General features: G+C 64.1%; 59 protein-coding genes and 2 tRNA genes (2 of these 61 only partly in view). 36 read left to right on the top strand and 25 right to left on the bottom strand.

Features of this window, described 5'->3' with window-relative positions:
* The 5 genes from Lysil_RS11090 to rnfB all read left to right on the top strand — a co-directional run.
* A protein-coding gene (locus tag Lysil_RS11090) for a TonB-dependent receptor plug domain-containing protein (RefSeq protein ID WP_240600523.1) crosses the window boundary here: on the top strand, nucleotides 1–941 show its end. Its footprint begins 1927 nt before the window's first position; only the last 941 of its 2868 coding nucleotides appear in the window; the start codon falls outside the window, past its left edge; the stop codon is at nucleotides 939–941.
* Nucleotides 942–1142: 201 nt separating this feature from the next.
* The gene (locus Lysil_RS13270) at nucleotides 1143–1601 is read left to right on the top strand and encodes a hypothetical protein (protein ID WP_129588431.1); all 459 of its coding nucleotides are present in this window, start codon (nucleotides 1143–1145) and stop codon (nucleotides 1599–1601) included.
* The gene (locus Lysil_RS11085; protein ID WP_103075631.1) at nucleotides 1586–2026 is read left to right on the top strand and encodes a DUF2147 domain-containing protein; all 441 of its coding nucleotides are present in this window, start codon (nucleotides 1586–1588) and stop codon (nucleotides 2024–2026) included. The genes Lysil_RS13270 and Lysil_RS11085 overlap by 16 nt, the downstream gene beginning before the upstream one ends.
* A gap of 99 nt (nucleotides 2027–2125) precedes the next feature.
* Nucleotides 2126–4186, top strand: a complete 2061-nt coding sequence (gene metG / locus Lysil_RS11080; RefSeq protein ID WP_103075630.1) for a methionine--tRNA ligase — start codon at nucleotides 2126–2128, stop codon at nucleotides 4184–4186.
* On the top strand, nucleotides 4186–4620 hold the full coding sequence (rnfB, locus tag Lysil_RS11075; RefSeq protein ID WP_103075629.1) for an Rnf electron transport complex subunit RnfB: 435 nt from the start codon (nucleotides 4186–4188) through the stop codon (nucleotides 4618–4620). The genes metG and rnfB overlap by 1 nt, the downstream gene beginning before the upstream one ends.
* A gap of 10 nt (nucleotides 4621–4630) precedes the next feature.
* Here the strand turns inward: rnfB and Lysil_RS11070 are convergent, their stop codons facing one another.
* From Lysil_RS11070 to Lysil_RS11045, 6 genes are read right to left on the bottom strand one after another with little or no spacing between them, the layout of a single operon-like run.
* Nucleotides 4631–6220, bottom strand: a complete 1590-nt coding sequence (locus Lysil_RS11070) for a tetratricopeptide repeat-containing sulfotransferase family protein (protein ID WP_103075628.1) — start codon at nucleotides 6218–6220, stop codon at nucleotides 4631–4633.
* Nucleotides 6213–7172 (bottom strand): TraB/GumN family protein, encoded by a 960-nt coding sequence (locus Lysil_RS11065; protein ID WP_165782474.1) that lies wholly within the window; start codon nucleotides 7170–7172, stop codon nucleotides 6213–6215. Before Lysil_RS11065 ends, Lysil_RS11070 begins: the two co-directional genes overlap by 8 nt.
* Nucleotides 7173–7206: 34 nt before the next feature.
* Nucleotides 7207–8994, bottom strand: coding sequence for a DNA mismatch repair endonuclease MutL (gene mutL, locus Lysil_RS11060; RefSeq protein WP_103075626.1), 1788 nt, complete (start codon nucleotides 8992–8994; stop codon nucleotides 7207–7209).
* 38 nt (nucleotides 8995–9032) lie between these two features.
* Entirely contained in the window at nucleotides 9033–10373 is a 1341-nt protein-coding gene (locus Lysil_RS11055) for an N-acetylmuramoyl-L-alanine amidase (protein WP_103075625.1), read from the bottom strand.
* Between the two features lie 34 nt (nucleotides 10374–10407).
* Nucleotides 10408–10902 (bottom strand): tRNA (adenosine(37)-N6)-threonylcarbamoyltransferase complex ATPase subunit type 1 TsaE, encoded by a 495-nt coding sequence (gene tsaE / locus Lysil_RS11050; protein WP_103075624.1) that lies wholly within the window; start codon nucleotides 10900–10902, stop codon nucleotides 10408–10410.
* Nucleotides 10899–11753, bottom strand: a complete 855-nt coding sequence (locus Lysil_RS11045; protein WP_103075623.1) for an NAD(P)H-hydrate dehydratase — start codon at nucleotides 11751–11753, stop codon at nucleotides 10899–10901. Before Lysil_RS11045 ends, tsaE begins: the two co-directional genes overlap by 4 nt.
* Between Lysil_RS11045 and queG the strand changes: the two genes are divergently transcribed.
* Entirely contained in the window at nucleotides 11752–12849 is a 1098-nt protein-coding gene (gene queG / locus Lysil_RS11040) for a tRNA epoxyqueuosine(34) reductase QueG (protein WP_103075622.1), read from the top strand. The two genes, Lysil_RS11045 and queG, sit on opposite strands and share 2 nt — an antisense overlap.
* A 7-nt stretch (nucleotides 12850–12856) precedes the next feature.
* On the opposite strand, the gene Lysil_RS11035 is transcribed toward queG, so the two are convergent.
* From Lysil_RS11035 to pcnB, 8 genes are all read right to left on the bottom strand, one after another.
* The gene (locus Lysil_RS11035; RefSeq protein ID WP_165782473.1) at nucleotides 12857–13822 is read right to left on the bottom strand and encodes a PIG-L deacetylase family protein; all 966 of its coding nucleotides are present in this window, start codon (nucleotides 13820–13822) and stop codon (nucleotides 12857–12859) included.
* Nucleotides 13823–13824: 2 nt separating this feature from the next.
* On the bottom strand, nucleotides 13825–15426 hold the full coding sequence (locus tag Lysil_RS11030; protein ID WP_103075620.1) for a hypothetical protein: 1602 nt from the start codon (nucleotides 15424–15426) through the stop codon (nucleotides 13825–13827).
* Between the two features lies 1 nt (nucleotide 15427).
* Nucleotides 15428–16936: a glucose-6-phosphate isomerase gene (gene pgi / locus Lysil_RS11025; RefSeq protein ID WP_103075619.1), complete on the bottom strand. Its 1509-nt coding sequence runs from the start codon at nucleotides 16934–16936 to the stop codon at nucleotides 15428–15430.
* 4 nt (nucleotides 16937–16940) lie between these two features.
* Nucleotides 16941–17321 carry an aspartate 1-decarboxylase gene (gene panD / locus Lysil_RS11020; protein ID WP_103076033.1) on the bottom strand — a complete coding sequence of 127 codons (381 nt, stop codon included), beginning with the start codon at nucleotides 17319–17321 and terminating at the stop codon, nucleotides 16941–16943.
* Nucleotides 17322–17393: 72 nt separating this feature from the next.
* Nucleotides 17394–18242, bottom strand: coding sequence for a pantoate--beta-alanine ligase (panC, locus tag Lysil_RS11015; RefSeq protein WP_103075618.1), 849 nt, complete (start codon nucleotides 18240–18242; stop codon nucleotides 17394–17396).
* A gap of 3 nt (nucleotides 18243–18245) precedes the next feature.
* Nucleotides 18246–19070, bottom strand: coding sequence for a 3-methyl-2-oxobutanoate hydroxymethyltransferase (gene panB / locus Lysil_RS11010; RefSeq protein WP_103075617.1), 825 nt, complete (start codon nucleotides 19068–19070; stop codon nucleotides 18246–18248).
* Nucleotides 19071–19091: 21 nt separating this feature from the next.
* On the bottom strand, nucleotides 19092–19601 hold the full coding sequence (folK, locus tag Lysil_RS11005) for a 2-amino-4-hydroxy-6-hydroxymethyldihydropteridine diphosphokinase (protein WP_103075616.1): 510 nt from the start codon (nucleotides 19599–19601) through the stop codon (nucleotides 19092–19094).
* On the bottom strand, nucleotides 19598–20878 hold the full coding sequence (gene pcnB / locus Lysil_RS11000; protein ID WP_103075615.1) for a polynucleotide adenylyltransferase PcnB: 1281 nt from the start codon (nucleotides 20876–20878) through the stop codon (nucleotides 19598–19600). Before pcnB ends, folK begins: the two co-directional genes overlap by 4 nt.
* Nucleotides 20879–21001: 123 nt before the next feature.
* Between pcnB and Lysil_RS10995 the strand changes: the two genes are divergently transcribed.
* Nucleotides 21002–21077: transfer RNA gene (locus tag Lysil_RS10995), tRNA-Glu, on the top strand.
* Nucleotides 21078–21310: 233 nt separating this feature from the next.
* Nucleotides 21311–21634: a ferredoxin FdxA gene (gene fdxA, locus Lysil_RS10990; protein WP_103075614.1), complete on the top strand. Its 324-nt coding sequence runs from the start codon at nucleotides 21311–21313 to the stop codon at nucleotides 21632–21634.
* Between the two features lie 46 nt (nucleotides 21635–21680).
* Here fdxA and Lysil_RS10985 read toward each other — a convergent pair whose 3' ends face one another.
* Both Lysil_RS10985 and dapA read right to left on the bottom strand, forming a co-directional pair.
* Nucleotides 21681–22211 (bottom strand): hypothetical protein, encoded by a 531-nt coding sequence (locus Lysil_RS10985; RefSeq protein ID WP_103075613.1) that lies wholly within the window; start codon nucleotides 22209–22211, stop codon nucleotides 21681–21683.
* A 35-nt stretch (nucleotides 22212–22246) separates the two neighbouring features.
* The gene (gene dapA, locus Lysil_RS10980; RefSeq protein WP_103075612.1) at nucleotides 22247–23131 is read right to left on the bottom strand and encodes a 4-hydroxy-tetrahydrodipicolinate synthase; all 885 of its coding nucleotides are present in this window, start codon (nucleotides 23129–23131) and stop codon (nucleotides 22247–22249) included.
* A gap of 115 nt (nucleotides 23132–23246) precedes the next feature.
* Between dapA and Lysil_RS10975 the strand changes: the two genes are divergently transcribed.
* The 11 genes from Lysil_RS10975 (at nucleotide 23247) to Lysil_RS10925 (ending at nucleotide 32654) form a co-directional block, all read left to right on the top strand.
* Nucleotides 23247–23816, top strand: a complete 570-nt coding sequence (locus tag Lysil_RS10975; protein WP_103076032.1) for a glycine cleavage system transcriptional repressor — start codon at nucleotides 23247–23249, stop codon at nucleotides 23814–23816.
* Nucleotides 23817–23821: 5 nt separating this feature from the next.
* On the top strand, nucleotides 23822–24304 hold the full coding sequence (locus tag Lysil_RS10970) for a peroxiredoxin (protein WP_103075611.1): 483 nt from the start codon (nucleotides 23822–23824) through the stop codon (nucleotides 24302–24304).
* 34 nt (nucleotides 24305–24338) lie between these two features.
* Nucleotides 24339–25742, top strand: coding sequence for a PhoH family protein (locus Lysil_RS10965; protein ID WP_103075610.1), 1404 nt, complete (start codon nucleotides 24339–24341; stop codon nucleotides 25740–25742).
* A 5-nt stretch (nucleotides 25743–25747) separates the two neighbouring features.
* Entirely contained in the window at nucleotides 25748–26428 is a 681-nt protein-coding gene (locus Lysil_RS10960) for a YoaK family protein (RefSeq protein WP_103075609.1), read from the top strand.
* Complete coding sequence (gene thiD / locus Lysil_RS10955; protein WP_240600518.1) at nucleotides 26425–27228, top strand: bifunctional hydroxymethylpyrimidine kinase/phosphomethylpyrimidine kinase; 804 nt, start codon at nucleotides 26425–26427, stop codon at nucleotides 27226–27228. Before Lysil_RS10960 ends, thiD begins: the two co-directional genes overlap by 4 nt.
* Nucleotides 27229–27290: 62 nt before the next feature.
* Nucleotides 27291–27367, top strand: a tRNA-Arg gene (locus Lysil_RS10950).
* A 28-nt stretch (nucleotides 27368–27395) separates the two neighbouring features.
* Nucleotides 27396–28934 (top strand): L-piperidine-6-carboxylate dehydrogenase, encoded by a 1539-nt coding sequence (gene amaB / locus Lysil_RS10945; RefSeq protein ID WP_103075607.1) that lies wholly within the window; start codon nucleotides 27396–27398, stop codon nucleotides 28932–28934.
* A 7-nt stretch (nucleotides 28935–28941) separates the two neighbouring features.
* Nucleotides 28942–30006, top strand: coding sequence for a quinone-dependent dihydroorotate dehydrogenase (locus Lysil_RS10940; RefSeq protein ID WP_103075606.1), 1065 nt, complete (start codon nucleotides 28942–28944; stop codon nucleotides 30004–30006).
* On the top strand, nucleotides 30003–31028 hold the full coding sequence (gene murB, locus Lysil_RS10935; RefSeq protein ID WP_103075605.1) for a UDP-N-acetylmuramate dehydrogenase: 1026 nt from the start codon (nucleotides 30003–30005) through the stop codon (nucleotides 31026–31028). Before Lysil_RS10940 ends, murB begins: the two co-directional genes overlap by 4 nt.
* Nucleotides 31029–31101: 73 nt before the next feature.
* The gene (locus tag Lysil_RS10930) at nucleotides 31102–32001 is read left to right on the top strand and encodes a DMT family transporter (protein ID WP_103076031.1); all 900 of its coding nucleotides are present in this window, start codon (nucleotides 31102–31104) and stop codon (nucleotides 31999–32001) included.
* Between the two features lie 92 nt (nucleotides 32002–32093).
* Complete coding sequence (locus Lysil_RS10925) at nucleotides 32094–32654, top strand: hypothetical protein (RefSeq protein WP_205756933.1); 561 nt, start codon at nucleotides 32094–32096, stop codon at nucleotides 32652–32654.
* Here the strand turns inward: Lysil_RS10925 and Lysil_RS10920 are convergent.
* Entirely contained in the window at nucleotides 32636–33343 is a 708-nt protein-coding gene (locus Lysil_RS10920) for a phosphatase PAP2 family protein (protein WP_240600516.1), read from the bottom strand. The genes Lysil_RS10925 and Lysil_RS10920 overlap by 19 nt on opposite strands.
* Nucleotides 33309–34565 carry a flavodoxin-dependent (E)-4-hydroxy-3-methylbut-2-enyl-diphosphate synthase gene (ispG, locus tag Lysil_RS10915; protein ID WP_103075603.1) on the bottom strand — a complete coding sequence of 419 codons (1257 nt, stop codon included), beginning with the start codon at nucleotides 34563–34565 and terminating at the stop codon, nucleotides 33309–33311. Before ispG ends, Lysil_RS10920 begins: the two co-directional genes overlap by 35 nt.
* 49 nt (nucleotides 34566–34614) lie before the next feature.
* Here ispG and xseA point away from each other — a divergent pair, with 49 nt between their 5' ends.
* Nucleotides 34615–35970 carry an exodeoxyribonuclease VII large subunit gene (gene xseA, locus Lysil_RS10910; protein WP_103076029.1) on the top strand — a complete coding sequence of 452 codons (1356 nt, stop codon included), beginning with the start codon at nucleotides 34615–34617 and terminating at the stop codon, nucleotides 35968–35970.
* A gap of 2 nt (nucleotides 35971–35972) precedes the next feature.
* On the top strand, nucleotides 35973–37406 hold the full coding sequence (locus tag Lysil_RS10905) for an aldehyde dehydrogenase family protein (protein ID WP_103075602.1): 1434 nt from the start codon (nucleotides 35973–35975) through the stop codon (nucleotides 37404–37406).
* Here Lysil_RS10905 and Lysil_RS10900 read toward each other — a convergent pair.
* Entirely contained in the window at nucleotides 37387–40269 is a 2883-nt protein-coding gene (locus tag Lysil_RS10900; RefSeq protein ID WP_165782472.1) for a sensor domain-containing phosphodiesterase, read from the bottom strand. The genes Lysil_RS10905 and Lysil_RS10900 overlap by 20 nt on opposite strands.
* 124 nt (nucleotides 40270–40393) lie before the next feature.
* On the opposite strand from Lysil_RS10900, the gene Lysil_RS10895 reads away from it, so the two are divergent.
* Together Lysil_RS10895 and Lysil_RS10890 are read left to right on the top strand one after the other, a co-directional pair.
* Nucleotides 40394–40951, top strand: coding sequence for an RNA polymerase sigma factor (locus Lysil_RS10895; RefSeq protein ID WP_103075600.1), 558 nt, complete (start codon nucleotides 40394–40396; stop codon nucleotides 40949–40951).
* Nucleotides 40948–41919, top strand: a complete 972-nt coding sequence (locus Lysil_RS10890; RefSeq protein ID WP_103075599.1) for a hypothetical protein — start codon at nucleotides 40948–40950, stop codon at nucleotides 41917–41919. The genes Lysil_RS10895 and Lysil_RS10890 overlap by 4 nt, the downstream gene beginning before the upstream one ends.
* 6 nt (nucleotides 41920–41925) lie before the next feature.
* Here Lysil_RS10890 and alr read toward each other — a convergent pair whose 3' ends face one another.
* Complete coding sequence (gene alr, locus Lysil_RS10885) at nucleotides 41926–43068, bottom strand: alanine racemase (RefSeq protein ID WP_103075598.1); 1143 nt, start codon at nucleotides 43066–43068, stop codon at nucleotides 41926–41928.
* A gap of 133 nt (nucleotides 43069–43201) precedes the next feature.
* On the opposite strand from alr, the gene Lysil_RS10880 reads away from it, so the two are divergent.
* Genes Lysil_RS10880 through Lysil_RS10870 form a run of 3 tightly spaced genes read left to right on the top strand, consistent with a single transcriptional unit; the run spans nucleotide 43202 to nucleotide 44357 of the window.
* Nucleotides 43202–43675, top strand: coding sequence for a MarR family winged helix-turn-helix transcriptional regulator (locus tag Lysil_RS10880; RefSeq protein ID WP_103075597.1), 474 nt, complete (start codon nucleotides 43202–43204; stop codon nucleotides 43673–43675).
* Entirely contained in the window at nucleotides 43662–44066 is a 405-nt protein-coding gene (locus tag Lysil_RS10875) for a VOC family protein (RefSeq protein WP_103075596.1), read from the top strand. Before Lysil_RS10880 ends, Lysil_RS10875 begins: the two co-directional genes overlap by 14 nt.
* A 42-nt stretch (nucleotides 44067–44108) precedes the next feature.
* A complete protein-coding gene (locus Lysil_RS10870; protein ID WP_103075595.1) occupies nucleotides 44109–44357 on the top strand; it encodes a pentapeptide repeat-containing protein in 249 nt (82 codons plus the stop codon).
* Nucleotides 44358–44396: 39 nt separating this feature from the next.
* Here Lysil_RS10870 and Lysil_RS10865 read toward each other — a convergent pair whose 3' ends face one another.
* The 5 genes from Lysil_RS10865 to Lysil_RS10845 all read right to left on the bottom strand — a co-directional run bounded on the left by Lysil_RS10865 (nucleotide 44397) and on the right by Lysil_RS10845 (nucleotide 47696).
* Nucleotides 44397–45830, bottom strand: coding sequence for a replicative DNA helicase (locus Lysil_RS10865; protein ID WP_103075594.1), 1434 nt, complete (start codon nucleotides 45828–45830; stop codon nucleotides 44397–44399).
* A gap of 209 nt (nucleotides 45831–46039) precedes the next feature.
* On the bottom strand, nucleotides 46040–46492 hold the full coding sequence (rplI, locus tag Lysil_RS10860; protein ID WP_103075593.1) for a 50S ribosomal protein L9: 453 nt from the start codon (nucleotides 46490–46492) through the stop codon (nucleotides 46040–46042).
* Between the two features lie 58 nt (nucleotides 46493–46550).
* Nucleotides 46551–46781: a 30S ribosomal protein S18 gene (gene rpsR, locus Lysil_RS10855; RefSeq protein ID WP_103075592.1), complete on the bottom strand. Its 231-nt coding sequence runs from the start codon at nucleotides 46779–46781 to the stop codon at nucleotides 46551–46553.
* 11 nt (nucleotides 46782–46792) lie between these two features.
* Entirely contained in the window at nucleotides 46793–47212 is a 420-nt protein-coding gene (gene rpsF / locus Lysil_RS10850) for a 30S ribosomal protein S6 (RefSeq protein ID WP_103075591.1), read from the bottom strand.
* Nucleotides 47213–47360: 148 nt separating this feature from the next.
* Nucleotides 47361–47696 (bottom strand): HesB/IscA family protein, encoded by a 336-nt coding sequence (locus Lysil_RS10845; RefSeq protein ID WP_103075590.1) that lies wholly within the window; start codon nucleotides 47694–47696, stop codon nucleotides 47361–47363.
* A gap of 92 nt (nucleotides 47697–47788) precedes the next feature.
* Here Lysil_RS10845 and asnS point away from each other — a divergent pair, with 92 nt between their 5' ends.
* The 10 genes from asnS to Lysil_RS10795 form a co-directional block, all read left to right on the top strand.
* Nucleotides 47789–49183 carry an asparagine--tRNA ligase gene (gene asnS, locus Lysil_RS10840; RefSeq protein ID WP_103075589.1) on the top strand — a complete coding sequence of 465 codons (1395 nt, stop codon included), beginning with the start codon at nucleotides 47789–47791 and terminating at the stop codon, nucleotides 49181–49183.
* A complete protein-coding gene (locus Lysil_RS10835) occupies nucleotides 49183–49503 on the top strand; it encodes a hypothetical protein (protein ID WP_103075588.1) in 321 nt (106 codons plus the stop codon). Before asnS ends, Lysil_RS10835 begins: the two co-directional genes overlap by 1 nt.
* Before the next feature lies 1 nt (nucleotide 49504).
* Nucleotides 49505–49834, top strand: a complete 330-nt coding sequence (locus Lysil_RS10830) for a hypothetical protein (protein WP_240600512.1) — start codon at nucleotides 49505–49507, stop codon at nucleotides 49832–49834.
* An 18-nt stretch (nucleotides 49835–49852) separates the two neighbouring features.
* Nucleotides 49853–50638: an SDR family oxidoreductase gene (locus tag Lysil_RS10825; protein ID WP_103075587.1), complete on the top strand. Its 786-nt coding sequence runs from the start codon at nucleotides 49853–49855 to the stop codon at nucleotides 50636–50638.
* Between the two features lie 28 nt (nucleotides 50639–50666).
* Entirely contained in the window at nucleotides 50667–52091 is a 1425-nt protein-coding gene (locus Lysil_RS10820; protein WP_103075586.1) for an aldehyde dehydrogenase, read from the top strand.
* Entirely contained in the window at nucleotides 52088–53368 is a 1281-nt protein-coding gene (locus Lysil_RS10815; RefSeq protein ID WP_103075585.1) for a hypothetical protein, read from the top strand. Before Lysil_RS10820 ends, Lysil_RS10815 begins: the two co-directional genes overlap by 4 nt.
* Before the next feature lie 24 nt (nucleotides 53369–53392).
* Nucleotides 53393–54055 carry a carbonate dehydratase gene (can, locus tag Lysil_RS10810; protein ID WP_103075584.1) on the top strand — a complete coding sequence of 221 codons (663 nt, stop codon included), beginning with the start codon at nucleotides 53393–53395 and terminating at the stop codon, nucleotides 54053–54055.
* Entirely contained in the window at nucleotides 54052–54543 is a 492-nt protein-coding gene (locus Lysil_RS10805) for a RidA family protein (protein ID WP_103075583.1), read from the top strand. Before can ends, Lysil_RS10805 begins: the two co-directional genes overlap by 4 nt.
* A complete protein-coding gene (locus Lysil_RS10800; RefSeq protein ID WP_103075582.1) occupies nucleotides 54500–55051 on the top strand; it encodes a 3-hydroxyanthranilate 3,4-dioxygenase in 552 nt (183 codons plus the stop codon). Before Lysil_RS10805 ends, Lysil_RS10800 begins: the two co-directional genes overlap by 44 nt.
* A gap of 84 nt (nucleotides 55052–55135) precedes the next feature.
* Nucleotides 55136–55455 carry the 5' portion of a hypothetical protein gene (locus Lysil_RS10795; RefSeq protein ID WP_103075581.1) on the top strand. 64 nt of this gene lie beyond the right edge of the window, so 320 of the gene's 384 nt are visible here — the first part of the coding sequence; it begins with the start codon at nucleotides 55136–55138; its stop codon lies beyond the right edge, outside the window.

Here is a 55455-nt window from a genome sequence, read left to right as displayed (position 1 = left end):
ACAACTCGACGATCGATTACCTGAACTGCAACAGGGCCGGTTTCGGCCCGGGGAACGTCGACAATTGCCCGCAGCGCTTCTCGAGCTTGCAGTACTTCGGACAGACATCGGGCAATTCCCAGCTGCAGCCGATCACTGCCAAGGTGTGGAGCTACGGCGTGGTATGGGCACCGACGAACAAGTTCTCGATCGGTGTGGATTACCACCACTGGAACATCCGCAATGAAGTCGCTACCCAGAACGTCAACCAGCTGATGCTTGACGAGTTGAATTGCACGTCCGTCGCCAACGGCGGTACCGGCACGCTCTCTCCGACCTCCGGAACCTGCCAGGCTGCCTTCGCCCAGATCCACCGCGGTGCAGCCGGTAACGTACAGAGCATTTATGCCGGGAAAGTCAATGTCGCGCGTGAGGTGCTGAACGCGTTGACGCTCGAGTTGAACTACCGCCAAAGCCTGGGCCGCGCGGGTGATCTCAAGTTCAATCTCTCGGCGACCCACAACGTCAGCCATCTCCAGCAGACCTACCCGACCGATCCGATGGTCGATCTGATCCGCAACCCCTACTACAGCAGCGACCCGCGCGACAAGGGCAATGCGTCGGTTTCATGGTCGAAGAACCGCATCACGGCAACACTGTATGCGGACTATATCGGAACCACGCCGAACTACCGTGCCGGCTTGGACGCGAAGAAGCTATATTCCTTCGCGGGTGCCGGGAAATTGGGTTCCTATACTACCTACAACGCAAGCATCAACTTCAAGGTCACCAAGGACTTCCAGGTGTCGTTGCTGGCGAACAACCTGTTCAACCGCTACCCGGACATGGACTTGTCTTATCCCGGGAACACGGGCGAGCCCTACAACTCCGGCAACTACAACGCCTATGGTCGTTCAATCTTCCTCGAGGCACGCTGGGGAATCGGCGGGAAGAACGACTGAGTCACCAGCCCTGTATCTCCATAAAGCCCCGCATACGCGGGGCTTTATGTCCTGCAAGACTCTTCAGGCCCAAGTCGGAAGCGTTTGCGACAACACCGCCAACCGGCTTGGATGCGCTTGAGATATAGGGACATGCGCGATTCCCCAGTGCATCACGACCTCACCGTAGGATTGGAATACAAGAGGCACCCGATCGGGCCCATGCCCAACTATCGCGCGGCCAACATCAGCACTTACGGCTACGCGATTCCCGGAGCCGGGAAATTGCCTGCATTCACCCGTTACAACGGCAGCGTGAACGACAAGATGGACAATGGCATAGCGTTGTCATTCATGGTCAACAACCTGACTGGCAAAATGGCGCCGCGGAATGATACGTACCTAGGCACCAGCACCGCACCGTACAACTCCGCGAACTTCAACCTGCTAGGGCACTCGTATTACGTACAAGCACACTGGGACATCGGAGCTACCAAAAAAAGTAATGCCGCGTTATTGCATTCGAAAGAACCCCGCTTCGGCGGGGTTCTTTTTTATGAACTTCCATACCAGCTGAACGTGCGGCGTAGCGACACGACACCAGCACGCCGTTCGGCTATAAATCATCCAATGCCGAAGACCGGCGCCCAAGGAGTTTCCGAATCATGCGCAAAATCCTGATCGCTTTCTGCCTGTCCGCCCTGCCGCTTGCCGCGTTCGCGCAGCACGCTTCGCCCGTCGGAACCTGGACGACCATCGATGACTCGACCCACAAGCCGAAGTCGACGGTCGAGATCTACACCACGACCAATGGTTCGCTGGCTGCGAAAGTGGTGGAAGTCCTGCAATCCGACAAGGGGCCGCACCCGGTGTGCGACGCCTGCTCGGGTGAGCGCAAGGACAAGCCCGTCGAAGGCATGGTGATCATGTGGAACGTGCGCAAGGACGGCGACACCTGGGATGGCGGCAAGATCCTCGACCCGAACAATGGCAAGACCTATTCGGTCAAGCTGACGCCCAGCGCCGACGGCAGCAAGATGGAAGTGCGCGGTTTCCTCGGCTTCTCGCTGCTCGGCCGCAGCCAGACCTGGATCCGCAAGCACTGATTGTTTCCGACATCGCTCCGAACTCCAGGCCCGGTCATCCGGGCCTGTTTTTTGGGCTGCATGCGATAATCGCCGACCCTGTTTCGCCCGATCCTGCCGATGCCGTCCCCGACTCTCGTCACCTGCGCCCTGCCCTATGCCAACGGGCAGATCCACCTCGGCCATCTGGTGGGTTACATCCAGGCCGACATGTGGGTGCGCGCGCGGCGGATGGCGGGCGATGAAGTCCATTTCGTCTGCGCCGACGACACCCACGGCACGCCGATCATGCTTGCCGCGGAGAAGGCCGGACTGACGGCGGAAGCCTTCATCGCCGGCATCCAGCAAGCACACGAGCGCGATTTCGCGGCGTTCCATGTCGCTTTCGACCACTACGATTCCACCAACTCGGCCGGCAATCGCGCGCTGACCGAATCCATCTACACGCGCCTGCTCGGCAACGGCCACATCGGCAAGCGCAGTGTGTCGCAGTTGTACGATCCCGAACGCGGGATGTTCCTGCCTGATCGTTATGTGCGCGGCACCTGCCCCAATTGTGGTAGCCCGGATCAGTACGGCGACAACTGCGAGGTTTGCGGCGCAACGTATTCGCCGACCGAACTGAAGGACCCGAAGTCGGTGGTGTCCGGCGCGACGCCGGTGCTGCGCGATTCCGAACATTACTTCTTCGAACTCGGGCAATTCGAAGCCTTCCTGCGCGAATGGCTGTCCGGCGATGTCGCGGTGCCGGGAGTGAAGGCCAAGCTGCAGGAATGGCTGGATGGCGACGGCGGCCTGCGGCCGTGGGACATCTCGCGCGACGCGCCCTACTTCGGCTTCGAGATTCCCGGCGCGCCCGGCAAGTATTTCTACGTCTGGCTGGATGCGCCGATCGGCTATCTCTCCAGCTTCAAGGTGCTGTGCGACGCGCGCGGCATCGATTTCGAAAGTTACCTGCGCGCCGGCAGCACGGCCGAGATGCACCATTTCATCGGCAAGGACATCGTCAACTTCCATGGCCTGTTCTGGCCGGCAGTGCTGCACGGTTCCGGCCATCGCACGCCGACGCGCCTGCACGTCAACGGCTATCTCACCGTCGATGGCGCCAAGATGTCGAAGTCACGCGGCACCTTCGTGATGGCGCGTACCTACCTCGAACAGGGACTGGATCCCGAAGCGCTGCGTTACTACTTCGCGGCGAAGTCGTCGGGTGGCGTCGATGATCTCGACCTCAACCTCGGCGATTTCATCGCGCGCGTGAACAGCGACATCGTCGGCAAGTTCGTCAATCTCGCCAGTCGCTGCGCCGGTTTCATCGAGAAACGTTTCGGGGGGATGCTGGCGGAATCGCTGCCGGAGCCGGCGATGTATGCCGATTTCGTCAATCGACTCGTAGCGATTCGCACCGCCTATGCCAGCGACGATGTCGCACAGGCACTGCGCCTGACGATGACACTGGCCGACGAAGCCAACAAATACATCGACGAACACAAGCCGTGGGTGATCGCGAAGGAGCTTGATAACGGCCGGGATGGTGCCGATGCCGAATTGCAGGCAGTGTGCACGCAGGGCATCAACTTGTTCCGCGTGTTGACGCTGGCGTTGGCGCCGGTGCTGCCGAACGTTGCCGCGCGCGTGGCCGACTGGCAGCAGGCACCACTGTCGGCGTGGACGGACTGCAATTCCCCGATCATCGCGCATCGCATCAATGCCTATCAGCCACTGTTCACCCGTATCGACCCGAAGCAGATCGGCGCCATGACCGAAGCATCGAAAGACACGCTCGCCGCCGCACAAACCAGCGCGCCCACAAAGAAAACCGAAGCGCCGGCACCTGCCGAGAGCCCCGCAAACATCGGCATCGACGATTTCGCCAAGCTCGACCTACGCGTCGGCAAGGTGCTGGAATGCGGCTTCATCGACGGCTCCGACAAGTTGTTGCGCTTCCTGTTGGACGCCGGCGATCTCGGCCAGCGCCAGATTTTCTCGGGCATCCGCGCCAGCTATGGCGAACCGGAACAACTCGTGGGCCGCAACGTGGTGTTCATCGCCAATCTCGCGCCACGCAAAATGCGTTTCGGCGTCAGCGAAGGAATGATCCTCTCGGCCGGTTTCGATGGCGGCGGGCTGTTCCTGCTCGATGCCGACGCCGGCGCCCAGCCGGGCATGCCGGTGCGGTGATGCCTCCGGCTCGGAGTGACAGCGCATTGGTCGAACGCCTCGATCGATTGCTGCCGCAGACCCAATGTGGCCAGTGCGGTTACGACGGCTGCCGCCCCTACGCCGAAGCGATAGCACGTGGCGAGGCCGGCATCGATCATTGCCCGCCGGGCGGCGATGAAGGCGCGATCGCGCTTGCCGCAGTGCTTGGGGTTCCCGCCCTTCCCTACGATCGAACGCGCGGCGAGTGCAAGCCGGCAATCGTCGCCGAAATCATCGAAGACGAGTGCATCGGCTGCACCAAATGCATCGCCGCGTGTCCGGTCGACGCCATCATCGGCGGATCGAAACTGATGCATGTCGTGATCGACGATCTCTGCACCGGCTGCGAGCTGTGCATTCCGCCCTGCCCGGTGGATTGCATCGTAATGGTATCGGCGCCGCAGACAGATTGATCCGTCGCATTCAGGAGACGGCGATTCCTTCGTTTTCCAGCAGCAGTCGCAACGGTTCGAGTTCCTGCTCGTATCGCTTCCATCGATCCAGCGCATCCCGATTCATCGATCGCCGCACCTGCACAGCACTGGCAGTTCCAACAGGGGCTTGGTTGTTGGCAAAATCAAGGCAGGCATCATTCCATTCCAGCTGACAATGCTCAAGAATGCCTGCAGTCGTATCGCGCTGGCGATCGACAAGATCTTCGTAGCGGACCTCGAGCAGACGATCTCCCAGACGCTCCCTCCAGAATCGCATCAGGCGATCGAACATCACGTAGTACTTTCCGGTATCGAGAATATCGAAGGAATAATCGTAGTAAGGGGACGACAACGCGAACAATTGGCGGAAATTTCCGAGGCAGCTGTCCATAGACCCGCGACGCAGACACACGATGCGCGCATCGGGCAATGCATTGGCAATGTAGCCGGCATATAGGAAGTTGTGCGGCAATTTGTCCACGAAACGCGGTGACTGCGGCACCAATGATCGCACCGATTCGATATAGGCATGACCAAGACGCGACCAATCCAGCGCCGATGCCTTGGCGAACGTATCCTCGTCAAGAAGTTGCAGCGTCGTCGAACCCGAAAGCTGCTTCAATAGCACGCCGAAATCCTGCAGTTCCCCCGCTGACTGGACGTCGGGATGCGATGAGAGAATCCTGTCGACCAGCGTGGTGCCGCTACGCGGCATCCCGATCACGAAGATCGGCGCCCCATCGCGACATCCGGAATTCCCCGAGCTCGGTCGCCAATGCTGCTCGATGGCGGAAAAAACCACCTTGTCGCGGACAGTGGAGTCGCCTCGCCCTTCTTTGCCAGCTCGCTTCCCCGCAGTCAACATCCGGAACGACAACGAATATTCCCCGAGATCCTCTAGCTCCTTCGCCAGTGCCAAATTGAGATACAGACGTGCATCATCGACTTGTGAATGTGAGGACAACAAAACCCGCAGCCGCTCCACATGATTGTGGTCGCATGTTTGCTTGCGTAGTTGCGCCAGAGAAAGATGTGCCCTCCAGAAATCGGGATCAATGGTGAGACAGGCTTCAAGCTCGCTTTCCGCTGCGTCGATTTCGCCATGGAAGATCAACGCCGTCGCCAGGTTGAAACGATAGCTGGCTACCCCCGGCATTTTTTCCACAACCTTCGCGAAAGCATCCCGCGCGTGCCCATAAGCATTGAGCTGAGAATAGACGACGCCGAGCGTATCCATGCTCAAGACATCCTCGGGTTGCAATGTCATCGCTCGATCCGCAGCGTGGTGCGCTTCGCGCGATTGCCTGGCCATCACCAGCACTCGTGCATATTGCGCCAGATAATCCGCACGGTCGGGGTTGATTCGCACGGCGCGTTCCAGACACTGCGTGGCCAAAGGTATCTGCTGCAACTCAAGCGCTGCGACACCCGCGACGAACGCAACGCCTGCATGGGCAGGCGCATCACGCAGCAGATACATCGCGACATGCTGGGCCCGGATCCAATCGCCTCGGTTCAATGCATCGACCGCCTCGCGGTACCGCCCTTGCAATTGCCGAACGTGAGCCGAGTCAGTCATGGTGGCTATTCCCTGCCGCACACGCCGAGCACACGCGCTCGACATTGTAGCCGCGCGCCTTCAAGCCTTCCACAAGGCCATCCGGCCCGAGCAGGTGGAGCGAACCGACCACCACCAGCGTGTCTTTCTCGCCGGGCGTGTCGAGCATCGACGCAAGGCGCGGCAACCAGCGCGCGTTGCGATCGGCATCGATCACGCGATAGGCATCGGGATAGTCGTGAAGCAGCTTGGCGCCCATGTCCTTCCATAGCGTGGCGGCATCGCCCACGCGCCAGGCCTTGTGCAGCGCCGCGATTTCGCTGGCGGTCGAGCCGCTTTCGTCCAGCGATTCCTCCAGCATCTGCACCTGATCCTTCACCGACAATCCGGAGAGGATGCGCACCTGTTCGGCGACGGTTTCCAATCCTTGCGTCTGTTTTCCGGCATCGCCCGCGGCCTTGGTCATGTGTTCGTCGAGGCCGTATTCGGGCGACATGCCGGCCGTCTGGTATTCGAGCTGGGTGATGAGGATGGCGACGAACCACGGTTTCAGCCGTTGCAGCGCTGCATTGCCCAATCCCGATTTTGCGAGTCCGGTTTCGTGCTTGCCCAGCCACGCCGCGAGCTTCGCTTGCTGTGCGGGTGACAAATCGCTGTCGAGGGTGGTGCCATCCATGCGCACGCCAGCCTGGAACAACGCCATCGCGGCAGCGTTCTTGTCCTGCATCTCGGTGGGCGAAATTTCGAACACCACGCGCGCCGATTTCGCCAACGCGGCATCGACGTCGTTCGACAACGGATAGTCGCTGGCCTTCAGGACATGGAACGAACCGAGCAGATAAATGCAGTTGTCGGCATCGCAGGCCTTCCACAGTAACGGCACCGGTCGCGGTGGGGTCTTGGCGACTTCACGCGCAGTCGCGCTTCCGCACGCCAGCAACAACGCCAGTCCGATGGCCAATGTTCGTTTCATTTGCGGGTGATCCATGTGTGCATGTGTGGAGAAATCAGCGTCCGCGCAGGAACCAGCGGTCGATGTCGGCCACGCTGAAATGGGTCCAGGTCGGACGCCCGTGATTGCACTGGCCGGAACGTTCGGTCGCTTCCATGTCCCGCAGCAAGGCGTTCATTTCCGGGATGGTCAGGCGGCGATTGGCGCGCACCGCGCCGTGGCAGGCCATGGTCGACAGCAATTCGTCGCGCGTTTCCGCGACGCGACGGCTGCTGCCGTGTTCGCGCAGGTCGGCCAGCACATCGCGCACCAGGCTTTCGCTGTCGCCATTGGCGAGCAAGGCCGGCACCGAACGAATCGTCACGCTGCCCAACCCGGAGCGTGTCAGTTCGAAGCCGAGTGCCTGCAGCGTCGCGCTTTCCTGTTCGGCGACTTCAGCTTCGCGTTCGGCGACCGCGACGGTGATCGGCACCAGCAGCGGTTGCGTGCGCAGGCCGAGGCCATCGTGCGCGGTCTTCAAGCGTTCGTAGCCGATGCGCTCATGCGCGGCGTGCATATCGACCACGATCAAGCCATCGCGCGCCTGCGCCAGGATGTAGATGCCGTGCAATTGCGCTACGGCGTAGCCCAACGGCGGGATCTCGCCCGCCTCTTCCGCGGGCATCATCGACTGCGTGGCAGTGTCGGCTGTTGTCGCGTACAGCGACTGCCATGCATTCGCGGACTGTTCCGCGACCCGTAGTCCCAATCCATTCTGCGAAAATGATTGCATCGACGCATCGACCTGGAATGGAAACGGCCGATGCTCTTCCGTTGCCGACGACAACGCCTCACGCCCGGCCCGCGCTTCCGCCAAGGTCGCGGCGACCGCGTGATAGACGGCATCGTGGATCAGGCGCGAATCGCGGAAACGCACTTCATGCTTGGCCGGATGCACGTTGACATCGACGCGGCGCGGATCGAGCGTGAGGAACAGCACGTAGGCCGGTTGCCGCCCGTGATAGAGCACGTCGGCGTAGGCCTGTTTCACTCCATGGGCGATGGTGCGATCGCGGATGGAACGACCGTTGACGTAGACATATTGCTGATCGGCGCTGGCACGGTTGTAGGTGGGATCGGCGATCCAGCCCGACACCGTGATGCCACCGGCTTCGTGTTCCATGTGCAGGGCATGGGCAAGGAATTCCGCACCCAGCGTTTCCTGCAATCGCCCTTGTGCGAACAGTCCGGCATCGTTGGCTTCACCGCGATAGCGTCGCGATGGCTTGCCGTTGTGGCTGAGTCGCAATTCGATGTCGGGACGTGCCAGCGCCAGCGAGCGCAGCCACTCCTCGATATGCCCGAGCTCGGTGCGTTCGGCGCGCAGGAATTTGCGGCGCGCCGGCGTGTTGAAGAACAGGTCGCGCACCTCGACGGTGGTTCCGCGCGGATGCGCTTTCGGCACCACCTCGCCGACGCGCCCGCCATCGACCACCAGTTCGGCACCATGGGTGGCATCGCGATGCAGCGAACCCAAACTGAAACGACTCACCGAGGCGATCGACGGCAACGCTTCACCACGGAACCCGAGCGTGCCGACCGCTTCGAGATCCTCCAGCGAGGCGATCTTGCTGGTGGCGTGACGCTGGATCGCCAACGGCAATTCATCGGCGGGGATGCCGCCGCCATCGTCGCGGACGCGGATCAGACGCGTGCCGCCATCCTGCAGTTCGATCTCGATGCGGTGCGCGCCGGCATCGAGCGCGTTCTCGACCAGCTCCTTGACCACCGACGCAGGTCGTTCCACCACCTCGCCCGCGGCAATCTGGTTGATCAGGGTTTCGGGCAGTTGGCGAATCGGCATTGCCAAATGATACCGACTCGGACCTGGTTGCCGATTTCTCAGGGCCGTGCGGCGGTCACGCCACCACCGGCATAAATCGCGGCGTATTGCGTGCCTGGCGGCGGCTGGCGACGGAAATAGGTGTGGATTCCGTTCAGTACCGCGCGCGCCAGTTCGCGCTGGTAGTCGGGGTTGTTGAGCTTGCGTTCTTCCCCGGGATTGCTGATGAAGGCGGTCTCGACCAGCATCGACGGCACGTCCGGCGAACGCAGCACCACGAAGTTGGCGCGATCGATCTCGCCGCGGTGGGTCTTGCCGAGATCGGCGAGCCCACGCAACACCTGCGCGGCGATCTCCTCGGACGCGCGCTGGGTCGCGCTTTGCGAGAGATCGAGCAGTACCGATGCCAGCGTGTTGTCCTTGTCTCGCAGGCGCACGCCACCGACCAGATCGGCGGCGTTTTCCTGATCGGCCAGCCAGCGCGCGGCCTGCGATGTCTGGCCGCGTCGCGACAACACCCACACCGATGAACCGCTCGCCGAGGGGTCGGTGAAGGCATCGGCGTGGATCGCCACGAACATGTCGGCCTTGTGCTTGCGCGCGAGTTGGTAGCGCTGCACCAGTGGAATGAAGAAATCGGAATCGCGGGTCAGGAAGGCCTTCATCCCCGGCGTCGCGTTGATCTGGCGCGCAAGTTCCTTGGCCACCTGCAGGGTGACGTTCTTTTCGAGGGTGCCCGACGCGCCGTGGGCGCCAGTGTCCTGGCCGCCGTGGCCGGCGTCGATGGCGATCAGCAACGGCCGGCCGCCGGCGCGCTTGGCGACATCGGCGAGGGTCCGCACCGGCGCCTGGGCTGTCGGCGTGGTGTTGGCGGGTGGCGCGACGACCACCGGAGGCCGTTCGACCACGGACTGCGGCGGGACGTCCTGTGCCTGTTGCGTTTCGGTGGATGGCGGCGGAACCGGCATCGATGCGACGGGATGCGACGTGTCGCCTTCGCCGTCATCCGGCCATTCGATCACCAGCACGCGGCCGCTGCCGTTCGATTCCATGTGCGGCCGGATCGGCGTGACGTCGCCACGCAGGTCGAAGACCAGTCGCGCCGAACCGGGTTCGGGCGAACCACTGCGGACATCGCGCACCAGACCGGCACCGGGTGGCATCGGCAATCCGTAGCGCACGCCGCTGTCCTTGAAATCGACGACCAGGCGGCGTGGGTTGTCGAGGTTGATGACGCTGTATTCGCTGTCGCGGTCGAGCTGGATTTCGGCGCGGGTGCCGGTGGCGCCCTGGGTCACGCGCACCGCGCGCACCTCTGCCGCCCAGCCGGGCAGTGCGAGCAGCAGAAGGATCATCGAAACCGCCGTTCTTGCCGCGCGCACCATGTGCCCCTGGACCATGCTTTGCCGATTCAAGCATCCTGCTCGTGTCATTTCAACGAATTCCTTGCAAATCGGGAACTTGGGTCAGCAATCTCTCAGGTTTCACGAACTTTTCCAGCCACTCCCGCCCGACATCGGAATCCGCCTCGAAGGCGGCACTGCGACCGCAGCCGACCACTTCGAGCCTGACATGCAGATCGGCCGGCGGCAACGCGCTCGCCCCGCGTTCCGGCCATTCCACCAGCCACAAGCGCCCTTCGTCGGCATCGAGACCGAGGAATTCCAGTTCGCCGGCATCGCCGATGCGGTAGAGATCAAGATGCAGGGCATCGCCGCCCGCGATCGGATAGCGTTCCACCAGGGTGTAGGTCGGGCTGCGGATCGATCCCTGCACAGCCAGTGTCCGCAGCATCGCGCGCGCGAAGGTTGATTTGCCCGCGCCAAGATCGCCATGCAACCAGACCACGGCACGCGCCGGCAAATGCCCGGCCAATTCGCCAGCCAAGGTGATGGTCGCGGCTTCGTCGGGCAGGATGCATGAATTCATGCCGACATTCTCTGCGGAAACACCGACGGCAACGCGGCGATGAGATCGGATGCGAGCAGGCCATATTCGCCCTGCATCGCGCAGACCGCATCGCCAGCGGCGGCATGCAGCACTGCACCGATCCATGCGGCCTCGAAGGCATCCTGATGCTGCGCGCACAACGCCGAGACAATTCCGGTCAGTGCATCGCCCATACCCGCCGAGGCCATGCCGGGGTTTCCGCCATCGACCATGCGTGTTCTTTCGCCCGTTGCCGCGACCAGCGTGCCGTGGCCTTTCAACACCGCGATGCAGTGATAGCGATCGGCCAATGTCTGTGCGGCGTCCTCGCGATTTGCCTGCACTTCATCCGTGGGAATGCCGAGCAATCGCGCCGCTTCGCCCGGATGCGGGGTGATCACACTGCCCGCTGGCAACGGCCGCGGATCGGCAGCAATGAGCGTCAAGGCATCGGCATCGATCACCAGCGGCCGCCGCGTGGCGAGTGCGGCATCCAGCAGCGATTTCGCCCATACATCGCGCCCGAGTCCGGGACCGATGGCGATCACGTCGGCGCTTGCCATCAATTCCGCGATGTCGGATGGCGATTCGACCGCATGCACCATGCATTCCGGTCGCCGCGCCAGCAGCACCGCGACATGCTCGGCGCGAGTTGCCGCCGACACGCGCCCGGCGCCCGCGCGCAACGCGGCTTCCACGCATAGCGCCAATGCACCGCCCATGCCGCGGCCACCGCCAATGCACAGCACATGGCCAAACAGGCCCTTGTGGGCATCGCGCGGGCGTTGCGGAATGCGCGCCTGTGCATCGGCCAGTGTGGCGAGGTCGAACGGGCGCACGGCTGCGATCATGCGTGGATTCTATACTTCACGCATCGTGTCCACGCCCGCCTCCCCTGTCCTGCACGATTCCCAGCGACTGCGCCGACAGATCGACGCGCTGGCGCGTGCGCGCGGTTTCCAGCGCTTCGGCATCTCCGGGATCGAACTCGGCGAAGACATCGCCCACCTCGAACATTGGCTGGTACAGGGACGCCACGGCGACATGGCGTGGATGGAGCGCAATCACGACAAGCGCAGCGCGCCGGAATCACTGGTGCCAGGCACCTTGCGGGTGATCTGCGTCGGCATGGATTACGGCCAGCCGCCCGATGCCGCGTGGGCGACGCTGGACGATGGCGAACGCGCCTATGTCGCGCGCTATGCGCTGGGCCGCGATTACCACAAGCTGATGCGCAAGCGTCTGCAGCAGCTCGCCGATGATGTCGCCGCGGTGATCGGGCCGCTCGGCCATCGCGTCTTCGTCGATTCCGCGCCGGTGCTGGAACGCGCACTGGCACGCAACGCCGGGCTCGGCTGGATCGGCAAGCACACCTGCCTGATCGACAAGGATGGCGGTTCGTGGTTCTTCCTCGGCGAACTGTTCGTCGATCTCGATCTACCTGTCGATGTGCCGGCAACCAATCATTGCGGCACCTGCACGCGCTGCATCGACATCTGCCCGACCCAGGCCATCGTCGCGCCCTACCAGCTCGATGCCCGCCGCTGCATCGCCTATCTCACCATCGAGCATGAGGGCGCGATCGACGAAGCGCTGCGCCCGCTGATCGGCAATCGCATTTTCGGCTGCGACGATTGCCAGCTGGTCTGCCCGTGGAACAAGTTCGCACGTCGCAACGACGAACCCGATTTCCGCGCCCGCAACGCTCTCGACACAGCAACGCTGCCGCAACTGTTCGCCTGGAGCGAAGACGAGTTCCTGCAACGCAGCGAAGGCAGTACGATCCGCCGCAGCGGATACCGCCGTTGGCGCCGCAATATCGCGGTGGCGCTGGGTAATGCGCCATCGACGCCCGAGGTGATCGCGGCGCTGGAATCCGCCCGCAACGAACAGGACGAATTGGTGGCCGAACACGTGCGGTGGGCGCTCGCACAGCACCTGCGCTAGAACCTGTTTACTCCGCAGCTGTCCACAATGTGGTGTCGTAGACGAACACCTCGATGCCGTGTTCGACCTTGGCGAATACCTGGCGTGCGTTCGCGCGCAACGGCTGCATGCTGATATCGAGCATTCCCGACTTGCGCACCACGTCGAGGCGCGGATCGGACAACGGGATACGTTGATTGAGCAATACGCCGGAGTCGTCCACGGCCAGCACGCGCACATGGCGCGCGCTTGTCGACGCGATCCACCCCGGCAAGGCAATCTGCCAGCGCCAACGGTCGTCGGGGCTGACGGGATCAGGCACGCCGGTGCCGACATCGAACATCTCGGTGGCGCGCGCGAATTTCAGCAGGCGTTGTTCGCCGAACTGCAACTGGCTGCGATATTGACGCAATGCATCGCGCTTGCGCGCCAGCGTCGCATCGTCCAGCTGCAACGACCAGCCGGAATGCGCGCCATCTTCGGGAACATGGATGTGGAACGATCCCGCAGCAACGCCGGGAAAACTGCGCAATCCCAGCGTTGCCAACAGCGCCAGCGCGGAATGGTCGGGATGGTAGTCGCCGAAGGCTGGTACCAGCACCAGTGTCGGCGAGAACGCGGCGATGGCGTCGACCAGCAGTGCCAGCGCTTCACCCGATCGCTCCGGCGTCAGCAATCCCGTCAGTCCGCCATCCGGCCACCCGAGGTGCATGCCATCCAGCCCGTCGCAGCGCAGCGCATCCAGCGCGGCGGCAGCCTCCGTCCGTCGCAACGCACCCCAACGCTTGCGCGCCTGGGCATCGAGGCGAAAGCGCCGTTCGATCAATCGCTGCGGCCACGGGTTGTTGTCGCCATCGGTCGCGAACAGCACGCGCGATCGTCCGCCGACACGCGCCACGTCCTGCAGCAATCCGCCACAGGCGATGGTTTCGTCATCCGGATGCGGGGCGATCACCAGCAATCGTGTCGTGGCGTCAAACGTTGGCATCGTCATGTTCATTGTTGTCGCGTCCACGCCTGCATCGCCGCAGGACACCACATCAGGCGATAGCGACCGGCCCGCGGAAGCGTGATCTTCCCATCCCCTGAATCGAAACGCGTTTCCGGGCCGGGTTGTGCGATGTGTTCACCTTCGAGTCGCAACCAGCGGTAGCAACCGGGAATCAACGCCGCGACTGGCAGCGATCCCGCGACCCGTTCGCCGAGTTCGCGCCCCGCGACCCATTCGCCATTGGCATAGGGAATGAAATTCGCGCGCAAGGCGCGGGCGTCGGATTCCGGCAATCGTTCCGGATGCAGCACATGGGCCCCGCGCGATTGGATGTCGGTGACAATCGTATCCGCCAGCAACCCGCGCCGCAGTCGCTCCTGCGTGACCATCTCCAGCACCGGATGGAAGACACGACGGCGGTAGATGCTTTCGCCCTTGGCATCCATCACCGCATCGACCGGCGTGGTGATCGCCAGCACCGTCGCCAGTTGTTCACGATAGTCGTGCAGGCGATCGTGCCACGGCGCGCGGGCAATCAACACGATCGCGGCCAGCACTGCATAGCCGATCCACGCATGCACCAGCGACACCCGCAATCGCGCGAATCCGCGTAGCAACAGCGCTCCCAGCCACGGAGCGAACAACGGCAGCACCGGCAGATAGTCCTGCGAGGTCAGCAACGGCCACGCCGCATAGAGGGAAATCGCGAACAGCCCGCACGATCCCGCCACGAACCAGCGCAACGCGGCAAGCCTCGGATCGGGGCAATGACGGATCCGCCGCCATCCGAAGAACCCCGCAACGATCGCGACAATCCCCGCTTCGAAGCAGCGCAATACCAACTGCGTCGTGTTCGCATCGCGCCCAAAGCCCGGCAGCATGTTGTGGCCTAGTACCGCGTTATGCATGTCAGCCAGGCCGCCGCGCGACGCAACAATCGCGACAACGCTCGCCATCACCGCTGTCGCCGCAGCAGCACCAATCGCCAACCCGCCAGCCAGCGACCACCAACGCGGTCGTGCCTGTTTCGGCAGGCAGACCAGCACGAACGCCACCATCACCAGCGCAGTGCCGAGCAGCGGCAGCGTCTTCAGCGAGCTCGCCATCGCCACGCCGACCGCGAGCCCGACCAGCAATGCGCGCAACATCGGGCGTCGCACCAACACCAGGGCCGCCATCGCCGCGATCCATGCCAGTGCCCACAGGGTGTCGGCGCGGAATTGTCCGGCCATGCGCTCGTAGGTAGGTTCCAGCGCCAACAGCGCCAATCCGAAACTCGCCGCCGATGCGCCCCACAATGCGCGTCCGACGCGCCATGCCAACACGAAGGCCGCGACCGCCAGCGGCACCATCGCCAGGCGCATGCAGTCGAGGATGTCGGCGCGTTCGCCCAGCAGCGTCAGCAACGGCGCGCACAACATGTGGAACAGCGGCATGTGGTTATCGAAGGCGTCGCGATAGGGGACGCCGTGCTGCGTCCATGCCCACACCACGTGCAGGTGTTGCGGTTCGTCGGAATCAAGCGCCGCGCCGCGCACCAACAACAGGCGCAACGCCACGTACAGCATCGCGAGGATGGCGATGCCGTGGCGTGTGATCCACTTCATTTCAGCGCGCGCGACGCCCGAGTTCCGCGATCAGCGTGTCGGTCACTGCATCGCCGGTGGCGCCAGCACCTTTCAACGCCGGCAAGGTGCGATCGGCCAGGCGCTTGCCCAGCTCGACACCGAACTGGTCGAAGGCGTTGATGTTCCACAACACCGATTGTGCGTGCACGCTGTGCTCGTAGAACGCCACCAAGGTGCCCAGCGCCTCTGGCGTCAGTGCGTCCAGCAACAACAACGTGCTCGGGCGTCCGCCCTGGTAATTGCGATGGGGATCGTCCGCCGATTCGCCCATCGCCAAGGCCTGCGCCTGCGCCAGCAGGTTGGCCAGCAGCAATTCGTGGTTGGCGGCATGCGCATGATCAGCATTGACCACGCCGATCAGGTCCATTGGAACGATCGCCGTGCCCTGATGCAGCATCTGGAAATAGCTGTGCTGGGCATCGGTGCCGGCACTGCCCCACCACACCGGCGAGGTCTGCGCGCCGACGGCGGCGCCATCGATCGTCACCGATTTTCCGAGGCTTTCCATCACCAACTGTTGCAGATAGGCCGGCAGCAGTTTCAGGCGGTCGTCGTAGGGCACCACGGCGAGACTGCCGCGTCCGCGCGCATCGCGGTTCCACACCGCGGTGAGTGCATGCCAGATCGAGGGATTGTCGCGTGCCGGCGCTTCCAGGCAATGGCGATCGTAATCGCCGGCACCGCGCAGCAGCGCATCGAAGCGTTCGCAACCGACGGCGATCGCGATCGGGAAACCCACCGCCGACCACAGCGAATAACGCCCGCCGACCCAGTCCCACATCGGCAACACGCGCTCCGCCGCGACGCCGATCGCTTCCGCGCTCGAAGGCTTCGACGTCACCGCATAGGTGCGCGCACCGCCGTCGCCCAGCCACGCGCGCGCGACTTCGGCATTGGCCAGCGTTTCCTGGGTGTTGAACGATTTGGAAATGATGATGAGCGCGGTGGTCGCAGGATCGAGGCCTGCGATCGCGCGTTCCAGCGCGTGGCCATCGACATTGGAGACGAAATGCACGCGCGGCGCATCGGCATCCTGACCGAGCGCATCGACGATGAAACGCGGCCCGAGATCGGAACCACCGATGCCGAGGCTGAGCACATCGCGAATGCCATCGGCGCGCAACTTGCGCACCATCGCGTGCATGCGCTCGCGCGTCGCCTTGGCGACCTCAAAAGCATCGTGCGCGGTCTTGGCCGGCGACAGATCGCCACGCAATGCGGTGTGCAGCGCCGGACGCTGTTCGGTGACGTTGACCACCTCGCCATCGACCATCCGCTTGTACGCAGCGCGAACGCCACGGGAATCGGCGAGAGCTAACAAGGCATCGAGCGCGGCCTTGTCGTAATCCTGGCGCGCGAAGTTGGCGTACAGCGGCCCCGCCCGCAGCGAGAACGACTCCGCTCGCGTTGCGTCAGACCGCAGCAACTCCTGCAGGGACGTTGTGTTCAGGCGCGTGGCCTGGGTATCCAGCGCATCCTGCAGGCCCATGCCCTCAGGCCGCCTGTGCCGGGATGCTGTGATTGGTATGCGTCAACCGGTTGTCGCGATCGACATAGACCAGCGTCGGCTTGTGCTTGGCGGCTTCGGCTTCATCGCACATGCCGTAAGCACAGATGATCACCAGATCACCCGGCTCGGCGTGGTGCGCGGCGGCGCCGTTCACGGAGATGATGCCGCTGCCGGCTTCGGCCCGGATGGCATAGGTGGCGAAGCGCGCACCATTACTGACGTTGTAGATCTCGATCCGCTCGTTGTCACGGATGCCGGAAATGTCCAGCAGGCGGCTGTCGATTGCGCAGGAGCCTTCGTAGTGCAGCTCGGCGTGGGTCACGCTGGCGCGGTGGATCTTGGCCTTGAGCAGGGTGATGTGCATGGCGGTGGACATGATTGGGAGGCGGTCAACCCCTGATTGTAGACCCCTCTTCCGCAGCGCAACAAGCCGGATTCAGGGCAGGTCGAATTCGAGATTGTCGATCAGCCGGGTCGCGCCCAGCCGCGCCGCCAGCAGCGCCACCCGCGGGCCGGATGCGCCATCGCCGGGAACCTCCAGCGCAGGGGTGCGGATCACCGCGTAATCGGGCTGGAAACCGGCGGCCTGCAGCGCGGCGGCGGCCTCTTCTTCCACCTTCGCGCGCGATTCGCCAGCCAGCAGGCGACCACGCATCGACCGCAGGGTGCGATACAGCAACGGCGCGATGGCGCGCTCTTCGGCACTCAGATACTGATTGCGCGAACTCAGGGCCAGGCCATCGTCGTCGCGCCTGATGTCGGCGCCGATGATTTCGATCGGGAACGCGAGATCGCGCACCAAATAGCGGATCACCGCCAGTTGCTGGTAATCCTTGCGGCCGAAGATCGCGACATCCGGTTGCACCTGCAGGAATAGCCGCGATACCACCGTCGTCACACCATCGAAATGACCCGGGCGCGCCGCGCCGTCGAGCACATCGGTGATGCCGGGAACATGCATGCTGACCGCATGATCGGCACCAAACGGATACATCGTGTCGACGCCGGGCAACCACAACACGTCGCAGCCGGCAGCGGCCAACCCTGCCGCATCCTGCTCCGGCGTGCGCGGATAACGCGCGTAATCCTCGTTCGGTCCGAACTGGGTGGGATTGACGAAAACGCTGGCGACGACGCGATCAGCCAGCTGGCGCGCTTGTGCGATCAGCGAGTAATGGCCAGCGTGGAGATTGCCCATGGTCGGCACGAAGGCGATCGATTGTCCGGCGCGGCGCCATTGGCCAAGCGCGGCGCGCAGGCCGCTGAGTTCGGTCAGGATCTGCATGGATCAGTGGGCGTAGGAATGTTCGTCGTCGGGAAAACTGCCATCGCGCACGGCACTGCAATACGCCTGCACCGCGGCGGCGATCGAGCCACTACCGGCAAGGAAATCCTTGACGAAACGCGGCCGGCGATGGCCGCTGTCGAGCCCCAGCATGTCGTGCAGCACCAGCACCTGGCCATCGCAATCGCGACCAGCGCCAATCCCGATGGTGGGAATCTCGAGCGCGCGGGTGATCTCCGCCGCCAGCGACGACGGCACCGCTTCCAGCACCAGCAATGCTGCACCCGCCGCCTGCACGGCGAGCGCGTCCTCGCGCAACTTTGCCGCGGCGGCATCATCGCGGCCCTGCACCCTGAAGCCGCCGAAGCGCAGCACCGACTGCGGCGTCAGCCCGAGATGACCGCACACCGGAATTTCGCGTTCGACCAAGTGACGAATCACCTCGAGCTTGTGGCCCGCGCCTTCCAGCTTGACCATGCCCGCGCCGGCCTGCAGGAAGCGCGTCGCGGCATCGAGCGCGCGTTCGCGGCTGGCATCGGCCTGGAACGGGAAATCGGCGATCACCAGCGCGCGCTGCACCGCGCGACTGACGCAACCGGTGTGATAGACGATGTCATCCACGCTCACGCCCAGCGTGTTCGCCTTGCCCTGCACCACCATGCCCAGCGAGTCACCGACGAGGATCAGGTCGACGCCATTGCCATCGATCACGCGCGCGAATCCGGCATCGTAGGCGGTGAGCATCGTCAGGCGCTTGCCTGCCTGCTTCGCGAGATGCAGATCGGGAACCGTCACCGGCCTGGCGTCACCCGTGCGCGAGGGTTTCATCGGAAGCTCCTGAAGGGGCGACTAGCCTACCCGACCAGCGATGACTGCGGCGACATCTTCCTGCGTCAACCGTTCCAGCGCCTGACGCGCCGGCCCGTCACCGGGAATCACCGCATCCGGCCACACATCGAGCAGCGGCACCAGCGCGAATGCCCGTTCCGCCAGTCGTGGGTGCGGCAACTGCAATCCGTCGCTGTCGATCACGCTCTCGCCATGCAGCAGCAAATCGAGATCAAGTCGACGCGGCCCCCAGCGAGTTTCATTGGCGCGGTCGCGGCCGGCGGCACGCTCGATCTCCAGCAACTGCTGCATCAATTCCTGCGCCGGTTGCGTGGTTTCGATGACGGCCACGGCATTGAGAAAGCGCGGCTGGTCGATCCCGCCCCATGGTGCCGTCGCATACAGCGGCGACAACGTGGCGTGTGTCGTGTGCGGGTCCGTGGAAAGTCGTTCCAGCGCGAAACGAAAGGCCGCTTCGACATCCCCGACATTGCCGCCCAAGCCGATGGCCGCGCGGGTCGCAGCACTCATGACCGTCGGCGACGCCGACGCGGTGCGCGCTGCTCTCCGTCACTGCCCTCATCGTCACCATCGTGCGATTCGGGCGCAGGCATCTCGCCAAGCTGCAACTCCGCCCAATAGGCAACATCACCGGCGTGGCTGGGGCTGGCCTGCTCGCGCAACTTGAGGAAATCGAACGCGGCGCGGAAGCGCGGATGGGCGAGGAAGCGACCGGTGCGCTTGCGCTGGGCGAAACGCGGCTGCAACAACCAGATTTCCTGCATCGGCAACGAGAACCGGCGCGGCAAGGCCACCACCTCGGTCAGGTGCAGCGTCGTGCGATCGGCGGCGCGACGCTGTGCTTCCGCGGCATGCATGCCCTGTCCTTCCAGTTGCGCCAGCGATCGGCAGTACGCCGGCCACAGCAACACCGCGAACAGGAAGGCCGGCGACACCGGCTCGTCGGCGGCAACACGGGCATCGGTGCCAGCGAGTCCGGCGATCACCATCCGTCGCAACGCACCGCTGCGATTCGACGCCAGCGCCTTCGCGGTTTCCGGGAACAACACCGGCAGCAAGCCATGGCGTTCCAGCCCTTCGAAACTCGCCACGGCGTGACCGGACAGGAACAGTTTCAGGCATTCGTCGAACAACCGCGCTGGCGCCGCCTGCCGCAGCAACGGCGCCAGTGCGGCGATCGGTGCAGCGGTGCCCTCAACGATGGTGAATCCAAGCTTGGACGACAAGCGCACCGCGCGCAGCATCCGCACCGGGTCCTCGCGATAGCGGGTCTCGGCATCGCCGATCATGCGCATGTGCCGCGCCACCACATCGTCGAAACCACCGACGTAATCGTGGATGGAGAAATCGGCGATGTTGTAGTACAGGGCATTCGCGGTGAAATCGCGGCGCACCGCGTCTTCCTCGATATTGCCGTAGACGTTGTCGCGCAGCACGCGACCGTCGTCGTGGACTTCACGATCGCCGCTGCCATCGTCGGACGAGGCGCGGAAGGTCGCGACCTCGATGATCTCGCGCCCGAACACCACATGCGCCAGGCGGAAGCGCCGGCCGATCAGGCGACAATTGCGGAACAGCGCGCGCACCTGCTCGGGCGTGGCATCGGTCGCGACGTCGAAATCCTTGGGTTGGACGCCAGCGATCAGATCGCGCACAGCACCACCGACCAGGAACGACGCGTGCCCCGCTTCGTGCAATCGATACAGCACGCGCAGCGCGTTCGGGCTGATCGCCTTGCGCGATACCGTGTGCTGGTCGCGCGTGATGATCCGGAGCTGCTGGCTCAAGCGATCGCCCCTTGGCAGGAACAGCGGGGCGTTTGACTGAATGGGTGCGTCATCCTGATATACTAACAAGCTACCGGCTCGTCCCGCCGGGATCCCCGGCACGAATCGGTGATCGACGACTTTGCTCCCTTCGTCTAGAGGCCCAGGACGTGGCCCTCTCAAGGCTAAAACACGGGTTCGAATCCCGTAGGGAGCGCCAAATAAAAAAGGCCCACGCTTGCGTGGGTCTTTTTTATTTTCGTGTCCCCTTTGGGGTTTGAAGCCGTAGGGTTCGACAGCGGCGCCGGGAGCGCCGCTAGACAGCCGAAGGCTGCCCGCAGGGCGCGGCACATGGATGTGCCGCGTTTATCCCGTAGGGGACGCCGCGATGATCCGACCCCTTCCCCATCACCATTCACGTAAAATACCCATTCGTTCCAGCGGTCGAGTTCAATGCCCTTCGTCGTCACCGACAACTGCATCAAGTGCAAATACACCGATTGCGTCGAGGTGTGCCCGGTCGACTGTTTCCACGAAGGCCCGAACTTCCTGGTGATCGACCCGGACGAATGCATCGACTGCACGTTGTGCGAGCCGGAATGCCCGGCCAATGCGATCTATGCCGAGGATGACGTGCCGGCAGGCCAGGAAGGCTACGTCGCCTTGAATGCCGACCTGGCCAAGGACTGGCCGGTCATCACCACGCGCAAGGATCCGCTGCCGGATGCCGCGGAATGGGATGGCAAGCCGGACAAGCTGCCGCATCTGGAACGCTAACGAAAACGGGCGCCATCGGCGCCCGTTTCACATCACGTCGATCGGATTACTTGGCGAGCGCAGCCTTCAGGGCCGCAATCACCTTGGTCGCTTCGATGCTGGTATCGAGGCTGCCGCGCGGATCGATGGACGAGACATGCACGCCGCCATCCACCGCGGTGGTGCGGACCAGGAAGCCGTGGCCGGAGGCCGTCACGTCATAGGTGCCGAGCAACTGCGACTTGTTGTTGACGGTCACGCCCGGGACGCCTGCCAGCGCGGTGCCAAGCTTGCCGAAGACGTCGTCGCGGGTGCCCGGAACGATGAAGGCGTTGGCGCTTTCACGCGGGGCCGGCGTCGTGGTGGAACCACCGCGCTGGACCTGCGAAGCCGAGACGCTGCTGCTGCCACTGGGAATGTTGATCGAGGCATCGGCCGACGGGCGGTCAAGATCCGGCGGGACCTCCAGCGGACGCGATTCGGCCGCGAGCTTGTAGGCCTCGGTCGTGTGCTGCTTGCCGTGGAACCAGCTGCAGCCGGACGTGGAGAGGGCGGCGACGGCGAGCGCGGCGACAGCGAGACGAGTGCGAACTTGCATGGACAACGTTCTCCGGAAACAGATCGAATGTGGAATCAGGCGGCTTCGAGGTCGCGAACCGCGGCGACGATCGCCGCCAGTCCGGCGCGCGGCCCTGCCGAGAGCGGCAGCAACGGCAGCCGCAGGCCGTGACCATACCCGAACTCGGCCAGCAATGCCTTGACCGGGATGGGGTTGGGTTCAGCGGCGAGAAAGGCATGGAGACCGCGCATCCGTCCGTCCTGGGCCTGGGCATCGGCGGCGCGACCGTCATGGGCAAGGTCGAACAGGCGGCGGAACGCGCGCGGCGCGGCGTTCGATCCCACCGAAACCAGGCCAGCGGCACCGGCAAGAATGGCGCGGCTGGCGGTCGGGTCATCCCCACTCAAGACCGCGAATTGCGGCGAGCGCAGCGCCAACAGGGTCTGCATGCGCGCCTCGCCATCGACCGCTTCCTTGATGGCGATGATGTTCGGATGGCTGGCCAGCCCGGCCACGGTCGCGGGTTGCATGTCGCAGCCGGTGCGGCCGGGAACGTTGTAAAGGACGACCGGCAAGCCACCCTGATCGGCCACGGTGCGGAAATGGGCGATCAAGCCATCCTGGGTCGGGCGGACGTAGGGTGGCGTCACCACCAGCGCGGCATCGGCGCCCAGCTGGGCGGCACGCCGGGTCAGCGCGATGGTCTTGGCGGTGTTGGAGGTGCCGGTTCCGGCCAGCACCGGCACGCGACCGGCTACCTGGCGCACTGCGGCCTGCAGCAACGCATCGTATTCGCCATCGTCCAGGGCATTGGCCTCGCCGGTCGAGCCGGCCACCACGATGCCGTGGACGCCGCCTTCCAGCTGCTGGGCGATCAGCCGTGACCATGCCTCGAAATCGACGGCGCCTTCCAATGTGAACGGGGTCGCCAGTGCCGTGATGATGCCGGAGAGTTGCAAGAGGACGGCCTGCGGGCGTCGGAACAGCCTCCATGTTACTTGCGGCGTGAAATGGCCGGCAAGTATCCTGTGGCTGTCGGCACTCGGCCGGCGCTTGGGCGGACCGCCGCCGGACATGAACACTTTGAGCGATACCGCCGCACGGCCCACGGGCAACGAGAACCACCTCCTGATCAATGCTTATGCGACGCACCCCGGTTCGCCGCTGTTGTCGGTGTCACGACGCATCAGCGATTCCGGCTGCAACCTGGTCGACGCGCGCCTGAGCACGGTTGGTCGCGATGTCTCGGCGAGCATGCTGGCGGTGGGATCGTGGGACGCCATCGCCAAACTGGAAGCGATGCTCGGTCGCCTCGAACGCGAAGAAGGCTACAAGCTCAACTGGTATCGCACCGGGCCGAAGCCGGTGCAGTCCAACCTGATTCCCTACATCGTCGAAGTGGTGGCGGCCGACAAGCCCGGCATCCTGTTCCAGCTCGCCGATTTCTTCGACCGCCAGGGCATCACCGTCGAGAACCTGCACTGCTCGCGCTATCGCGCCATGCAGACCGGTGCCGAGATGTTCACCGCGCAACTCACCATCGGCGTGCCGGCCGACATGCACATCGCCGGGCTGCGCGACGATTTCATGGAATTCTCCGATCGCCTCAATCTCGATGCGATCATGGATCCGATGAAGTTCTAGGACGCATGACCATCGACGCAGGCAAGGCCATCCCGAAATCCGTGCTCAAGCTGCCGCTGGCACTGGGTGATGGAGCGACTGCGACGCTCGCCGATTTCGCCGGCCGCTGGCTCGTCCTCTATTTCTATCCCAAGGATTCCACGCCCGGTTGCACCACCGAAGGGCTGGACTTCCAGGCGTTGCTGGCGAAATTCCGCAAGCTCGGCGCCGATGTGGTTGGCGTGTCACGCGATTCGGTGAAATCGCACGCCAATTTCTGCGCGAAACAGGGCTACACCTTCCCGCTGGTCAGCGACGGCGATGAAGCGTTGTGCCGTGCCTTCGGCGTGATCCAGATGAAGAAACTCTACGGCCGCGAATTCGAGGGGATCGTGCGCAGCACCTTCCTGATCGACCCGCAGGGCAAGGTCGCGCAGGTCTGGCAGCCAGTGAAGGTGGCCGGACACGCGCAGGCCGTGCTCGATGCCATCAAGAGCAAGTCCGCCTGACCACATCACTCCACTGCAAAGGGAATCCACTCGCATGACCAAGGGCAAGCGCATCTACGTGCTGGATACCAATGTGCTGATGCACGATCCCACCGCCCTGTTCAAGTTCGAGGAACATGACGTGTTCCTGCCGATGATGGTGATCGAGGAACTCGACAACAGCAAGAAAGGCACGTCGGAGGCCAGCCGCAACGCCCGCCAGGTCAGCCGCTTCCTCAACGAACTGATCGAGGAACAGGGCACCGACAAGATCGCGACCGGCCTCAAGCTGCGGCCACCGGGCGGACTGCAACTGCGCGGCGATGGCGGCAGCGGCGTGTTGCGCTTCCAGACCAGCGATTTCGGTGGCGGCGCGGCACTCGGCAAGTCGATGCCGGACAACCACATCCTCGCCGCGATCCTGTCGCTGCAGGCGCACGAGCCGGAAACGCCGGTGGTGTTCGTCTCCAAGGACATCAACCTGCGGATCAAGGCGGCGATCGCCGGCATCGTCAGCGAGGACTACGAGAACGATCGCGCGCTCGACGATTTCAGCCTGCTCTACACCGGTTCGCAGGCGCTGCCCGAGGATTTCTGGACGCGCAACGGCGGCAAGGATCTACGCTCGTGGACGGACAAGGGCCGCACCTACTATGAAGTGGTGGTGGCCGAGGGCGACGACTGGCATCCCAACCAGTTCCTCTACCTGCCCGGCGATGAACAATCCGAATTCCGCGTGGTGGCGATCCACGATGGCAAGGCGGTGCTGCAGATCGTCGACGACTATCGCAGCCATCAACATGCGGTATGGGGGATCAGTGCGCGCAACCGCGAACAGAATTTCGCATTGAACGCACTGATGGATCCCGAGATCGACTTTGTCACCCTGCTCGGCACCGCCGGCACCGGCAAGACGCTGCTGACGCTGGCCGCTGGCCTCGCGCAGACGATGGATGCGCAGCGCTATCGCGAGATCATCATGACCCGCGCGACGGTGAGCGTCGGCGAGGACATCGGCTTCCTGCCCGGCACCGAGGAAGAAAAGATGACGCCGTGGATGGGCGCGCTGACCGACAACCTCGAAGTGCTGATGCCGAACAACAAGGAAGGTGGATCGTGGGGACGCGCGGCGACCAATGACCTGCTGGCCTCGCGCATCAAGATCCGTTCGATGAACTTCATGCGTGGCCGCACCCTGCTCAGCCGCTACCTGATCCTCGACGAAGCGCAGAACCTGACGCCGAAGCAGATGAAGACGCTGGTCACGCGCGCAGGCCCGGGCACCAAGATCGTCTGCCTCGGCAATGTCGAGCAGATCGACACGCCCTACCTCACCGAAACGACCTCCGGCCTGACCTACGTGGTCGATCGCTTCAAGAACTGGGAGCACAGCGCACACGTCACGCTGCGTCGCGGCGAGCGTTCGCGACTGGCGGATTACGCGTCGGAAACGCTGTAACGCGGATGGGCATGTCTGTGCCGCGCTGGGTGTGGATCGGCGCAGGGTCGCTGGCCTGCATCGCCGGCATGGTGAACGTGGTCGGATTCCTCGGCTTCGAGCATCAGGCGATCACCCATCTCACCGGCACCACCAGCCTGCTCGGCGCAGCGATCGCGCATGGCGACACCCGCGCGACGCTGCGGCTGGGCGGCATGGCGCTGGCATTCCTCGCTGGCGCTGCGTTGAGCGGCATGATCATCCAGGACAGCACGCTGCGCATCGGCCGTCGTTACGGCATCGTGCTGGTACTGGAGTCGTTGCTGTTGTTCCTCGCCATTCCGCTCTTCGGTCACGACTCGATCGAAGGACCGCTACTGGCGGCGATAGCCTGCGGGCTACAAAACGCGATGGCGACGACCTTCAGCGGCGCGGTGATCCGCACCACGCACCTGAGCGGGATGTTCACCGATCTCGGCATCGGCATCGGTCATGCCTTGCGTGGCCTGCCGCTGCCGAAACGGCGACTGATGCTGAGCGCACTCATCATCGGCAGCTTCCTTGGCGGCGGAATCATCGGCGGATGGCTGTTCGTGCGATTCGCCTATGACGCGCTGTTGTTGCCTGCCGCACTGACCGGTGTGGTCGGTACCGGTTACGCGCTGTATCGCCAATGGGCGGTCATGCACGACAAGGTGCGCGCGTGACCCCCTCCGTCCTCACCATTGCCGGCAGCGACTCCGGCGGTGGCGCCGGTATCCAGGCCGATCTCAAGACATTCGCCGCGCATGGCGTACACGGTCTTTCCGCGATTGCCGCACTGACCGCGCAGAACACCCGCGGCGTGACTGCCGTGCACGTTCCGCCGGTGGAATTCCTGCGTGCGCAGCTTGCTGCCTGTTTCGACGATTTCGACGTGGGTGCGGTGAAGATCGGGATGCTGGCGAATCGTGAAGTGATCGACACCGTGGTGGATGTGTTGTCGCGGAGAAAACACGCACGATCCGACCTTGCCATCGTCCTCGATCCGGTGATGATCGCGACCTCCGGCGCACGCTTGCTGGAGGATAGTGCGATCGACGCCTTGCGCACGCGCCTGTTGCCGCTCGCCGATGTCGTCACCCCCAACGTGCCGGAAGCCGAAGCATTGGGATCGGGACAGATCCGCACGCGCGACGACCTCGAACGCGCGGCGAACACGCTGCTCACGCTGGGCGCGCGTTCGGTCTTCCTGAAAGGCGGCCATGTTCCCGGCGACCCCGTGCGCGATCTTTTCCTCGACACGAATGGAGCCACCACCATCGAACATCCGCGCATCGACGTCGAAGGCCACGGCACCGGCTGCACGCTGTCCTCGGCGATCGCCGCGAATCTCGCGCTGGGACTGTCGCCACGCGAGGCCTGCCTCGCCGCATCGGACTACGTACACCGCGCGTTGCTGGCCGGCAGCCAACCGGGATCGGGCGGATTGACGGTGCTGGGGCATTGGAACGCCGGAAATCGCTGAAACCATCGGCGGAACGCCATGATCCAGCAGCATCGGCGGTTCTCTGCGAAAATTGCCGTCTTGGCCCCGTAGCTCAGCTGGATAGAGCGGTCCCCTCCTAAGGGACAGGTCGTGCGTTCGAATCGCGCCGGGGCCACCATTCTTGATATCGATCCCTTGGAGATCCCATGTCCCTGCATCCCGTCCTGTCCGCGCTCGGCCTGAGCGAAAACGAATCCGGCACCTATCTCGGCAATGACGAATGGTCGAAGACCAGCGATGCCGGCGTGCTGGAACCGGTGAACCCGACCACCGGCGACGTGCTGGGCAAGGTGCTCGCCTCGTCGCAATCGGACTACGACACCATCGTCGAGCGCGCGCAGGCGTCCTTCAAGGTGTGGCGCAAGACGCCGGCACCGCGCCGCGGTGAGGCGATCCGCCTGTGTGCCGACGCGCTGCGTGCGCACAAGGACGCGCTGGGTTCGCTGGTCGCGCTGGAAATGGGCAAGTCGAAACCGGAAGGCGACGGCGAGGTGCAGGAGATGATCGACATCGGCGATTTCGCCGTCGGCCTGTCGCGCCAGTTGTACGGCCTGACCATGCATAGCGAGCGCCCCGGCCATCGCATGTACGAACAGTGGCATCCGCTCGGGCTGATCGGGATCATCTCGGCATTCAATTTCCCGGTCGCGGTGTGGGCGTGGAACAGCTTCATCGCCGCGGTGTGCGGTGACGTCACGATCTGGAAGCCCTCGCCGAAGACGCCGCTGTCGGCGATCGCGTCGATGAAAATCTGCAACGAAGCGCTGAAGGCCGGCGGTTTCCCCGATCTGTTCTTCCTGTTCAACGATGCCGGCACCGAACTGGCGCAGACCTTCGTCGATGACAAGCGCATCGCGCTGGTGAGCTTCACCGGATCGACCAAGGTTGGCCGCAACGTCGGCGAGCGCGTCGCCGCGCGCATGGGCCGCAGCCTGCTGGAACTCGGCGGCAACAACGCGATCATCGTCGATGAAAGCGCCGACCTGAAAATGGCGATCCCGGCGATCGTGTTCGGCGCGGTTGGCACCGCCGGCCAGCGTTGCACCACGACACGTCGATTGTTCGTCCACGAATCGATCTACGACGACGTGCTGAGCAAGCTCAAGACCGCGTACGCGCAGGTGGAAAAGAAGATCGGCGATCCCACCGATCCCGCCAATCTGATGGGTCCGCTCAACAGCCAGGATGGCGTCAAGGGCTTCCTCGCCGCAATCGAGAAGGCCAAGGCCAGCGGCGGCATCATCGAAAGTGGTGGCAAAGCACTGAGCGATCGCAAGGGCAACTTCGTGCTGCCGGCGATCGTGACCGGGCTCGCCAACACGGCCGAGATCGTCCAGCACGAAACCTTCGCACCGATCCTCTACGTGATGAAGTATCGCGACCTCGACGACGCCATCGACATGCAGAACGACGTGCCGCAGGGCCTGTCGTCGTCGATCTTCACCACCAACCTCAAGCGCGCGGAAGCCTTCCTCGCGGCATCGGGTTCGGATTGCGGCATCGCCAACGTCAACATCGGCACCAGCGGCGCGGAAATCGGCGGCGCCTTCGGTGGCGAGAAGGAAACCGGCGGCGGTCGCGAATCGGGATCGGATGCATGGCGCGCCTACATGCGTCGCCAGACCAACACCATCAACTACTCCGACGCGCTGCCGTTGGCGCAGGGCATCAAGTTCGACCTTTGATCGACTGATGTATTCCCTCGCCCGCCCCTTGCTGATGTCCCTCGATGCCGAGCGCGCGCACGACCGTGCGTTGCGCTGGCTCGACCGTGCCCACGGTCTGGGCTTGCAGGGATTGCTGGTGCGTCCGCCGCCGGCGTTGCCGACCTCCGCGCTGGGCCTGCGTTTCCCCAATCCGGTGGGATTGGCTGCGGGACTCGACAAGAACGGCGCACACGTTGACGCGTTGTTCGGACTCGGCTTCGGCTTCGTCGAGGTCGGCACGGTCACGCCGCGACCGCAGGTCGGCAACCCGTTGCCGCGACTGTTCCGGGTCGCCGACCATGACGCCATCATCAATCGCATGGGCTTCAACAACGACGGCATCGACGCGCTGGTGCGCAATGTCGAACGCTCGAAGCATGTCCATTCGGGCGCGCAGCGCGGCATCCTCGGCATCAACATCGGCAAGAACCGCGACACCGCCAATGCCGATGCGCTGAACGATTACCTGCTGTGCCTGGAACGCGCCTATCCGCTCGCGGACTACATCGCGGTCAACATCTCCTCGCCCAACACCGCAGGCCTGCGCGAATTGCAGGAAGAACAATCGCTGCGACGGCTGGTCTCCGGCTTGCGCGACGCCCAGGAACGACTGTCGGGACAACATCGCCGGCGCGTGCCACTGCTGGTGAAGATTTCGCCAGACCTGAGCGACGAGGATATCGATGCGATCGCCCGCGTCTTCAACGATCTCGCCATCGACGGCGTGATCGCCACCAATACCACGGTCTCGCGCAGTGAAATCCAGTCGAGTCCGCTGGCTGCAGAAGCCGGCGGCTTGTCCGGCGCGCCGCTACTGGAACGTTCCACCGCGATCCTGCGGCGCCTGCGCGCGCGCCTGGCCGACAACATCCCGATGATCGGCGTCGGCGGAATTTCCAGTGGCACCGATGCCATCGCCAAGACGGCTGCGGGCGCCAAGCTGGTACAGCTCTACAGCGGCCTGATCTATCGCGGGCCGCGGCTGATCCGCGAATGCGTCGACGCGATCCACCGCCGCACCCAGCAAGCTTCGACCCCCACGCTGAAATGAGCACGGGCCTGCAGATCACCCGCGCGCTGTCGCTGCGCACGCACAACACATTCGGAATCGATGTCACCACGCCACTGGCGTTGCGCGTCGATGATCCGGCGCGACTGCCGGAAGCGCTGGCGATGGCGCCGGATGCATTGATACTCGGCGGTGGCAGCAACCTGCTGTTGGTGCGCGCGCCCGATGCAGTGCTGGAACTCGCCAACGACGACATCGCCGTGATCGCAGAAAACGCCGATCACGTCCATGTGCGTTGCGGCGCCGGCGCGGTCTGGCACGACTTCGTGATGGCGACGCTGCAGCGCGGCTGGTCGGGACTGGAAAATCTCGCGCTGATTCCTGGCGCGGTCGGCGCATCGCCGATCCAGAACATCGGCGCCTATGGCGTCGAAGTGATGGAACGGATCATCGCAGTCGACGCCTGGGATCGCACCGATACGCGGTGGGTGCGCTTCGACAACAGCGACTGCGCGTTCACCTATCGCGACAGCCGTTTCAAGCACGAACCCGATCGCTACGTCGTCACCGCGGTGGAATTTCGCCTCGATCGTCAACCGCGTCTGCGGCTGGACTACGCCGGCATCCGCGACGAACTAGCTGCGATGGCGCGCACGAACCCGAACGCGCGCGACATCGCTGACGCGGTGATCCGCATTCGTCGCCGTAAGCTGCCCGATCCAGCGGTGATCGGCAATGCCGGCAGCTTCTTCAAGAATCCGATCGTAGCGGCCGCTGTAGCCGAAGGTTTGCGCAGCGAACATGCCGATCTCCCGGTCTTCCCCGCCGGATCGACAGAGCAGCGAAAATTGTCCGCCGCGTGGCTGATCGATCGTTGCGGCTGGAAAGGTCATCGCGACGGCGACGCCGGTGTCTCCGCCGGGCATGCGCTGGTGCTGGTGAACCACGGTCACGCGACCGGCGCGCAACTGCTCGACCTGGCGCGGCGCATCGCCGTGTCGGTGCGGGAACGCTTCGGCGTGGCGATCGAGCCGGAGCCGCGCATCATTGGTTCGAGTTGGTGAGCGCGGCACGGTGAACGCGCAGACGCCTGCCATCACCACGCAACGCACGCCGTTGTTGCGCGCCGCGTTCTACATGCTGCTCAGCACGATCGGTTTCGGGCTAATGGCGGTCACCATCCGTCTCGCCTCGCGCACGGAATCGACGCTGGAAATCGCCTTCTTCCGCAATTTCTTCGGCCTGCTCGCGCTGCTGCCGATGTTAGTGGCGCCGGCCCTGCGCACTGCAAACCCGCGCGTGACCTTCCGTGCCAGCGTGCACACCACGCGCCTGTCGCGCTACGGCGTGCGCGCATTGATCGGCATGATCGGGATGTTCCTCGGCTTCTGGTCGATCGCCAATCTGCCGCTGTCGCAAGCGATCGCACTGGCGTATTCCTCGCCGATCTTCGTCACCATTGCCGCCGTGCTGATGCTCGGTGAAGTGGTGCGCGTGAGGCGCTGGGTCGCCGTCATCATCGGCTTCATCGGCATGCTGGTGATCGTGCGACCGTTCTCGCAATCGTTCACGCTCGGCTCGCTGGTGGCGGTCGGCGCGGCGATCACGAGCGCGATCGTCGCCATCCAGATCAAGCAACTGGCCACCACCGACAGCCCGGACACCATCGTGTTCTGGACCTACATGCTGTGGGTGCCGATGTCGCTGATCGCCGTGCTGTTCCAGTGGCGCTGGCCGCACGGCATCTCGTGGTTGTGGCTGGCGTTGACCGGCGTACTGGGAACCGTCGGCCAGGTGATGTGGACGCGCGCGCTCAAGCTCGGCGAAGTCTCGGCGCTGACGCCGATCAGCTTCGTGCAACTGGTGGTGGTGACGATTGCCGGCTGGCTGCTGTTCGGCGAACACGTCGATCGCTGGACGCTGCTGGGCGCTGGCATCATCTTCGCATCGACCGCCTACATCGCCCATCGCGAGACCGTGCTGGTGCGCCAGAAACGCAGCAACGCCCCCAGCGAAACGGTCGAAGCCGGGCTTTGATCCGCCGCCTCCACGCCGCCGCGTGACCAATGGCACAGGGGCCGCGCCACATAGAGGCGTAGCGTCGCTGGATCGATCGAAGGGAATTCGTCATGCGCCGCTTGTTGCCTGCCCTGCTCGCCCTGTGCATCGCCACACCACTCGCGGCGCAGACACCGCCAACGACGACCACCGACACGCCACTCGATACCAGCATGCCGGCCGCCGCACCCGCCGACGTCGCCAGCATGGATGCGATCATGGCCGCGCTCTACCACGTGATTTCCGGGCCGCCGGGCAAGACGCGCGACTGGAACCGCATGCGCTCGCTGTTCGTGCCCGAGGCGCGGATGATCCCGACGCGCAAGACCAAGGACGGCGCCGTGCGCATGCGCTGGATGACGGTGAACGATTACGTCGCCACTTCGGCTGCGCTGATCGAGCGCGACGGATTCGTCGAACGCGAACTGGCGCGCAAGAGCGATCGCTTCGGCAACATGGCGCAGGTGTTCAGCACCTACGATGGCCGCACCACCAAGGGCGATTACCACGAACGAGGCATCAACAGCCTGCAATTGCTGTTCGATGGCAAGCGCTGGTGGATCGTGTCGATCATGTGGGTCGGCGAGACAGCCGACATGCCGCTGCCGCCGGACTATCTGCCGAAGCGTTGATCGCGGCGCATTCCGAACAGCACGGCATACACGCCCAGCGTCCACGCCAGCGCGGCTGCCCATCCGCCCAGAATGTCGCTGGGATAGTGCACGCCGAGATACAGGCGCGACGTGCCGACCACCAGCACGAACGCCGACGCGGCGATCGCAACCATCCAGCGCCAGCGCGTATTCCAGGCCAGCAGCACCAGCACCGCGGCGAGTGTCATCGACCCCATCGCGTGGCCGCTGGGGAAACTGAAAGTCGTTTCCGGTGCCAGCGATTCCCATAACGATGGGCGCGCACGCCCGTAGTAATGCTTGGTGGCGACATTCAGCAGCGCAGATCCGACGATGGCGATGGTCGCGAACACGGCCGCACGACGGCGGTGGCGGAATGCCAGCCACACCACCAGCGCGATATCGAATGGAATCACGCCGTATTGGTAACCCAGGCGCGAGAACAGCAGCGCCAGTTGATCGAATAGCGGCGCGTGGTGCGCATGCAGCCACTCCAGGATCGGCCGGTCGAACGCGAACGTCCCGCCCTCGCCCACTTCATCAGCCAGCTCGCCGAAGCCCCACAGCGGCAACAACACCGCGACAAACAGCAACGCGATACGCCAGCCGTGGCGACGCAGGAACGACGACGCGCTGGCGTCGTCCGGCGTGGGCTCAATCGGCGCGGGCGGCATAGCGTCGCGCGACATAGGCGTCGATGATGCCGAGGAATTCCTGGGCGATGCCTTCGCCACGCAAGGTCACGGTCTTCTGCCCATCCTCGAACACCGGCGCGGACGGCGCTTCACCGGTGCCGGGCAATGAAATACCGATGTTGGCGTGGCGCGATTCGCCGGGACCGTTGACGATGCAACCCATCACCGCCAGCGTCATGTTCTCGGCGCCGGGATACTGGATTTTCCATTCCGGCATGCGCGCACGCACGTGTTCCTGCACCGTGCCGGCCAGTTCCTGGAAGAACTCCGAGGTCGTGCGGCCACAGCCCGGGCAGGCGGTGACCATCGGCGTGAACGCGCGCAAGCCCATCGTCTGCAACAGTTCCTGTGCGACGATCACTTCCTGCGTGCGCGATGCGCCCGGTTCCGGCGTCAGCGAGATGCGGATGGTGTCACCGATGCCTTCCTGCAGCAGCACCGACAGCGCTGCGCTCGAGGCGACGATGCCCTTGCTGCCGATGCCGGCTTCGGTGAGCCCGAGATGCAGGGCGAAATCGCTGCGACGCGCCAGTTCACGATAGACCGCGATCAGTTCCTGCACGCCACTGACTTTCGCCGAGAGGATGATGCGCTCCGCCGGCAAGCCAAGTTCCACCGCGCGATGTGCGGAATCCAGCGCCGAACGAATCAGCGCTTCGCGCAACACGCGCCCGGCGTCCCACGGCTGCGCGCGTAGGTGGTTTTCATCCATCAACTGCGTCGCCAGCGCCTGGTCGAGTGAGCCCCAGTTGGCACCGATGCGCACCGGCTTGTCGTAACGCACCGCAAATTCGATCAGTTGCGCGAATTGCGTGTCCTTTTTCTTGCCAAAGCCGACATTGCCGGGATTGATGCGGTACTTCGCCAGCGCTTCGGCGCAGGCCGGTTCGTTCGCCAGCAGCGTGTGGCCGTTGTAGTGGAAGTCGCCGATGATCGGCACTTCGATCCCCATCATCGCCAGCTTGTCGACGATCCGCGGCAACGCGGCCGCAGCCTCGGCAGTGTTGACGGTGACGCGCACCAGTTCCGATCCGGCGCGCCACAGTTCCGCCACCTGCTTGGTGGTCGATGCGACATTGGCGGTGTCGGTATTGGTCATCGATTGCACCACCACCGGCGCGCTGCCGCCCACCTGCACCTTGCCGATCATGACCGGCGTGGTGTGCTGGCGTGAATGGGGCCCGAAGGGTTCGCCTGGATCGGTCTGCTCGCTCATGGCGACGATTTTACCTGTCCGTGGTGGCGCAACCGTTATCCTGATGGCGATGGATGACCGCCGCGATGACGTTCTCACCCCCAGCCAGCTGAACACGCTGGCGCGCAACCTGCTGGAAGACACCTTTGCGGTGGTCAGCGTCGAGGGCGAGCTGGGCAACGTCTCGAGACCAGCGTCCGGGCACCTCTATTTCACCCTCAAGGATGCGCGGGCGCAGATCCGCTGCGCGCTGTTCCGGCCCAAGAGCCAGTGGCTGAACTTCCAGCCACGCGAAGGGCTGATGGTGCTGGCACGTGGGCGCGTCACCCTGTATGAAGCGCGCGGCGACTATCAGCTGATCCTTGATTCGCTGGAAGAAGCCGGCGAAGGCGCGTTGCGGCGCGCATTCGAGGAACTGCGGCAGAAATTGCAGGCGGAAGGATTGTTCGATCAGGCACGCAAGCGCCCGCTGCCGCGTTTCGTGCGCCGATTGGGCGTGATCACCTCGCCGGGTGGCGCCGCCATCCATGACGTGCTGAGCGTGCTTGGCCGCCGTTTCCCGATGCTGCCGATCGATCTCCTGCCGGTGCCGGTGCAAGGCACGGGCGCAGCCGCGCAGATCGCCGATACGCTGACGCGCGCGGCAAACAGCGGTCGCTACGACGCCTTGCTGCTGACCCGTGGTGGCGGCTCGCTGGAAGACCTGTGGGCCTTCAACGAGGAAATGCTGGCCCGCGCGATCGCCGCGAGTGCGGTGCCGGTGGTCTCCGCGGTCGGACACGAGAGCGATGTCTCGCTGGCCGATTTCGCCGCAGACGTTCGCGCCGCCACGCCATCGGCGGCGGCGGAACTGCTCAGCCTCGATCAGGGCGATCTGCAACGACGACTGGTCTCGCTGGAGCGTCGCCTGATCGCCAGCCAACAGCAGATGGCGCGGCAGCTGGCGCAGCGGCTGGATCGCGCATGGTTGCGTCTCGATGCGCAAAAACCGGCAGCGCGCCTGCATGCACTGGCGTTGCGGCAATTGCAGCTGGGCCAACGCCTGAACGCCGCCTGGCGACGCACGTCCGAGCGCGATCATGCGCGTTTGCGCCATGCCGCGGCGGTGTTGCGTGCACGCCATCCGCAGCTGCGACTGCAGCACCTGCGTGATCGCCTCGCCGCGATCGGCCAGCGTCCGAAACTGGCGATCGGCCGCCAATTGCAGCAGGAAGCCTTGCGGTTGCGATCAGCAGTGCGCGCGCTGCATGCGGTGAGTCCGCTGGCGACTGTGGCGCGCGGCTACGCCATTCTCAGCGATGACGCTGGCGTGCCCGTGCAATCGGTGACGCAGGTGGAAACGGGACAACGCATTCGCGCGCGCCTGCACGATGGCGAACTCGCGTTGCAGGTCGATGCCATCCATCCGTCCGCCACGGAGCCATGAGCATGTTGCAGAAGTCGTATCCCTATTACCTCGCCAATCGCGCCGTCGCCGCCAACACCGATCTCGAAGTGCTCGACAAGTATTCGGGGAAGCGTGCGACCCGCGTCGCCTTCGCCGATGCCGCCACGGTGCGCAAGGGAATCGTCGCTGCGCACAAGGCGCGCGATGCGATGGCCGCGTTTCCGCCCGACGCACGCCGCAATGTTCTGGAACATTGCGTGCGCCGTTTCAGCGAACGCCAGGAAGAACTCGCACTCGCCCTGTGCGTCGAAGCCGGCAAGCCGATCCGTGATTCGCGTGGCGAAGTACTGCGCCTGATCGACACCTTCCGCATCGCCGCCGGCGAGGCCACCCGCGGCGACGGCGAAGTGATCGAGCTTGACGTCTCGGAACGCGCACGTGGGTATCGCGGCATGGTCAAGCGCGTGCCGATTGGCGCCTGCGCCTTCATCACCCCGTTCAATTTCCCCCTCAACCTGGTCGCGCACAAGGTCGCGCCGGCGATCGCCGCAGGTTGTCCGTTCGTGCTGAAACCGGCCGAGAAAACCCCGATCGGTTCGTTGATCATCGGCGAGATCCTGGCCGAAACCGACCTGCCGAAAGGCGCGTTCTCGATCCTGCCCTGCTCCAATGACGACGCTGGCCTGCTGGTCGAGGATCCGCGCATCGCGCTGCTGTCGTTCACCGGCAGCCTGATCGGCTGGGACCTGAAGGCGCGCGCCGGCCGCAAGAAAGTGGTACTGGAACTCGGCGGCAACGCGGCCTGCATCGTCGATGCCGATCCCGGCGTCGATCTCGATTTCGTGGTGCAGCGGCTGGTGTTCGGCGCGTATTACCAGAGTGGCCAGAGCTGCATCAGCGTGCAGCGCATCTTCGCGCACAAGGACATCATCAAACCGTTGCGCAAGAAGCTGGCGAAAGCGGTGAAGGAGTTGCGGATGGGCGATCCCCGCGACGAGCGCACCTTCATCGGCCCGGTGGTGGACGATGCCGCGGCCGCGCGCATCGAATCATGGATTGCGGATGCAATGAAACACGGTGCCACACGTCTGGCTGGCGGCAAGCGCGATGGCCGGATGATCCCGGCGACATTGCTCGAAAACGTGCCGCACGCCTGCGATCTCTACAAGCGCGAAGCGTTCGGACCAGTGGCGATGATCGAGGCCTTCGACGATTTCGACGACGCTCTTGCCCGCGTCAATGCCAGCGATTTCGGCTTGCAAGCAGGCGTGTTCAGCGCGCGACTCGATCACGCCATGCGCGCCTGGGATCGTCTCGAAGTCGGTGGGGTGATCGTCGGCGACGTGCCCAGCGTGCGCATCGACAACATGCCCTACGGCGGCGTCAAGGCATCGGGACTGGGACGCGAAGGCGTGCGTTACGCCATCGAGGACATGACCGAACGCCGGCTCCTGGTCATCCGCTCCGGGCACTGAGCACGGGCAGCGCCTGCGGCCGCCCGAACAGATAACCCTGCCCGTACAGGCAACCTTCCTCGCGCAGGCATTGGCGCTGATGACGGGTTTCCACGCCCTCGGCAATGCAATCGATGCCGAGGCCATCGGCCAGCGAGACGATCGCGCGGACCAGGGCCTCGCTTTCGCCGCGACTGGATTCCTGCAACCCGGCGACGAAGCTGCGATCGATCTTCAAGGCGTGGAACGGAAAGCTGCGCAGGTAGGACAGCGCCGAGAACCCCGTGCCGAAATCGTCGAGCATGGCCAGCACGCCGCGCGCCTTGAGTTCGTTGAGCTGCGCCAGCGTGCGTCCGCTGTCTTCGAGCAACGAGGCTTCCGTCACTTCAATGCGCAAGCGCGCCGGATCGGCGCCGACTGCATCGAGTGTCGCCAGCAGGCGCGTGGCGAATTCCGGTGAACGGAAATGCAGCGGCGACACGTTGATCGACACATAGCCCTTGCTGCGTCCACCGGCCATCCATTCCGCCACCTTGCGATAGACCAGCCAGTCGATTTCGCGCACCAGCCCGCTGTCCTCGCCGACACCGATGAACGCGCCCGGCGACAACAATCCCAGCGTTTCGTGGCGCCAGCGCACCAGCGCCTCGTGACCGACGACGCGCCCGTTGCCGAGATGGACGATCGGCTGCAGATGGACGTCGAAAGCATCGGCGTTGATCGAGCGCCGCAAGTCGGCTTCGAGATCGAGCAGGCGCAGCGATTCCGCGCGCATCGCCTCATCGAACACCATCGCCTGCGAACGTCCGTTGGCCTTGGCGCGATACATCGCGGCATCGGCGTCGCGCAGGATTTCCTCGCCGGACTGGTAGCCCGGTTGCCACATCGCGATACCGACGCTGGCGGAGGGGAACAGTTCGCGGTCATGGACGAAGATCGGCGCTTCGAATGCGCGGATGATGCGTTCGGCCAGCGCCTTCACCTCGTCGATGCCCGACACCAGTTCGGCGAGCACGGCGAATTCGTCGCCACCCAGGCGCGCCACCAGGTCATGCGACCCGAGCTGGCCACGAATGCGATTGGCGACCTGCACCAGCATTTCGTCGCCGGCGGCATGCCCCATGCTGTCGTTGACCAGCTTGAACTGGTCGAGATCGAGATAGAGCACCGCGAAGCCCGGCATGTCCACCGAACAGCGCGAGGTCAGCATGTTCAGTTGCAGGCGTTCGAGCAATTGCTGGCGATTGGGCAGTCCCGTCAGGCTGTCATGACTGGCCTGGTACTGCAGGCGTTGCTCGACGCGAATGCGTTCGCCGATTTCCGCAAGCAGGGTGCGGTTGGTTTCGGCGAGTTCGCGGGTACGGTCGCGGACGTGGCCTTCCAGTTCCTGCAGCAGCCCGCGCCGTTCCAACGCCACCGACACGTGTTGCGCCGCGAACGACAGCAATTCCATGTCCTGTGCGCCGAAGCGGACATCGTCGCGATAACTCTGGATCGCCATCACCCCCGCCGGCACGCCATTGCGCAGCAACGGCACGCCCAGCCACGACGCCGCCATCTTCCCGCGCACGTCGACCAGCCCATCGCGTTGCAGGCGTTGCAGCGTCGCATCGTCCAGCAACAGCGGGCGACCATTGTTGACGACGTAATCGGCCACACCACGCCCACGCTGCACCCGCGCCGGGATGTCGTCGTGCTCATCGGCGACGTAGACGAATTCCAGGAAGCCCTGGTCTTCGCCCACCAGCGCGATGAAGAAGTTGCGGCAATCGATCAGTTCGTCCAGCACCGCATGCACGCCACTGTAGAAATCCCAGCCATCGCCCGGGCTCGATGACAACTCGCTGATGCGAAACAGCGCTGCCTGCAGGCGTTCCGCGCGCTTGCGCTCGTGCACCTCCAGTTCCAGCATCGCGTTGGCATCGCGCAGTTCGCGCGTACGCTGCGCGACCTGGTTCTCCAGTTCGACCTTGGCGTCACGACGGCCGAGTGCGATCTGGATATGCTGCGCCACGTAGGCCAGCACTTCGACGGCATCGCGCGTGTAACGATTGGCGCGATCGTAACTCTGCACCACCACCGCGCCACGGGCACGACCATCGCGCATCATCGGCACGCCGAGCCACGACAGGCTGGTCGGCCCGATGAATTCGGGCTCGTCGATCCCGCATTGCACCGCGAGCGCGCTCGACGGCCCCATCATCGGTTCGCCCTGTTGCATCATCCGCACGGTCAGGCTGTTCGACAGTTCGGCGAGCGGACGCGCGCCTTCATGCACCGGCCAGTGATCGACCTGATCGACGAAATACGGAATGCGGATTTCGTCGCTGTCGCGATCCCACAGCATGATCATGAAGTTCTGGGCATAGATCAGCCCCGCCACTTCGTTGTGGATGCGCTCGAGCGTGGTGTGCAGGTCCAGTCCGGACTGCGACAGTTCGGAAATGCGAAACAGCGCGCGCTGGATGCGATGCGCCTCCGACAACACCTGAACGCGCGAATCGGCCAGCAGGCGCGTCAGCGTCGCGTGGATCGCCGAATGGATCACGTCCATCCACTCCGGCGTCGGCGTCTGTGCGCGTCCCTGTGGATGCGCCAGCAGCACGTAAGGCACGCTGTCGTCCAGCCGCGCATGCAGGCAATGGCCATCGCCCGGATTCCCGGACAACGCGTCCAGTGCCGTCGCCCGCGCCAGCGCTTCGCATGGTCCGAACGCCTCGACATCGCGACCGCCCTGGGCATCGCGCCAGGCCAGCGCCAGCGTCACATCGACCGGCATCAGCGCATGCAGCGATTCCAGCAGGCCGCGCACCGCTGAATGCGAGCGCAATCCTCCCCACTGCGTGGGCAGGACCGAAGCCTCGGGGAGGATGGCGGCGTTCATGACCGGGATAGAGTACCCCGATGCCACCCGGCGGCCATTGCAACCCCATCGTGACTGTCCGCACGTTGCTCCGGACATGGAAGCCTGCATGGCGGCTTCGCGCGCAACCGTTATCCTATGGCCGATGGATGGCGTGCCCGACGAGCCCGACGACAATGCGCTCATGACCGCCTATGCCAAGGGCGATCAACGTGCGTTCGAACTGTTGTACAGCCGCCATCGTGGCGGCCTGTATCGCTACATCCTGCGCCTGCTGCGCGATCGCGCCATCGCCGACGAACTGTTCCAGGATGTCTGGCAACGGGTGATCAGCGCCCGCAGCGGCTGGCGACCCAGCGGCTCGTTCAGCGGCTGGCTGTACCAGATCGCGCATCATCGGGTGAACGACCACTGGCGTGCCCGTCGCCATCGTCCCGCCGCCCCTATCGACGCCGAGGAACGCGTCGCCGCGATTCCCGACCAGGGCACGCCTGAACGCACAGTCTCGGAGTTCGAACAGCGTCGACGCCTGCAACTGGCGCTGGAAACCTTGCCGCGCGAACAACGCGAAGTGGTCGCGCTGCGACTGGAACAGGAACTGACCTTGGAGGAAATCGCCACCATCACCGGCGTGGGTCGCGAAACCGTGAAGTCCCGGCTGCGTTATGCCATGGACAAATTGCGGGAGGAGATGAAGCCATGAAACGCCATCACGACGACACTACGCTGAATGCCGAAGAACGCGCACTGGCCGCGCAGCTGCACCGCCTGCCACCGCACGGCGAACCGGATGCTGGCCTCGACGCGCGCATCCTGGCGATGGCGCGAGCGGCTGCACAGGCACGACGCGCGACGCCAACGCGACGCCATTGGCCCGCCTATGCCAGTGCCGCTGCGGTATGCGTGCTCACGGCCGGTTTGGCTTGGCAGTTGTGGCCGGCACATGTCCAACGCGGTCCGCAGGCCACGCCGCCTGTTCCCGCGCCAGCGCCTGCACCCGCCGAACCCGTTGCTGCCGTCATCGCGCCACCGAAGGTGATCACGGACGGGAAGTCCGTTGAATCCGCCACGGATGCCACAGCGAACGTGGATGCCGCGGCACCGCGCGACACGCCACGTGTCCCGCTTCCACCGCAACCGCCACGTCCTCCAATATCGGCGCGCGGCGCGCCCACGCCGCAACCACCGATCATGACATCCACGGCCGATGCCAGCGGGTACTCCGCGCCGGCACCAGCGACGTCAGGCGTCGTCGTGCCGCCACCATCACCTCCTGCACCGCCGGCGCCGCCCGCACCGCCAAAATCGGATCCGCCATTGCGCGAAGCCGCATCTGCAGCCAATGCCGCAGCAATGGCGGCACCCGCCGCCGTCCCCGCCGAATCCGCGGCAAAGGCACGCGAAGCGAAAACCGCGACACCCGCAATGAACGCGATGCGCGTGCAATCCGCCGCCGATACCGAAAACGGCTACGACGCGCGACCGCCAGCCACGGTCCAGGACAGCAATGTGCGCAGCGACTGGCTCAAGCGCATCCGCGAACTGATGGCACAAGGGGATCGCGATGGCGCGCGCAGCAGCCTGCAGGAATACAAGACGCGTTATCCGGACGCGACGATTCCCGCCGACCTGCAGCCGTTGCTGGCGGCACCTCCACCGAAATCGCCGTAGCGAAAATCAACCGCCGCGATATTCGCGCGGGATGCGTTCGTTCAAGCCGACCAGGACCTCGTAAGGGATCGTTTCCGCCCAGCGCGCCACGTCTTCGCAGGCGATGGCATCGCCGCCCTGGTGGCCGATCAATACCACTTCGTCCTCGTTCCATGCGCTGCCCTGTGGTCCGAGATCGACCATGAACTGGTCCATGCACACGCGGCCGACGATGGGATGACGTTCGCCGCGAATCAGCACTTCGCCGCGCGACGACGACGCGCTTGATGACAGTGCGCGCGAATAGCCATCGCCGTAACCGATCGGCACCGTGACTATGCGGGTATCGTGCGGCGCCATCCACGTCGCGCCATAGCTCACCGTGCGTCCGGCTTTCACCACCTTGAAGTACACCACTTGCGACACAAGCGACAATGCCGGCCGCAGCTCGAAGGGTGGACGCGCGCTATCGCCCGGCAACACGCCATAAGTGATGATGCCCGGGCGCACCATGTCCAGCCATGTCTCGGGGAAATGCAGTACGCCGCCGGAATTGGCGAGATGGCGGATCGGCATCGGCGCACCGATGCGTTCGAAGTGCGCACAGGTTTCGAGAAAACGCTCAAGTTGCAACTGCGTCATCGCCGACCGCGGATCATCCGAGCAGGCGAGATGCGAATACACGCCCTTGACCATGCACCATCGCGATGCCACCGCCGCTTCGATCAACGGAGCCGCGCTCTCGCTGTGCACGCCGATGCGTTCCATCCCGGTATCGACCTTGAGATGGATGACGGCTTTGCGATTCATCGCCTGCGCGGCAGCCTCGACCTGGCGCAGCTTGTCGAGCGACGACACCGTGATCTCGAGATCGTGTTCGAGAAATTGCGCGACCTGCGGTCCGAAGATGCCGCCAAGCACCAGGATCGGCACGGTGATCCCGGCCTGGCGCAGCGCGATGCCCTCCTCCACGAACGCGACGCCCAGCTGGCCGGTACCCTGCGCCACCAGATGGCGTGCCACCGCCACCAGTCCGTGGCCGTAGGCATTGGCCTTGACGATCGGCATCACCGGCACGCGCACGTGATCGCCGATCGCGCGCAGGTTGTGGCTGATCGCGTCGAGATCGACCTGGATGCGGGTTGGACGCTGGATGAAGGGCGTGGTCATGGCGATATTGCAGCACGCACACGTGAACACGGCCAGCGACAATCACTGGAACGACCCGCGCGTCTTCGGGCATCAACTTGACACCGCTTGTTTAGTCCATTAATTTTACTATCAAATCTATGGACATATTGCTGTGACCGAAGCCCCCTGGTACGACATCGTCGCCATCCCCGCCTTGCTGCGTCATGCCCGCAATACCTACGGCAGCGCCATGCGCGAAGCACTGGAAGCCGCCGGCTATGGCGATATCCCCAAGAACGGCCTCTACGTGGTCGGTGGTCTCGCGCTCGGCGAGGGCGATGTGCCGCTGTCCGAACTGATCCGCAGCTTGCGCATCTCCAAGCAATCCGCCGGCCAACTGGTCGATACGCTGGTGTTGCGTGGCTATCTCGAACGCAGCGAAGACCCGCAGGATCGCCGCCGTCTGGTGATCGGACTCACTGCGCGCGGACGTGCCGCCGCCGCAGTCCAGACCGGCGCGCGCGAACGCATCGATGCGCAACTCGCCGATGCCATCGGCAGCGCACAGGTCACGAGTTTGCGGAAAAGTCTCGCCGCGCTGATTGCACTCGACCATGAACAGGACAGTCCCGATGACGACGCATGAACATGACGATGCTCTTGGCGTCGTCGAGATCAAGGCCTTCGTGCCCGCGCGCGATTTCGAGTTGTCGAAACGCTTCTATCGCGATCTCGGGTTCGAAATCCCCTGGTCATCCGACGATCTCGCCTACCTGCACGCCGGCAATGCCAGCTTCCTGCTGCAAAAGTTCTACGAGCCTGAACACGCCGGAAATTTCATGATGCACCTGCTGGTGCATGACGTCGAAGCATGGTGGCAGCGCGTGCAATCGCAGCGATTGGCGGAACGCTACGACGTCCGCACCGAACCACCTGCGGATCGCCCGTGGATGATCCGCGATTTCGTGCTGTTCGATCCGAGCGGCGTGTTGTGGCGGATCGGCGAGAACCCTCCGACGCCGATGAATGCGCCGTAGCACACCCGCCAAGGCATCCCATCAAGAGAAGAGGAGATCCCCATGTCCAACGAGCAACCGAAATTCCAATCGACCTCGCTATCCGGCGCGATCTTTCACGACGTCAATTTGCGGTCTTCGTCGTTCGGCGATGTGGCACTTGCCGACGCGGCATTCTCGAATGTCTCCTTCAAGGGGGCGAAGTTCGTCAACGTCGACTTCAGCAACGTCGAGATTTCCGATGCCAACCTGGCCGGCATGACCATCAACGGAATTCTGGTGACCGACCTGCTCTACCGGCAAGCGCCATGACGTCCACATGATGCGATCGTGGCCGCGGTCGCGCGGCGGTTACTCGAAACTGCCGACGCTGTCGTGCGCGAGATTGTCGAAGCGGGTGTACTCGCCGAAGAACTTCAGCTTGATCGAACCGGTCGGGCCGTTACGCTGTTTGCCGATGATGATTTCGGCCAGCCCCTTGTCCGGCGAATTTTCCTTGTTGTAGTAATCGTCGCGGTAGATGAAGGTGATCAGGTCGGCGTCCTGCTCGATGGCGCCCGATTCGCGCAAGTCGGCCATCACCGGGCGCTTGTCGGTACGCGTTTCCAGCGAACGGTTGAGCTGGCTGAGCGCGATCACTGGCACGTTCAATTCCTTGGCCAGCGCCTTCAACCCGCGCGAGATCTCCGAGATTTCGGTGGCGCGGTTTTCGCTGTTGCCGGGTACCGCCATCAGCTGCAGGTAATCGATCATGATCAGCCCGAGGTCGTGCTCGCGCTTGAGGCGACGCGCCTTCGAACGCAGCACGTCGGGCGACAGCGCCGGGGTGTCGTCGATGAAGATCTTGGCGTGGCGCAGCATGCTCACCGCGTGGGTCACGCGCGCCCAGTCTTCGTCTTCCAGCTGGCCCGTGCGCAGGCGCGTTGCGTTGACGCGACCGACCGAGGAAATCAGGCGCATCGCCAACTGGCTGGCCGACATTTCCATCGAGAACACCGCGACCGCCTTCTTGCTCTTGAACGCGGCGTACTCGGCCATGTTGAGCGCCAGCGTGGTCTTGCCCATCGACGGGCGCGCCGCGACGATGATGAGATCGGTCGGCTGCAGGCCGGCGGTCATCTCGTCGAATTCGGTGTAGCCGGTCGGCAGGCCGGTGACGCCGCCGCCGCTATCGGCACGTTCCTGCAACACGTCGACCGCTTCGTTCAACGCGCGCAATACCGGCACGAAATCCTCGCGGCCGCGACTGCCGGCCTCGGCGATCTTGAACACCTCCTGCTCGGCCTTGGCGAGGATCTCGGCACTGTCGCGACCCTCCGGCTGGAAGGCGTCGTTGACGATGCCGGAACCGACATCGATCAACTGCCGCAGCGTCGCCTTGTCGCGGACGATTTCGGCGTAGGCGCGGATGTTCGCCGCCGACGGCGTGGTGCTGGCCAGTTCCACCAGATAGGCGCCGCCGGCCACCAGTTCCGACTGTCCGGTCGATTCGAACCACTCGCCCAGAGTCACCGCGTCGAACGGCTTGCCCTTCTCGTTCAATTCGCGGATCGCGCGAAAGATCTGCTGATGGTCGCGGCGATAGAAATCGCGATCAGTGAGGAGATCGGCGATGCGATCATAGGCCTCTGGCACCAGCATCAATCCGCCCAGCACCGCCTGTTCGGCTTCCACCGACTGCGGCGGCACGCGCAGGTGTTCGACGCGCGGATCGGATGGGCTGTTGTCCTGGCGGGGGAAACGCGGGCGCGACGACATCGGGGCAAAACCTCTTTCAGCAGACATCAAGGTGCCCGCGCCAGTGGATTGAGTGGACGGAGGGTCGAAGCGTCCATCTAATCACGTCGCGGCCCGGGGGTGTTGCAGACAAACATGGGTGAATGCTGTGGATATCCATTGGATAACCCGTGTGCATCTCAGCGTTTGCGACGACCCAAACGACAACGGGCGCCGAAGCGCCCGTTGCGGTGTTGCTTGAAACTGGCGCAGCGCGATTACGCGGCGTCGGCTTCGACCACAACCTTGACGGTGGTTTCGACGCCGGCTGCGAAATGCAGCACCACATCGAACTCGCCGACGTGGCGGATCGGGCCTTCGCCCATCACCACTTCGCTCTTCTGCACCGGATGTCCGGCGGCGGTCAGGGCCACGGCGATATCGCGCGGGGTCACCGAACCGTAGAGCTTGCCTTCGGCCGAGGCGTGCGACTTGACGGTCACGCTCTGGCCTTCCAGCTTGCCGCGGCGGATTTCGGCTTCGTCGTGGACGGACTTGGCCTTGGCTTCGTAGTCGGCGCGCTTGGCTTCGAACTGCTCCAGGTTGGCAGCGGTGGCCGGCACGGCCTTGCCCTGCGGCACCAGGTAGTTGCGGCCGTAGCCCGGCTTGACGGTCACGGTGTCGCCGAGGACGCCGAGGTTCTGCACTTTCTGCAGGAGGATGAGCTTCATTGCATGTCTCCGTTAGCGATCAGGGATCGCAGCGAATGTTGTCCGGATGGACGAAAAATCAGGCGTCGTGGTTGTCGGTGTACGGCAACAACGCGAGGAAACGGGCGCGCTTCACCGCAGTCGCCAGCTGGCGCTGGTAATGCGACTTGGTGCCGGTGATGCGGCTCGGGATGATCTTGCCGTTCTCGGTGATGTACTGGCGCAGCGTGCCGAGATCCTTGTAATCGATCTCCTTGACACCTTCGGCAGTGAATTTGCAGAACTTGCGGCGGCGGAAAAATTTGGACATGGGTGTGCTCCTCAGGCGGCTTCGGCGGTGTCGTCGGCGGCTTCGCTCGGGGCGTCGCCTTCGTCGTCACGGCGGCGACGTTCGCCACGCTCCGGCTTCTCCGGCTTCTCGTCCTTGTTCTTCATGATCAGGGACTGCTCGCTGACGGCTTCGTCGCGGAGGATGACGAGATGGCGCAGCACCGCATCATTGAAGCGGAAGGCATCGGCCAGTTCGTTGAGGGTGGCCTGCTCGCACTCGATGTTGAGCATGATGTAGTGGGCCTTGACCAGGTTGTTGATCGGGTAGGCCAGCATGCGGCGGCCCCAATCTTCGACGCGGTGGACCTTGCCGCCGGCATTGGTGATCGTCGCGGTGTTGCGCTCGATCATGCCCGGCACCTGTTCGCTCTGGTCCGGGTGGACCAGGAACACGACTTCGTAATGACGCATTGTGGTTTCCTTGTGGATGACCGGACGGCAGGATGCCGACCGGAAAGCCCTCTGCCATCGGCGAACCGACGCGTTCGGGCAAGACCCCCGCGGTTGCGGGAGCCGAATATTATGGCATGGATCAAGGAGTTGCGGGAGGGCGCCGCGGTTACGCCCGCTCGGCGTCCGTGGTGAAGCTCTCGCCGCAGCCGCATTCGCCCTTCACATTGGGGTTGCGGAAGACGAACTGCTCGTTCAGGCCCTGCTTGATGAAGTCGATCTCGGTGCCATCGACCAGCGGCAGGCTGTCGGCATCGACCAGCACATGCACCCCGTCCTGGGCGAAATCGCGGTCACCGGGGGCTGCGGCATCCGCCATCTCGATGTGATAGCCCCAGCCGGAGCAGCCGGTACGGCGTACGCCAAAGCGCAGGCCGGCCTTGTCGGGTTCGGCGACGAGATAGCTGCGGACGCGTTCCAGCGCTGCGGGGGCGAGAGTGACCATGGCGCGATTCTATATGTGTAGGCAGGAAGGATGGCGAACGTCGTTTAAACTTGCCCATTCAAGATGGTTGCGGACGAGGCAGGATTCAAGACATGAGCACGACTTCGGTCGCCGATGCGCTGGCAGGCAAGTTTCCCGAGGGCAGCGGCGTGCGCGTGCGCGGCTGGGTGCGGACGGTGCGCGGCTCCTCCAATCTCGCCTTCGTCAACGTCAGCGACGGTTCCTGCTTCGCGCCGATCCAGGTGGTCGCAACCGACACCTTGGCCAATTTCGACGAGATCAAGCGGCTGACCCCGGGCTGCGCGGTGATCGCTGCCGGCAAGCTGGTGAAATCGCAGGGCAAGGGCCAGGGTTTCGAACTCCAGGCCGATGCGGTCGAAGTGGTCGGTTGGGTCGAGGAACCCCTCACCTATCCGATCCAGCCCAAGCCGATGTCGGCGGAATTCCTCCGCGAAGTCGCCCACCTGCGCCCGCGCACCAACCTGTTCGGCGCGGTCACCCGCATCCGCAACACGCTGGCGATGGCGGTGCACCGCTTCTTCCATGAGCGTGGATTCTTCTGGATTTCGACGCCGATCATCACCACCTCGGATGCCGAAGGCGCCGGGCAGATGTTCCGCGTCTCCACGCTGGACATGGCCAACCTGCCGATCAGCAAGGACGGCCAGGTCGATTTCAGCCGCGACTTCTTCGGCAAGGAAACCTTCCTTACCGTGTCTGGCCAGCTCAATGTCGAGGCCTACTGCCTCGCGCTGAGCAAGGTCTACACCTTCGGGCCGACCTTCCGCGCCGAGAACAGCAACACCACGCGCCACCTCGCCGAGTTCTGGATGATCGAGCCGGAGATCGCCTTCGCCGACCTCAACGACGACGCCGACCTCGCCGAAGATTTCCTCAAATACTTGTTCCGCGCCGTGCTCGACGAACGTGGCGACGACATGGCCTTCATCGCCGAACGCGTGCAGAAGGACGCGATCACGCGCCTGGAAGGATTCATCAACGCGCCGTTCGAACGCATCGACTACAGCGACGCGATCAAGCTGCTGCAGGCATCCGGCAAGAAGTTCGAATTCCCGGTGGAATGGGGCCTCGACCTGCAGACCGAACACGAGCGCTGGCTGACGGAAGAACACGTCGGTCGTCCGGTCGTGGTGATGAACTATCCCGAACAGATCAAGTCGTTCTACATGCGCCTCAACGACGATGGCAAGACCGTCGCCGCGATGGACGTGCTGGCACCCGGCATCGGCGAGATCATCGGCGGCAGCCAGCGCGAGGAACGCCTGAACGTGCTCGACTCCCGCATGGCGCAATTCGGACTCGATCCCGAGCACTACGACTGGTACCGCGATTTCCGCCGCTACGGCAGCGTTCCGCACGCCGGCTTCGGACTCGGCTTCGAACGCCTCGTCGTGTACGTGTGTGGTCTCGGCAACATCCGCGACGCCATCGCCTACCCGCGCGCGCCGGGCAGCGCGGAATTCTGATGATCCTGTTCTTCGCCATGCTGTTCCTCGCCACCGCGATCGCCGGTTTCTGCGCCTTCGTGATCTTCTGGCCGCTGTCGCTGGTGCACCTGCGCGATCGCCACCCTGGCCTGCGTGGCCAAATCGGCGAGTTCTCCTTCCTCAATCCGAAAGCACTGGCTTGGCTGCTGAGCACGCGCTACCGCGAAGTACGCGATCGCAGCTTTACCGGCCTGGCAACGCCGGCCTGGGTCGCCTTGCTGGTGATCCTCGGCGCGTTGTCGCTGGCCGGGTTGCTGTGGCTGATCTCGGCATTGTTCCCGGCACTGGCACTGTACTGACATGCACGACAACGACATGCTCGACGATGGACGCACGCACGACGAATGGTGGCTGGCCAGCCTCGGCCGCACGCTGGTGTGGGCGCGCCTGCGTATACGCGAAGCCGGCACCGCGGAGGTGCTGGACTCCGATGGCAACACCCTGTCCTACGACAGCCTGGATACTGCGCGCGCCGCGCTGATGGATGCCGAATTCGTGCCATTCGACGGACTCGATGAAGACGATGCCCACGCACGCGGATTTCGTCTCGGCGAAATCACTCCGCCCGAAGCCTCGAGTGATGATGGATTGCGACACCAGATGGTGCGGATGCTAGGCGCGCGCGCCTGACCCCAACGGAGACGCAACATGGATCTGGATCTCACCGGCAAACGCGCACTGGTCTGCGGCGCATCCGAAGGCATCGGTCGCGCGACCGCGCACGAACTGGCATTGCTTGGCGCCGAAGTCACGGTGCTGGCGCGTCGCCGCGAGGTGTTGGAAGAAGTCGTTCGCGCCTTGCCGACACCAAAGGGACAGCACCACGGGTTGATCGTCGCCGATGCGGCGGACACTGTCGGCCTCGCTGAAGCTGCGCGCGAACTCGCCGCGCACAGCCCGGTGCACATCCTGATCAACAACAGCGGCGGCCCGCCCGGCGGTCGCGCCATCGATGCCGACGCCGGCGCCTTCCTCGATGCCTACACCCGGCACCTGCTCGCCAACCAGGCACTGGCGCAGGCATTGGTCCCGGGCATGCGCCACGCCGGCTACGGCCGCATCGTCAACATCATCTCGACCTCGGTGTACGAACCCATTCCCGGCCTCGGCGTCTCCAACACCACGCGCGGCGCCGTCGCCAGCTGGGCCAAGACCTTGTCGCGCGAATTGGCCGCCGATGGCATCACCGTCAACAACGTGCTGCCGGGATATACCGAGACCGGACGCATCGACCAGCTCGTGCGTGGGCGCATGGCGAAAGAACAGGCCGACGAAGCCGCCATCCGCGCCGACATGATGGCCGGCGTGCCGGCAAAACGCTTCGCGCGCGCGGAGGAACCGGCGGCCCTGATCGCCTTCCTGTGCGCGCCGGTGGGCGGCTACATCAACGGCCAATCGATCGCCGTAGATGGCGGCCGCATGCAATCGATCTGATCCACGCCTGAACAGGTAAGCTTGGCGCATGCAGCGCTATCCGCACTGGATCGACGGCAAACCCTGCCCGCCCGCGGGCGGCACGTGGTTGGGCGTATCGGAACCAGCGAGCGGCAAGGTCATCGCGCAGGTCGCAGCCGGCAATGCGCACGACGTCGATGGCGCGATCGCCGCCGCGGCACGCGCGTTCCCGTCATGGTCGTCGCTGCCGAATTCGCAACGCGCGCGCTGGCTGGAACGCCTGGCCGATGCGCTGGAAGATCGGCTGGAAGATGTCGCGCAAGCCGAATCGCGCGATGGCGGCAAACCCATCACATTGGCGCGCGATGTCGAAATTCCGCGCGCGATCGCCAACCTGCGCTTCTTCGCCCATGCCGCGACCCAGTTCGCCAGCGAGTCGCATCACGGCGAGGCCGGGCTCAACTTCACCCTGAGGCAAGCGCTGGGCGTGGTGGCGACGATTTCGCCATGGAACCTGCCGCTCTATCTGTTCACGTGGAAAATCGCGCCGGCTCTCGCCGCCGGCAACTGCGTGGTGGCCAAGCCATCCGAAGTGACGCCGCACAGCGCGACGCTGTTGGCCGAAATCGCCGCAGATATCGGCTTCCCAAGCGGCGTGTTCAACCTGGTGCACGGCGCTGGCCCGGCAGTCGGCGAAGCGCTGGTGACGCATCCGCAGGTGAAAGCGATTTCCTTCACCGGCAGCACCGTCGTCGGCAAACGCATCGCCACATTGGCGGCGCCGCTGCTGAAGAAGGTGTCGCTGGAACTCGGCGGCAAGAACCCGACGCTGGTGTTCGCCGATTCCGACTGGCGCGCCAATCTCGACACCATCGTGCGTTCGGCCTTCCAGAACAGCGGGCAGATCTGCCTGTGCGGATCGCGATTGCTGATCGAACGCGCGATTTACGACGAATTCCGCGACGCCTTCGTCGCGCGCGTGCAAGCATTGCGCGTCGGTGATCCGTCCGATCCCGCGACGCAACTGGGTCCGCTGGTGTCACAGGCGCATTTCGACAAGGTCCTGCGTGCACTGGCGACCGCCCGCGATGAAGGTGCGCAGGTGTTGTGCGGCGGCGCTGCGATTGATCGTCCCGGCTGGTTCATCGCCCCGACCGTGCTGGAAGGACTCGGCCCCGACAGCGCCACCAACCGCGAGGAAATCTTCGGTCCGGTGGTGACGCTGCAAACATTCGACGACGACGATCACGCCCTCGCACTCGCCAACGCCAGCGACTACGGCCTCGTCGCCACGCTATGGGATCGCAACCTGCCGCGCGCGCTGCGCTTCTCGCGCGAATTGCGCACCGGCATGATCTGGATCAACACTTGGCTGATGCGCGACCTGCGCACGCCGTTCGGCGGCAGCAATCAATCCGGACTCGGTCGCGAAGGCGGCGTCGAGGCCATGCGTTTCTTCACCGAAGCAAAGAACGTGGGGATCGGAACATGAAAGGCGTCGTTCGCTCATTGCTGATCGCATTCGCATGTTTGTTCGCATCCGGCCAAACCTTCGCCCAAAGCAAGGATCCAGTCGCGTTCGCCCGCTTCATGCAGAAATACCAGTCCTACAAGACGCCATTCGCGCGCTTCCGTTTCTCCATCAATCCGCACCAACTCGCCGACTCCAGCGTCAATTTCTGGGCGGGCCAATTGGCGGCAGCCGACGCCAGCATCATGGGCCGGCCCAACGATGCCTTGTTCTATTTCCCGATCGCGAGCCCGGCGGCCAAATCCCTGCCCGATCCCGCGAACTATCATGCCGTGGATGCGCGGGACTGGATCGCCGCGCAAGCCCCCCGCTATCGCATGGTGATGATCAACGAAGCGCACCACGCCCCGCAAACCAGACTGCTGACGCTCTCCCTGCTCAAGCCACTGCACGATTCCGGATTCCGTTATCTTGCGCTGGAAACATTGCGCAACGATGGCCACAATCCGGTCCCCGCCGGATATCCGGTCAGCGATTCGGGCGAATACACCCAGGAACCGGTGATGGCCGATCTGGTCCGCGAAGCGTTGCGCCTCGGCTACACACTGGTGCCGTACGAGTCCGATGATCGCGAGCTGCGCGACATCGCGGGACGCGAGGCATCGCAGGCACATAACCTGCAGAGATTCATGGCGGCGCATCCCGATGCGAAAATCCTGCTGCACGCCGGCTATGCACACACCGCGAAAGCGGATTCCGTGCTGATCTCGGGAGCGCCGACGATGGCGACAGATCTCGTCAAGGCGACCAAGGTTCGCGTCCTGTCGATCGATCAGGTGAAGCTGACGCCGCTGTCGTTTTCATCGCACGAAGTCATCGACACGCAGGAACGGCTGGCGAAGGAGTTCAAGACCACGGGGCCGGTGGTCTTCATCAACCAGTCCAATGATTCGGCCTGGGCCGCGGAGCCCGGCGCGTACGATGCCAGCGTATTGCTCCCCGCTTCGCCGACGCAGGTGATCCGTCCCGACTGGTTGGCCCTGGATGGCCAGCGCCACAAGATCTACATGGATGCCAAGCCCTGCGGCTTCCATTTCCCGTGCCTGATCCAGGCGTTCTATTCCGGCGAACCCGATCAGGCGATTCCCGCCGATCAGATCGTCATGATGGTCGAAGCCGACACCAACACCCCGCTCTTCCTGCGCGAAGGGTATTACCGCCTGCGCTATGTCACGGAAGAAGACCAGAAAATCATCGAACGCCAGTTCATCGTCAAACCCCCCGGCAACAATCACTGACATTCGCATTCTCGGAATCACATCTTGAACCGTCTCCGCAATCTCCTTGCCAGCAACCGCGCCTGGTCCGAACGCGTCCACGCCGAAGACCCGACCTTCTTCGAACGCCTGTCGACACAGCAGGCGCCGGAATACCTGTGGATCGGCTGCTCCGATTCGCGCGTGCCCGCCAACCAGGTAGTGGATGTCGCGCCGGGCGAAGTGTTCGTCCATCGCAACATCGCCAATGTCGTGGTGCACACCGACCTCAACTGTCTGTCGGTGATCCAGTTCGCCGTCGATGTGCTCATGGTCAAGCACATTCTTGTCGTCGGCCATTACGGCTGCGGCGGTGTACACGCGGCACTCAACGGCACGCGGCTGGGACTCGCCGACAACTGGGTGCGCCATGTCGCCGATGTCGCCCACAACCACGCCGACGTGCTGGCGCGCCACGACGATCCGACGCTGAAACACGACCGCCTGTGCGAGCTCAACGTGCTGGAACAAGTGGTCAACGTTTGCCAGACCACCATCGTGCAGGACGCCTGGGCGCGCGGCCAACCGCTGACCGTGCATGGCTGGGTGTACACCTTGCGCGATGGGCTGGTCCACGATCTCGGCATCAGCGTCGCCAGCAGCGCCGACCTGGCGCGTGAATATCCCGAAGCCCTGGCGCGCATCCGCAGCGACGTGGAGGATCGATGAGCGACGCCGGCATCCACAGCGGCAACGCACCGAAACCGGTCGGCCACTATCCGCATGCTCGACGCGTTGGCCAGTGGCTATATCTCTCCGGCGTCGGCCCACGTGACCCTCTGAGCAATTCCGCGCCGGGAAATGTCTACGCGCAAGACGGGGCGCTGGCGAGTTACGATATCGCCGCGCAAACGCACTCGGTGTTCGCCAATGTCGGGCGCATCCTTGCCGATTGCGGCGCCAGCTGGGACGACGTCATCGACGTCACCGTCTACCTCACCGACATGGCGCGCGATTTCACCACCTACAACGCCATCTGGGCGCAGTATTTTCCCGATGCCGCGCGTGCGCCCTGCCGCACCACGGTCGGCATCACCGCATTGCCGGCACCGATCGCCATCGAATTCAAGTGCGTGGCGCTGTTGCCGCCACCTGATCGCACCAGGAGACACCATGCCATTGCCCGATCCCATCAACCTGCAACAATGGATCGATGAACATCGCCACCTGCTGAAACCGCCGGTCGGCAACAAATGCATCGTCGATGGCGATTTCGTCGTGATGATCGTCGGTGGCCCCAACGCGCGCACCGACTATCACTGGGAGAAGGGTCCGGAATGGTTCTTCCAGATCGAAGGTGAGATGGTGCTGCGCATCCAGGAAGACGGCAAACCGCGCGACATCCCCATCCGTGCCGGCGAAACCTTCTACCTGCCGCCGAAAATCCCGCATTCGCCGCAACGCATGCCCGGCTCCATCGGCCTGGTGATGGAGCGTCGTCGCCTGCCGCATGAGGACGATGGCCTGATGTGGTTCTGCGTGAACTGCAACCACAAGCTGCACGAGGAGTTCTTCCACCTGGTCGATATCGAGAGCGATTTCTTCCGGGTGTTCGAACACTTCTATCGCGACGAGGCGTTGCGCACCTGCAAGCAATGCGGCACCTTGAACCCGCGCCCCACGCGTTACGAACTGGATGCGCATTCGGAAGCCGACATCACCTGAGTGGACAGCCGACCCGCTGGTTCATCCGCCATTCCGCCGCCGCCGGGATCATGGCGATGTATACCGTTTCCCGGATCATCCTTGATGAAAGCCCTGCTCGTTCTCGCCCTGACCGCCACCACCTTGTCCGCCCAGGCCGCAACGCCTGCGGCGTCTCCCGCGACGGGCGGCACCCAGGCGATCGAATGCTTCGCCGTCTACAAGATGGCCGGCGACGCGCCGCAGAACGCCAGCCACAAGGCCGACATCGCCAAGTTCCAGAACCTGATGCAATGGTCGATGGAGAAAACCGGCGTCACCCAGCAAAAATTCAACGGCACCGTGGATACGTTCATGGCCAAGTTGCGCAACATGGGCCCGGTGGACGGGCAGAAATACATGGACGGCAAGATCGCATCCTGCAA

Source organism: Solilutibacter silvestris, from assembly GCF_002895945.1.
Lineage (GTDB): Bacteria > Pseudomonadota > Gammaproteobacteria > Xanthomonadales > Xanthomonadaceae > Solilutibacter > Solilutibacter silvestris.
This window is presented reverse-complemented; position numbering and strand designations above follow the sequence as displayed.

What these genes read in the sequence shown, in the direction of transcription:
- Lysil_RS10920 (WP_240600516.1), bottom strand. Translation starts at nt 33,343, where the DNA reads ATGTCGCGCGACGCTATGCCGCCCGCGCCGATTGAGCCCACGCCGGAC.
- Lysil_RS10925 (WP_205756933.1), top strand. Translation starts at nt 32,094, where the DNA reads ATGCGCCGCTTGTTGCCTGCCCTGCTCGCCCTGTGCATCGCCACACCA.
- tsaE (WP_103075624.1), bottom strand. Translation starts at nt 10,902, where the DNA reads ATGAATTCATGCATCCTGCCCGACGAAGCCGCGACCATCACCTTGGCT.
- Lysil_RS11035 (WP_165782473.1), bottom strand. Translation starts at nt 13,822, where the DNA reads ATGACGATGCCAACGTTTGACGCCACGACACGATTGCTGGTGATCGCC.
- metG (WP_103075630.1), top strand. Translation starts at nt 2,126, where the DNA reads ATGCCGTCCCCGACTCTCGTCACCTGCGCCCTGCCCTATGCCAACGGG.
- panD (WP_103076033.1), bottom strand. Translation starts at nt 17,321, where the DNA reads ATGCACATCACCCTGCTCAAGGCCAAGATCCACCGCGCCAGCGTGACC.
- Lysil_RS10890 (WP_103075599.1), top strand. Translation starts at nt 40,948, where the DNA reads ATGAAACGCCATCACGACGACACTACGCTGAATGCCGAAGAACGCGCA.
- Lysil_RS11065 (WP_165782474.1), bottom strand. Translation starts at nt 7,172, where the DNA reads ATGAAACGAACATTGGCCATCGGACTGGCGTTGTTGCTGGCGTGCGGA.
- rpsF (WP_103075591.1), bottom strand. Translation starts at nt 47,212, where the DNA reads ATGCGTCATTACGAAGTCGTGTTCCTGGTCCACCCGGACCAGAGCGAA.
- Lysil_RS10895 (WP_103075600.1), top strand. Translation starts at nt 40,394, where the DNA reads ATGGATGGCGTGCCCGACGAGCCCGACGACAATGCGCTCATGACCGCC.
- queG (WP_103075622.1), top strand. Translation starts at nt 11,752, where the DNA reads ATGCGTGGATTCTATACTTCACGCATCGTGTCCACGCCCGCCTCCCCT.
- pgi (WP_103075619.1), bottom strand. Translation starts at nt 16,936, where the DNA reads ATGGGCCTGCAGGATGCGCTGGATACCCAGGCCACGCGCCTGAACACA.
- asnS (WP_103075589.1), top strand. Translation starts at nt 47,789, where the DNA reads ATGAGCACGACTTCGGTCGCCGATGCGCTGGCAGGCAAGTTTCCCGAG.
- Lysil_RS11030 (WP_103075620.1), bottom strand. Translation starts at nt 15,426, where the DNA reads ATGAAGTGGATCACACGCCACGGCATCGCCATCCTCGCGATGCTGTAC.
- Lysil_RS10970 (WP_103075611.1), top strand. Translation starts at nt 23,822, where the DNA reads ATGACCATCGACGCAGGCAAGGCCATCCCGAAATCCGTGCTCAAGCTG.
- Lysil_RS10930 (WP_103076031.1), top strand. Translation starts at nt 31,102, where the DNA reads ATGCTGCTCAGCACGATCGGTTTCGGGCTAATGGCGGTCACCATCCGT.
- Lysil_RS10875 (WP_103075596.1), top strand. Translation starts at nt 43,662, where the DNA reads ATGACGACGCATGAACATGACGATGCTCTTGGCGTCGTCGAGATCAAG.
- Lysil_RS10975 (WP_103076032.1), top strand. Translation starts at nt 23,247, where the DNA reads ATGAACACTTTGAGCGATACCGCCGCACGGCCCACGGGCAACGAGAAC.
- Lysil_RS10865 (WP_103075594.1), bottom strand. Translation starts at nt 45,830, where the DNA reads ATGTCTGCTGAAAGAGGTTTTGCCCCGATGTCGTCGCGCCCGCGTTTC.
- Lysil_RS10820 (WP_103075586.1), top strand. Translation starts at nt 50,667, where the DNA reads ATGCAGCGCTATCCGCACTGGATCGACGGCAAACCCTGCCCGCCCGCG.
- fdxA (WP_103075614.1), top strand. Translation starts at nt 21,311, where the DNA reads ATGCCCTTCGTCGTCACCGACAACTGCATCAAGTGCAAATACACCGAT.
- folK (WP_103075616.1), bottom strand. Translation starts at nt 19,601, where the DNA reads ATGAGTGCTGCGACCCGCGCGGCCATCGGCTTGGGCGGCAATGTCGGG.
- Lysil_RS11055 (WP_103075625.1), bottom strand. Translation starts at nt 10,373, where the DNA reads ATGGTCCAGGGGCACATGGTGCGCGCGGCAAGAACGGCGGTTTCGATG.
- Lysil_RS13270 (WP_129588431.1), top strand. Translation starts at nt 1,143, where the DNA reads ATGCCCAACTATCGCGCGGCCAACATCAGCACTTACGGCTACGCGATT.
- Lysil_RS10870 (WP_103075595.1), top strand. Translation starts at nt 44,109, where the DNA reads ATGTCCAACGAGCAACCGAAATTCCAATCGACCTCGCTATCCGGCGCG.
- Lysil_RS10985 (WP_103075613.1), bottom strand. Translation starts at nt 22,211, where the DNA reads ATGCAAGTTCGCACTCGTCTCGCTGTCGCCGCGCTCGCCGTCGCCGCC.
- Lysil_RS10800 (WP_103075582.1), top strand. Translation starts at nt 54,500, where the DNA reads ATGCCATTGCCCGATCCCATCAACCTGCAACAATGGATCGATGAACAT.
- alr (WP_103075598.1), bottom strand. Translation starts at nt 43,068, where the DNA reads ATGACCACGCCCTTCATCCAGCGTCCAACCCGCATCCAGGTCGATCTC.
- ispG (WP_103075603.1), bottom strand. Translation starts at nt 34,565, where the DNA reads ATGAGCGAGCAGACCGATCCAGGCGAACCCTTCGGGCCCCATTCACGC.
- rpsR (WP_103075592.1), bottom strand. Translation starts at nt 46,781, where the DNA reads ATGTCCAAATTTTTCCGCCGCCGCAAGTTCTGCAAATTCACTGCCGAA.
- Lysil_RS10960 (WP_103075609.1), top strand. Translation starts at nt 25,748, where the DNA reads ATGGGCATGTCTGTGCCGCGCTGGGTGTGGATCGGCGCAGGGTCGCTG.
- panC (WP_103075618.1), bottom strand. Translation starts at nt 18,242, where the DNA reads ATGCAGATCCTGACCGAACTCAGCGGCCTGCGCGCCGCGCTTGGCCAA.
- Lysil_RS10805 (WP_103075583.1), top strand. Translation starts at nt 54,052, where the DNA reads ATGAGCGACGCCGGCATCCACAGCGGCAACGCACCGAAACCGGTCGGC.
- Lysil_RS10905 (WP_103075602.1), top strand. Translation starts at nt 35,973, where the DNA reads ATGTTGCAGAAGTCGTATCCCTATTACCTCGCCAATCGCGCCGTCGCC.
- rplI (WP_103075593.1), bottom strand. Translation starts at nt 46,492, where the DNA reads ATGAAGCTCATCCTCCTGCAGAAAGTGCAGAACCTCGGCGTCCTCGGC.
- Lysil_RS11045 (WP_103075623.1), bottom strand. Translation starts at nt 11,753, where the DNA reads ATGATCGCAGCCGTGCGCCCGTTCGACCTCGCCACACTGGCCGATGCA.
- Lysil_RS11085 (WP_103075631.1), top strand. Translation starts at nt 1,586, where the DNA reads ATGCGCAAAATCCTGATCGCTTTCTGCCTGTCCGCCCTGCCGCTTGCC.
- Lysil_RS10940 (WP_103075606.1), top strand. Translation starts at nt 28,942, where the DNA reads ATGTATTCCCTCGCCCGCCCCTTGCTGATGTCCCTCGATGCCGAGCGC.
- Lysil_RS10815 (WP_103075585.1), top strand. Translation starts at nt 52,088, where the DNA reads ATGAAAGGCGTCGTTCGCTCATTGCTGATCGCATTCGCATGTTTGTTC.
- murB (WP_103075605.1), top strand. Translation starts at nt 30,003, where the DNA reads ATGAGCACGGGCCTGCAGATCACCCGCGCGCTGTCGCTGCGCACGCAC.
- panB (WP_103075617.1), bottom strand. Translation starts at nt 19,070, where the DNA reads ATGAAACCCTCGCGCACGGGTGACGCCAGGCCGGTGACGGTTCCCGAT.
- Lysil_RS10845 (WP_103075590.1), bottom strand. Translation starts at nt 47,696, where the DNA reads ATGGTCACTCTCGCCCCCGCAGCGCTGGAACGCGTCCGCAGCTATCTC.
- Lysil_RS10900 (WP_165782472.1), bottom strand. Translation starts at nt 40,269, where the DNA reads ATGAACGCCGCCATCCTCCCCGAGGCTTCGGTCCTGCCCACGCAGTGG.
- Lysil_RS10830 (WP_240600512.1), top strand. Translation starts at nt 49,505, where the DNA reads ATGCACGACAACGACATGCTCGACGATGGACGCACGCACGACGAATGG.
- rnfB (WP_103075629.1), top strand. Translation starts at nt 4,186, where the DNA reads ATGCCTCCGGCTCGGAGTGACAGCGCATTGGTCGAACGCCTCGATCGA.
- Lysil_RS10965 (WP_103075610.1), top strand. Translation starts at nt 24,339, where the DNA reads ATGACCAAGGGCAAGCGCATCTACGTGCTGGATACCAATGTGCTGATG.
- Lysil_RS10825 (WP_103075587.1), top strand. Translation starts at nt 49,853, where the DNA reads ATGGATCTGGATCTCACCGGCAAACGCGCACTGGTCTGCGGCGCATCC.
- amaB (WP_103075607.1), top strand. Translation starts at nt 27,396, where the DNA reads ATGTCCCTGCATCCCGTCCTGTCCGCGCTCGGCCTGAGCGAAAACGAA.
- Lysil_RS10835 (WP_103075588.1), top strand. Translation starts at nt 49,183, where the DNA reads ATGATCCTGTTCTTCGCCATGCTGTTCCTCGCCACCGCGATCGCCGGT.
- mutL (WP_103075626.1), bottom strand. Translation starts at nt 8,994, where the DNA reads ATGCCGATTCGCCAACTGCCCGAAACCCTGATCAACCAGATTGCCGCG.
- Lysil_RS11070 (WP_103075628.1), bottom strand. Translation starts at nt 6,220, where the DNA reads ATGACTGACTCGGCTCACGTTCGGCAATTGCAAGGGCGGTACCGCGAG.
- xseA (WP_103076029.1), top strand. Translation starts at nt 34,615, where the DNA reads ATGGATGACCGCCGCGATGACGTTCTCACCCCCAGCCAGCTGAACACG.